Annotated in this window: 55 protein-coding genes and 1 pseudogene (2 of these 56 only partly in view); 32 read left to right on the top strand and 24 right to left on the bottom strand. The window is 69.2% G+C overall.

Annotated features, from left to right (window positions below; genetic code table 11):
- The 4 genes from VJT49_RS09050 to VJT49_RS09035 all read left to right on the top strand — a co-directional run.
- Positions 1-56 carry the final stretch of a GAF and ANTAR domain-containing protein gene (locus VJT49_RS09050; protein ID WP_324164272.1) on the top strand. The gene continues 715 nt to the left of window position 1, outside the view, so 56 of the gene's 771 nt are visible here — the last part of the coding sequence; its start codon lies off the left edge, out of view; its stop codon occupies positions 54-56.
- A gap of 124 nt (positions 57-180) precedes the next feature.
- Positions 181-2949, top strand: a complete 2769-nt coding sequence (locus tag VJT49_RS09045) for a sensor domain-containing protein (RefSeq protein WP_324164271.1) — start codon at positions 181-183, stop codon at positions 2947-2949.
- A gap of 201 nt (positions 2950-3150) precedes the next feature.
- Positions 3151-4299, top strand: a complete 1149-nt coding sequence (locus tag VJT49_RS09040; RefSeq protein ID WP_324164270.1) for a PilT/PilU family type 4a pilus ATPase — start codon at positions 3151-3153, stop codon at positions 4297-4299.
- Positions 4300-4414: 115 nt separating this feature from the next.
- Complete coding sequence (locus VJT49_RS09035) at positions 4415-4717, top strand: hypothetical protein (protein ID WP_324164269.1); 303 nt, start codon at positions 4415-4417, stop codon at positions 4715-4717.
- A gap of 15 nt (positions 4718-4732) precedes the next feature.
- On the opposite strand, the gene VJT49_RS09030 is transcribed toward VJT49_RS09035, so the two are convergent.
- The gene (locus VJT49_RS09030; protein WP_324164268.1) at positions 4733-6544 is read right to left on the bottom strand and encodes a sensor histidine kinase; all 1812 of its coding nucleotides are present in this window, start codon (positions 6542-6544) and stop codon (positions 4733-4735) included.
- Positions 6545-6801: 257 nt separating this feature from the next.
- A complete protein-coding gene (locus VJT49_RS09025; protein WP_324164267.1) occupies positions 6802-8391 on the bottom strand; it encodes an amidohydrolase in 1590 nt (529 codons plus the stop codon).
- Between the two features lie 346 nt (positions 8392-8737).
- Here VJT49_RS09025 and VJT49_RS09020 point away from each other — a divergent pair, with 346 nt between their 5' ends.
- Genes VJT49_RS09020 through VJT49_RS09005 form a run of 4 tightly spaced genes read left to right on the top strand, consistent with a single transcriptional unit; the run spans position 8738 to position 11997 of the window.
- Positions 8738-9463, top strand: coding sequence for an enoyl-CoA hydratase/isomerase family protein (locus VJT49_RS09020; RefSeq protein WP_324164266.1), 726 nt, complete (start codon positions 8738-8740; stop codon positions 9461-9463).
- On the top strand, positions 9460-10986 hold the full coding sequence (locus tag VJT49_RS09015) for an AMP-binding protein (protein WP_324164265.1): 1527 nt from the start codon (positions 9460-9462) through the stop codon (positions 10984-10986). The genes VJT49_RS09020 and VJT49_RS09015 overlap by 4 nt, the downstream gene beginning before the upstream one ends.
- Entirely contained in the window at positions 10977-11612 is a 636-nt protein-coding gene (locus tag VJT49_RS09010; RefSeq protein WP_324164264.1) for a TetR/AcrR family transcriptional regulator, read from the top strand. Before VJT49_RS09015 ends, VJT49_RS09010 begins: the two co-directional genes overlap by 10 nt.
- 58 nt (positions 11613-11670) lie before the next feature.
- Positions 11671-11997 (top strand): hypothetical protein, encoded by a 327-nt coding sequence (locus VJT49_RS09005; RefSeq protein ID WP_324164263.1) that lies wholly within the window; start codon positions 11671-11673, stop codon positions 11995-11997.
- Between the two features lie 125 nt (positions 11998-12122).
- On the opposite strand, the gene VJT49_RS09000 is transcribed toward VJT49_RS09005, so the two are convergent.
- A complete protein-coding gene (locus VJT49_RS09000; protein ID WP_324164262.1) occupies positions 12123-13295 on the bottom strand; it encodes an acyl-CoA dehydrogenase family protein in 1173 nt (390 codons plus the stop codon).
- 275 nt (positions 13296-13570) lie between these two features.
- Between VJT49_RS09000 and VJT49_RS08995 the strand changes: the two genes are divergently transcribed.
- Positions 13571-14263 carry a 4'-phosphopantetheinyl transferase family protein gene (locus VJT49_RS08995; RefSeq protein ID WP_324164261.1) on the top strand — a complete coding sequence of 231 codons (693 nt, stop codon included), beginning with the start codon at positions 13571-13573 and terminating at the stop codon, positions 14261-14263.
- Positions 14264-14277: 14 nt separating this feature from the next.
- Here VJT49_RS08995 and VJT49_RS08990 read toward each other — a convergent pair whose 3' ends face one another.
- Together VJT49_RS08990 and mihF are read right to left on the bottom strand one after the other, a co-directional pair.
- Entirely contained in the window at positions 14278-15393 is a 1116-nt protein-coding gene (locus VJT49_RS08990; RefSeq protein WP_324164260.1) for an isochorismate synthase, read from the bottom strand.
- A gap of 113 nt (positions 15394-15506) precedes the next feature.
- The gene (gene mihF / locus VJT49_RS08985) at positions 15507-15818 is read right to left on the bottom strand and encodes an integration host factor, actinobacterial type (protein WP_324164259.1); all 312 of its coding nucleotides are present in this window, start codon (positions 15816-15818) and stop codon (positions 15507-15509) included.
- Between the two features lie 264 nt (positions 15819-16082).
- On the opposite strand from mihF, the gene VJT49_RS08980 reads away from it, so the two are divergent.
- From VJT49_RS08980 to VJT49_RS08945, 8 genes and pseudogenes are all read left to right on the top strand, one after another.
- Positions 16083-17711, top strand: a complete 1629-nt coding sequence (locus VJT49_RS08980) for a long-chain fatty acid--CoA ligase (protein ID WP_324164258.1) — start codon at positions 16083-16085, stop codon at positions 17709-17711.
- Between the two features lie 91 nt (positions 17712-17802).
- Positions 17803-19509 (top strand): TIGR03767 family metallophosphoesterase, encoded by a 1707-nt coding sequence (locus VJT49_RS08975; protein WP_324164257.1) that lies wholly within the window; start codon positions 17803-17805, stop codon positions 19507-19509.
- A 50-nt stretch (positions 19510-19559) separates the two neighbouring features.
- Positions 19560-20753: a C39 family peptidase gene (locus VJT49_RS08970; RefSeq protein ID WP_324164256.1), complete on the top strand. Its 1194-nt coding sequence runs from the start codon at positions 19560-19562 to the stop codon at positions 20751-20753.
- Between the two features lie 133 nt (positions 20754-20886).
- Positions 20887-21987, top strand: coding sequence for an S-(hydroxymethyl)mycothiol dehydrogenase (locus VJT49_RS08965; RefSeq protein WP_324164255.1), 1101 nt, complete (start codon positions 20887-20889; stop codon positions 21985-21987).
- 163 nt (positions 21988-22150) lie between these two features.
- Entirely contained in the window at positions 22151-22849 is a 699-nt protein-coding gene (locus tag VJT49_RS08960; protein ID WP_324164254.1) for a TetR/AcrR family transcriptional regulator, read from the top strand.
- Positions 22850-22918: 69 nt separating this feature from the next.
- Positions 22919-23188 carry a helix-turn-helix transcriptional regulator gene (locus VJT49_RS08955; protein WP_324164253.1) on the top strand — a complete coding sequence of 90 codons (270 nt, stop codon included), beginning with the start codon at positions 22919-22921 and terminating at the stop codon, positions 23186-23188.
- A 504-nt stretch (positions 23189-23692) separates the two neighbouring features.
- A pseudogene (locus VJT49_RS08950) lies at positions 23693-24379 on the top strand (ABC transporter ATP-binding protein); the annotation flags it as partial.
- A 35-nt stretch (positions 24380-24414) separates the two neighbouring features.
- The gene (locus tag VJT49_RS08945) at positions 24415-25608 is read left to right on the top strand and encodes an ABC transporter permease (protein WP_414635879.1); all 1194 of its coding nucleotides are present in this window, start codon (positions 24415-24417) and stop codon (positions 25606-25608) included.
- Between the two features lie 34 nt (positions 25609-25642).
- On the opposite strand, the gene VJT49_RS08940 is transcribed toward VJT49_RS08945, so the two are convergent.
- From VJT49_RS08940 to VJT49_RS08930, 3 genes are all read right to left on the bottom strand, one after another.
- Positions 25643-26950 (bottom strand): citrate synthase, encoded by a 1308-nt coding sequence (locus VJT49_RS08940; RefSeq protein WP_324164252.1) that lies wholly within the window; start codon positions 26948-26950, stop codon positions 25643-25645.
- Between the two features lie 198 nt (positions 26951-27148).
- A complete protein-coding gene (locus VJT49_RS08935; protein WP_324164251.1) occupies positions 27149-28069 on the bottom strand; it encodes a carbohydrate kinase in 921 nt (306 codons plus the stop codon).
- Positions 28070-28079: 10 nt separating this feature from the next.
- Positions 28080-28724, bottom strand: a complete 645-nt coding sequence (locus tag VJT49_RS08930) for a TetR/AcrR family transcriptional regulator (protein ID WP_324164250.1) — start codon at positions 28722-28724, stop codon at positions 28080-28082.
- A gap of 74 nt (positions 28725-28798) precedes the next feature.
- Between VJT49_RS08930 and VJT49_RS08925 the strand changes: the two genes are divergently transcribed.
- Positions 28799-29944 (top strand): acyl-CoA dehydrogenase family protein, encoded by a 1146-nt coding sequence (locus VJT49_RS08925; protein ID WP_324164249.1) that lies wholly within the window; start codon positions 28799-28801, stop codon positions 29942-29944.
- Here VJT49_RS08925 and VJT49_RS08920 read toward each other — a convergent pair.
- The 3 genes from VJT49_RS08920 to VJT49_RS08910 form a co-directional block, all read right to left on the bottom strand.
- On the bottom strand, positions 29932-31143 hold the full coding sequence (locus tag VJT49_RS08920; protein ID WP_324164248.1) for an amidohydrolase: 1212 nt from the start codon (positions 31141-31143) through the stop codon (positions 29932-29934). The two genes, VJT49_RS08925 and VJT49_RS08920, sit on opposite strands and share 13 nt — an antisense overlap.
- 390 nt (positions 31144-31533) lie before the next feature.
- The gene (locus tag VJT49_RS08915) at positions 31534-32442 is read right to left on the bottom strand and encodes an aldose 1-epimerase family protein (protein WP_324164247.1); all 909 of its coding nucleotides are present in this window, start codon (positions 32440-32442) and stop codon (positions 31534-31536) included.
- A 120-nt stretch (positions 32443-32562) separates the two neighbouring features.
- The gene (locus VJT49_RS08910; RefSeq protein WP_324164246.1) at positions 32563-34128 is read right to left on the bottom strand and encodes a S53 family peptidase; all 1566 of its coding nucleotides are present in this window, start codon (positions 34126-34128) and stop codon (positions 32563-32565) included.
- An 89-nt stretch (positions 34129-34217) separates the two neighbouring features.
- On the opposite strand from VJT49_RS08910, the gene VJT49_RS08905 reads away from it, so the two are divergent.
- The gene (locus VJT49_RS08905; RefSeq protein ID WP_324164245.1) at positions 34218-34781 is read left to right on the top strand and encodes a TetR/AcrR family transcriptional regulator; all 564 of its coding nucleotides are present in this window, start codon (positions 34218-34220) and stop codon (positions 34779-34781) included.
- Positions 34778-35587 (top strand): MBL fold metallo-hydrolase, encoded by an 810-nt coding sequence (locus VJT49_RS08900; protein WP_324164244.1) that lies wholly within the window; start codon positions 34778-34780, stop codon positions 35585-35587. The genes VJT49_RS08905 and VJT49_RS08900 overlap by 4 nt, the downstream gene beginning before the upstream one ends.
- Here the strand turns inward: VJT49_RS08900 and VJT49_RS08895 are convergent.
- Genes VJT49_RS08895 through VJT49_RS08845 form a run of 11 tightly spaced genes read right to left on the bottom strand, consistent with a single transcriptional unit; the run spans position 35536 to position 43156 of the window.
- Entirely contained in the window at positions 35536-35994 is a 459-nt protein-coding gene (locus tag VJT49_RS08895; RefSeq protein WP_324164243.1) for a hypothetical protein, read from the bottom strand. The genes VJT49_RS08900 and VJT49_RS08895 overlap by 52 nt on opposite strands.
- On the bottom strand, positions 35991-36272 hold the full coding sequence (locus tag VJT49_RS08890) for a hypothetical protein (RefSeq protein ID WP_324164242.1): 282 nt from the start codon (positions 36270-36272) through the stop codon (positions 35991-35993). Before VJT49_RS08890 ends, VJT49_RS08895 begins: the two co-directional genes overlap by 4 nt.
- 8 nt (positions 36273-36280) lie before the next feature.
- Positions 36281-36490, bottom strand: a complete 210-nt coding sequence (locus VJT49_RS08885) for a hypothetical protein (RefSeq protein WP_324164241.1) — start codon at positions 36488-36490, stop codon at positions 36281-36283.
- 47 nt (positions 36491-36537) lie between these two features.
- Positions 36538-37803, bottom strand: coding sequence for an MFS transporter (locus VJT49_RS08880; protein WP_324164240.1), 1266 nt, complete (start codon positions 37801-37803; stop codon positions 36538-36540).
- A 49-nt stretch (positions 37804-37852) separates the two neighbouring features.
- Positions 37853-38524, bottom strand: a complete 672-nt coding sequence (gene pdxH / locus VJT49_RS08875; protein ID WP_324164239.1) for a pyridoxamine 5'-phosphate oxidase — start codon at positions 38522-38524, stop codon at positions 37853-37855.
- A gap of 42 nt (positions 38525-38566) precedes the next feature.
- Positions 38567-39376, bottom strand: coding sequence for an urease accessory protein UreD (locus VJT49_RS08870; RefSeq protein ID WP_324164238.1), 810 nt, complete (start codon positions 39374-39376; stop codon positions 38567-38569).
- Positions 39373-40065 carry an urease accessory protein UreG gene (gene ureG / locus VJT49_RS08865; protein ID WP_324164237.1) on the bottom strand — a complete coding sequence of 231 codons (693 nt, stop codon included), beginning with the start codon at positions 40063-40065 and terminating at the stop codon, positions 39373-39375. The genes VJT49_RS08870 and ureG overlap by 4 nt, the downstream gene beginning before the upstream one ends.
- Complete coding sequence (locus tag VJT49_RS08860) at positions 40055-40741, bottom strand: urease accessory protein UreF (RefSeq protein WP_324164235.1); 687 nt, start codon at positions 40739-40741, stop codon at positions 40055-40057. The genes ureG and VJT49_RS08860 overlap by 11 nt, the downstream gene beginning before the upstream one ends.
- Complete coding sequence (locus VJT49_RS08855; protein WP_324164234.1) at positions 40741-42450, bottom strand: urease subunit alpha; 1710 nt, start codon at positions 42448-42450, stop codon at positions 40741-40743. Before VJT49_RS08855 ends, VJT49_RS08860 begins: the two co-directional genes overlap by 1 nt.
- Positions 42450-42794 (bottom strand): urease subunit beta, encoded by a 345-nt coding sequence (locus VJT49_RS08850; RefSeq protein ID WP_324164233.1) that lies wholly within the window; start codon positions 42792-42794, stop codon positions 42450-42452. Before VJT49_RS08850 ends, VJT49_RS08855 begins: the two co-directional genes overlap by 1 nt.
- A 59-nt stretch (positions 42795-42853) precedes the next feature.
- Positions 42854-43156, bottom strand: coding sequence for an urease subunit gamma (locus VJT49_RS08845; RefSeq protein WP_324164287.1), 303 nt, complete (start codon positions 43154-43156; stop codon positions 42854-42856).
- 243 nt (positions 43157-43399) lie between these two features.
- Here VJT49_RS08845 and VJT49_RS08840 point away from each other — a divergent pair, with 243 nt between their 5' ends.
- The 9 genes from VJT49_RS08840 (at position 43400) to VJT49_RS08800 (ending at position 52181) form a co-directional block, all read left to right on the top strand.
- On the top strand, positions 43400-44551 hold the full coding sequence (locus VJT49_RS08840; protein ID WP_324164232.1) for a citrate synthase 2: 1152 nt from the start codon (positions 43400-43402) through the stop codon (positions 44549-44551).
- Between the two features lie 131 nt (positions 44552-44682).
- Entirely contained in the window at positions 44683-45522 is an 840-nt protein-coding gene (locus tag VJT49_RS08835) for an ABC transporter ATP-binding protein (RefSeq protein ID WP_324164231.1), read from the top strand.
- A complete protein-coding gene (locus tag VJT49_RS08830; RefSeq protein WP_324164230.1) occupies positions 45519-46328 on the top strand; it encodes an ABC transporter permease in 810 nt (269 codons plus the stop codon). Before VJT49_RS08835 ends, VJT49_RS08830 begins: the two co-directional genes overlap by 4 nt.
- Complete coding sequence (locus VJT49_RS08825) at positions 46310-47479, top strand: sensor histidine kinase (RefSeq protein WP_324164229.1); 1170 nt, start codon at positions 46310-46312, stop codon at positions 47477-47479. Before VJT49_RS08830 ends, VJT49_RS08825 begins: the two co-directional genes overlap by 19 nt.
- On the top strand, positions 47476-48093 hold the full coding sequence (locus VJT49_RS08820; RefSeq protein WP_324164227.1) for a response regulator transcription factor: 618 nt from the start codon (positions 47476-47478) through the stop codon (positions 48091-48093). Before VJT49_RS08825 ends, VJT49_RS08820 begins: the two co-directional genes overlap by 4 nt.
- Before the next feature lie 44 nt (positions 48094-48137).
- Entirely contained in the window at positions 48138-49481 is a 1344-nt protein-coding gene (locus tag VJT49_RS08815; protein WP_324164226.1) for a serine hydrolase domain-containing protein, read from the top strand.
- A 52-nt stretch (positions 49482-49533) separates the two neighbouring features.
- A complete protein-coding gene (gene serC / locus VJT49_RS08810; protein ID WP_324164225.1) occupies positions 49534-50655 on the top strand; it encodes a phosphoserine transaminase in 1122 nt (373 codons plus the stop codon).
- A 157-nt stretch (positions 50656-50812) separates the two neighbouring features.
- On the top strand, positions 50813-51628 hold the full coding sequence (gene sepH / locus VJT49_RS08805) for a septation protein SepH (RefSeq protein WP_324164224.1): 816 nt from the start codon (positions 50813-50815) through the stop codon (positions 51626-51628).
- 193 nt (positions 51629-51821) lie between these two features.
- Positions 51822-52181 carry an MmcQ/YjbR family DNA-binding protein gene (locus VJT49_RS08800; RefSeq protein WP_324164223.1) on the top strand — a complete coding sequence of 120 codons (360 nt, stop codon included), beginning with the start codon at positions 51822-51824 and terminating at the stop codon, positions 52179-52181.
- A 119-nt stretch (positions 52182-52300) separates the two neighbouring features.
- Here VJT49_RS08800 and VJT49_RS08795 read toward each other — a convergent pair whose 3' ends face one another.
- Positions 52301-52921 carry a DUF2537 domain-containing protein gene (locus tag VJT49_RS08795; protein WP_324164222.1) on the bottom strand — a complete coding sequence of 207 codons (621 nt, stop codon included), beginning with the start codon at positions 52919-52921 and terminating at the stop codon, positions 52301-52303.
- 128 nt (positions 52922-53049) lie between these two features.
- Positions 53050-53841, bottom strand: coding sequence for an RNA methyltransferase (locus VJT49_RS08790; protein ID WP_324164221.1), 792 nt, complete (start codon positions 53839-53841; stop codon positions 53050-53052).
- Between the two features lie 186 nt (positions 53842-54027).
- Here VJT49_RS08790 and VJT49_RS08785 point away from each other — a divergent pair, with 186 nt between their 5' ends.
- From VJT49_RS08785 to VJT49_RS35135, 3 genes are all read left to right on the top strand, one after another.
- A complete protein-coding gene (locus VJT49_RS08785) occupies positions 54028-55524 on the top strand; it encodes a glutamate--cysteine ligase (protein WP_324164220.1) in 1497 nt (498 codons plus the stop codon).
- 129 nt (positions 55525-55653) lie between these two features.
- Positions 55654-56274, top strand: a complete 621-nt coding sequence (locus VJT49_RS08780; protein WP_324164219.1) for a superoxide dismutase — start codon at positions 55654-55656, stop codon at positions 56272-56274.
- A 248-nt stretch (positions 56275-56522) separates the two neighbouring features.
- Positions 56523-57025 carry the 5' portion of a hypothetical protein gene (locus VJT49_RS35135; RefSeq protein ID WP_414635878.1) on the top strand. Its footprint extends 484 nt past the window's final position, so only the first 503 of its 987 coding nucleotides appear in the window; its start codon is at positions 56523-56525; its stop codon lies off the right edge, out of view.

Below are 57025 nucleotides of genomic sequence, written 5' to 3'. Positions count from 1 at the left end.
TGATCCAGACCTCGGCGGAGAAGCCGCGGACCTGCCTGTCCGGTTGGCTGAGCTGACCGTACGGGCGACCTGCGCCAGCGCGGGTGGGCCGGCTGGTCGAGCAGGTTGGCTCGCGGGCGGAGGGCGCGGCCACGGCGCCTTCCGCCCGCGAGCAGGCTGGGGCGGGCGATCGGAGGTGTCATGAGTCCCCGGACCCAGGACATGGGCAGGCTCGCGATCGGCACGGCACTGGACCCGGCGTTCATCATCGATCTCACCCTGGCCGCCGACGCCAGCCTGGCCTGGCGCCTCGACTTCACCACCGGCTCGCTGTTCTGGAACCCGGGGATGGACGAGCTGCTGGGCGTGTCCGGTACGCGTGACGGCGAGCTCGGCGCGCGGTTGCGCGAGGCGGTCGGCCCGATGATCCCCGCCGCGCGGTCCGCCACGCCGGGCCAGGACTTCGAACTCGAACAACAACTCCCGGACGCCTCCGGCTTCCCGCGCTGGCTCCGCTTCCGCGCGCGCACCTACGACACCGGCACATCGACGGGTCTGTTCGGGATCGCCAGTGACGTGACGGAGCAGCGGGAGGCCAGGCAGGCGCTGGCCGACATCGCCGACCGCTACCGGCTGCTGGTCGATCTCACGCCCGAAGCGATCGCGGTGCACCAGCAAGGGCACGTCGTTTACGTCAATCCCGCGTTCCTGCGGTTCTTCGGCGCGACCTCGCATTCCGAGGTGCTGGGCCGCGCGATCACCGATTTCGTCCACCCGGATTCGATTCCCGCCATGTGGCAGCGGATCAAGGCGCTGACCACTCCGGGGGCCACCTCGGAACCGACGGAGGTGGAACTGCTGCGCTTCGACGGCAGCCGGCTCGCGATCGAATCGGTTTCGGTGCGCACGACCTGGGAGGGTGAGCCCGCCTTCCAGGTGATCATGCGGGACGTCACCGCGCAGAAGGCCGCCGAGGCCGCGCTCCGGTACCAGGCCGCGCTGGTCTCGCACGTGAGCGACGCGATCATCGCCACCGACGCGGAGTCCGTGGTGACCAGTTGGAACCCGGCCGCCGAGACCATCTACGGGCACCCCGCCGCATCGGCCATCGGGCGTCTGGTTCCCGAGTTGCTCGGCTCCCCGCTGACCATCGAAGACGTCGTGCGGACCGGCGGCGTGCTGCGGTCGATGCACCGGCGGTCCGACGGTTCTTCGCTGGCCGTCCGGGTCTCCGCCGCGCCGATGGACGGCGGGTACGTGCTGGTGTGCGCCGACGAAACCCCGCAGCGTCGTGCCGAGCGACGTTTCGCCACCGTCGTCGCCTCTCTCGAAGAAGGGGTGATCGTGATGACGCCGGAAGGCGCCATCGAATCGGCCAACCCCGCCGCGTTGCGCATCCTCGGCACGAAGATCAGCGACCTCACCGGAGTGCCGGCCCGCCCGCCGCTACTGGCCCTGTTCGACGAGGACGGACGACGGATCCCCCGCTCGGAATACCCGATGACCACGACGAGGATGACCGGGATTCCGCAGAACGGCCGCCTGCTGTGCATCAGGAGAGTCGACGGCACCGACGCGTGGGTTTCCCTGAGCTGCCGGCCGTTGAACGCGGACTCGGCCCCGCCGCATTCGGTGGTCGCGTCCTTTTCCGACACCACGGAACGGCGGCGGACCGCCGAGCGCCTCCACTACGACGCGACGCACGACGTGCTCACCGGGCTGGCGAACCGGGCGATGGTGGTGCACCGGCTCACCGACACGCTCGGCAGGCCGCACCGCGCCGAGACGATCGTGGTGCTGTTCATCGACCTGGACAAGTTCAAGGTGATCAACGACTCGCTCGGTCACGCGACGGGCGACGAGGTGCTGCGGGTGGTCGGCTGCCGGCTGCGGCAGAGCGTGCGCGGAGCCGACCTGGTCGGGCGGCTGGGTGGTGACGAATTCGTCGTGCTCGGCTTCGGTATCAACGATCCCGCGGACGCCAGGGCGCTGGCGATGCACCTGCGGTCCACGCTCGTCGACCCGATCAGAGTGGACAACCGCGAACTCCACATCGACGCCAGCATCGGCATCGTGCTGGCGGGCCCGGACGACTCGCGCTCCGCCGACGATCTCATCCGCGACGCCGATGTCGCGATGTACGAGGCGAAGACGAACGGCCGTGGCCGCAACGAGTTCTTCGACGTGGCGTTGCGGGAACGCATGCAGCGCCGCCTCCGGCTGGAGCAGGATTTGCGCGACGCCGTGCGCCTCAACGAACTCGTCGTCGCCTACCAGCAGGTGGTCGCGTTGCCGTCCGCCAAAGTGGTGGGCGTGGAGGCCCTGCTGCGGTGGCACCAGCCGCATCTCGGGGTCGTTTCGCCGGTCGAATTCATCCCGCTCGCCGAGGAAAGCGACCTGATCAGCGCGATCGGCATCCAGACCCTGCGCGCCACCACCCACGAAATGGCTCGGCAGCGCCAGTTGCACGGATTCGACCTGCACGTGGCGGTGAACCTTTCCGCCCGGCAGCTCGACAATCCGGATCTGCTGTTCACCGTGCAGCACGCGTTGCACACCGCGAACCTGCCCGCGGAGGCGCTGTGCCTGGAGATCACGGAAAGCGCGCTGATGCGCGACCCGTTGCTGGCGGCGAAGAAACTGGACTCGTTGCGCAGCCTCGGGGTACGGATCGCCATCGACGACTTCGGCACCGGATACGCTTCCCTGTCCCAGTTGCTCCGGCTGCCCGTGGACATCCTCAAGATCGACCAGTCCTTCGTCGCCGACCTCGGCGAATCGTCCGACGCGGCGGGCATCGTCAACGGCATCGTGGCGATGGCCCACGCGGTCGGCCTCACCGTGATCGCGGAAGGCGTCGAAACCGCCCAGCAGCTCGAAATCCTCTGCGATCTCGGGTGCGACCAGGCCCAGGGACACTACTTCGGCAGGCCCGGCACCCCCGACGACATCTTTTCGTCACAGCGCTGATATGCCCGGCACTCGAACACTGCCACTTTCGGGTGTTTCCCCGCCACCGCGGCGAACTCACATTGCGTGGAGTCGCCGATGCGGTGGACAGTAAAAGAGCGCAAGGTCGCGCCTGCCGTCTCTCTCCCCCGTCCCGAGTCCCCGGACGTGGTCTTCCCCGATTTCGACCGGTAATGGGAAATCCACCCATCGGAGGTTGTCGTGCACGGTCCCCCCATCGGCAGCAGAATCGATTCGTTACTGGAAGCGCTCTGGCGGGCCAACGGCACCGAGCTGCTGCTCACCGCGGGCATGCCACCCCAGATCCGGGTGGGCGGCGACCTGCAACCGATTCCCGGACAGGGACCGCTCACCGCCACGGCCACCGACGCCGTGCTCGCCGAGGTGCTGCTCCCCGAACAGGCCGACGTCTGGAAGACGGCCCACGAATACGATTTCACCTTCGGCTGGCGCAGCACGGCCAGGGTCCGGGGCAACGCCTTCAGCCAGCGCGGCACCACCGCGCTGAACCTGCGGATCATCCCCCGCACCGTGCCGACCCTGGCGGAACTGGGCCTGCCACCGGCGATGACCGAATTCGCGCGGCGCCGGGAGGGCCTGGTCCTGGTCACCGGACCCACCGGGGCGGGAAAGTCGGCCACGCTGGCCGCGATGATCAACCAGATCAACATCAACCGCGCCTGCCACATCATCACCATCGAGGACCCGATCGAGTACATGCACGAGCACAAGCGCTCCGCGGTCAACCAGCGCGAGATCGCCTCGGACACCGCGTCGTTTTCGGCCGGGCTGCGGTCCGCGCTGCGCGAGGGTCCGGACGTGCTGCTCATCGGCGAACTGCGCGACCTGGAGTCGATCCGCATCGCGCTCAACATGGCCGAGACCACCGGCACGCTGGTCTTCGCCACGCTCCCGGCGCACAACACGGTCGAGTCGCTGACGCGGGTCGTCGACGTCTTCCCGGCCGAACAGCGGTCGCAGATCCGCGTGCAGCTTTCGGCCGCGCTCGCCGGAGTCCTCTGCCAGCAGCTGGTGCCGCGCGTCGGCGGCGGCCTGGTCGCCGCCTACGAGGTCCTCGTCGCCAACGCGAAGATCCGGAACCTGATCAGGGACGGCGACACGGACCGGCTTCGCGACCGCGTGGTGTCCGGCGGGACCGAAGGCATGATGACCTTCGAGATGTCACTGTCCGAACTGGTCCGCGGCGGCGAGGTGACCTACGAGACCGCGTTGGCGCGCAGCCTGCATCCGAAGGACATCGAAGCCAGCCCAACCGTACCGGCACAGTATCCCGAGGAGCGGCCGCGAGCGCATTCGCGGAACAACAAGAAAAAGCTGTTCACCCGATAGGTTCGCCTTCCGGGAAGACGCCCGCGCGGCCGGTTGACAAGCACCAACCACCGTAGGACGCTCGCCGTGCCCTTTTTCGGGGTCTCTTTGCGATAACGCGGTGGAAGGAAGTCCTGTGTTCAGCGATCGCGCGCCTACGGCCACCATCGACAGCTCAGTCCCGCTGGACGAGCTCCAGTCCGTGCTGCGGCTGCTGGCCACCACTTCCAGCGCCAGACAGGTCAAAGCCGGACTCACCGTGGTCATCGAGACGCTGGACGCGCAGTCCTTTTTGGTCACCACACCGTTCGAGGACACCTTCGGCTGGCTGACCCTGAAACTGCGAACCCTGCGCACCGCCGTCGAGGAACGGGCGGACCACGGCGTGCTACGTCAGGTCAACGCGCTGGCCGCCCGCCTCGCCGACGCCCTCGAGTAGGTCTTCGTTCGCCGGTCACCTCGTCACCGGCAGCTCGATCCGTACGGTCGTGCCCGCGCCGGGCACGCTGTCGACGCGCAGGTCGCCGCCGTGCAGTTCGACCACCGCGCGGGAAACGGCCAGGCCGAGCCCGCCACCCGAGATCCCGGCGCGCGGCACCCCGGCCGGGAGTGGCCGGACGTCACGGCGGGTCGCTCGCCGCAGTTCGGCCGATGGCGTCCCGATGCCCGGATCGGTGATCTCGATGATCCACACGCCTTCGCTGAACTCGGCGGTGACGCGGACCAGGTCACCCGCGTCACCGAATTTCAGCGCGTTGCCCAGCGCGTTGCCCAGGACCTGGCGCAGCAGCTCGGTATCGCCGCGCAACGGTGGCCCGGTACGCGTGTCGCACACGATCTCCACGCGGCGCGAATCGGCTTCGAGCCCACGCTCGGCGAGGGCGGCATGGACCAGTTCGGGCACGTCGACCTCGTCGGACTTCAGCGGTAGCTGCCGGTTTTCGAGCCGGTTGAGCAGCAACAGGTTGTCCACCAGCCGCAGCAGCCGCTCGGCGTTGCCGGTGATGACGTCCAGCGCCGACCGCTGGGTGTCGTTGAGCTGACCCAGACGCACGTCGGCGAGCAACTGCCCGAAGCCCAGCAGCGCGGTGAGCGAGGTCCGGAGCTCGTGCGAAACCGTCGTCAGCAGATCGTTTTGCCTGCCCGCCGTTCCGGCCGGGTGCACGGTGAACAGCCAAACCGTACCGAGCTCGGTCGCGCCGTCGGAAAGCGGGCGAAACCCGAGTTCCAGCGTCCGCCCGTCGGCCAGGTCAAGCCGCTCGGTGGAGGGTTGCCTCCGGGACGCGAGGTCGGTCAGGCGATGGTGGACCGCGTCCGGGGCGCGGCACTGGGCGGCGACCGCCCGTAGCGCGACCTCACGGTCGGCCGGGGTGCCGAACTCCCGGCCGAACGCCCCGTTGGCCAGAACCAGCTCGCCCCGCTCGTCGGTGACCATCGCCGCGCCTTCGAGCCCCGTGATCACCTCGCGAAGCCGCGCGCGCCCGGAGTACTGGCGGGTGACATCGATGCCGTAGGCCACCACCGACCGCAGGCCCGGCACGCCGGTCAGATCGACGAACACCGTTTCCAGCACAACGGTGTCGTCGGCCGCCGTCCGCACCCGTAGCTCCACAGTGGACTGTTTACGCAGACCGGTACGGGTCAGCGCGTAGGCGCGCAGCGCGGCGGGCCGGTCACGGGGATCGACGATCGACAGCGGCGCCAGCCCGAGTTTGGGTGGATAGCCGAGCACCGGCGTCACCGCCTCGGACAGCACCGCGGCACCGTTCTCGCCGAGCCGCAGGATGACCAGCCTCGTGTTGCGGAGCAGTTGCGTGATGGCGCTGTCGGCGGGAAGCTCCGGGCCGGCCGGCCCGATCGCCGCCGTGATCACCGCGAGCGCGGACTCCAGGCGTCGCCGGTGCTCTTCGCCCTGCCATTCCCGGTCTCCCGACTCGGCGAGTTCCACGACGAGTTCGCCGGGCAACGCGGCCCGGCGCTCACCCCGCCGCCGTTGGCCCTCTCGGCGCTCCTCCTGACGCTGGATCGGGATGGCCACCTGCGCCCGGCCGCGCCGGTCCCCGACCCGCCGGTCCGCGACCCGCCGGTCGGCCACCTCAACGGAGCGCACACCCAGCGTCGCGCCGAGCAGGTTGGTGAACGCCTCGGCGGATGCCGGCTCGGGATCCTGCGACCCGAGCAGTTCGGCGGCCTTGACCACCAGTTCGGCCACCTGTGCGGCCGGGGTGTCCTGGCCCGCGGTGCTGGCTTCCGGTTGGCCGGTCAATTTCGTTTCCCCGCTCTGCTCGACAACGCTGCTCGACAACGGCGCCCCGGCTGCCTCCACGGTACGGTCGAAAATCCCTTCCGCACCCGCCGTTCACCCACGACAGGCGACCGCCACTACCTCACCCAGGTGACCCGCGAGTCCCCCTACCCCGACACCCGAGTCCGGCTTACCCGACACGCGAGTCCGGCTTACCCGACACGCGAGTCCAGCCCACACGACACGCGAGTCCGGCTTACCCGATACGCGAGTCCGGCTTACGAAGCCTGGTAGACCAACTCTCCGCCGATCGCCGTCGCCAGCACCCGCGCCTCATCCAAAGTGGACTCAGTGGTCGGATCCGCCGACAGCACGGCGAAGTCGGCGAGCTTGCCGACCTCCAGGGTGCCGAGGTCGTGCTCACGGAAGGTCGCGTAGGCCGAGCCCAGCGTGTACGCGTGAAGGGCTTGCGCGGGCGAAAGACGCTCGGCAGGACCCAGCAGGTGACCACCCGACGTGCGGCGACGGACCATGTCGGCGAGCCCGAGCAGCGGAGCTCCGCTGACCACCGGGCGGTCCGAACTGCCGGGCAGTACACATCCGGCGTCCAAAAAGGACTTTAGTCGGTAGCACCAGTCCTCCCGCGACGGTCCCAACGCGGCCCGCATGCCGTCACCGATCTCGCTGATGAACCGTCCCTGCGGCACCGGAACGAGGCCCAGGGCGGCGATCCGGGCGAGCCCGGCGGGCGGCAGAACGGCGCAGTGTTCGATACGGTGACGGTGATCGGCTCGGGGATGAGCCTTCAGCGCCGCCTCGTAGGCGTCCAGGACCGTCGAAATCGCCCGGTCGCCGATGGCGTGCGTGGCGATCTGCCAGCCTGCCGCGTGCGCGCGGAGAACCGTCTCCGCCAACTCCTCCTCGGGCAACTGGAAGTAGCCGCGATTGCCCGTCTCACCGGTGAAATCCTTGTGCATCGCGGCCGTGCGCCCGATCAGGGAGCCGTCCGCGAACAGCTTCATCGGTCCGATCCGGAGCCACTCGTCACCGAGTCCGGTGCGCAGGCCGAGATCGAGGCCGAAACCCGAGCCGTCGGGGAGGTCGTGCAGGACGGCGGAGGAGACCATCAACGTGGTGCGCACGCGCAGCACGCCGGAGTCCCGGGCACGCTGGTAAGCCGCGACCTCGACCGGCGTCCGGCCGATCAGCCCGCCGCCGATTCCGGCCTCCTGCACGCTGGTGATGCCCTCGGACAGGTAAACCTCGCTTGCCCGGTCGATCGCCCGGACGACGGTGTCCACCGGCGTCGGGTAGATCAGCGGGCGCAGCAGCAGCTGGGCCTGCTCGCGCAGGAGCCCCGTCGGCGAGCCGTCGGCGTCGAGCACGACGTCACCGCCCACGGGCACGTTCGCCAGATCCAACTGGTCGAGCAGGGTCGAACTGACCACGCACATGTGGCCCGAGGTGTGCTTGAGCTGGACCAGCCGTCCCGGGGCGGCCCGGTCCAGTCCGTGCCGGGTGGGATGGCCGCCGACCAGCCGGTTCTGGTCGTAGCCGCTCCCCACGATCCAGCCGCCCTCGGGCACCTCGGCCGCGCGTTCGGCGATCGCCGCGTACACCTCGTCGACGTGCTTGCACTCGCCCAGCGCCACCTCGTCGAGGCCCCTGCCGAACCAGACCATGTGGTTGTGCGCGTCGTGGAATCCAGGCACCACGACGGACCCGCCGAGGTCGACCCGCCGGCGAGCGGAAAGCGCCTCGGCGTCCTCTCCCAGGGCGACGACCCGGCCATGCAGCATCGCGACCGCCGAGGTCCACGACTGCCCACTCAACACCCGCGCGTTCTCGAAGACGGCATCAACACGCACAAAGCAGACACTAGCCGGGTATTCCGCACCTGAGCTGCTGACCTGCGGTGATACCCAGGAGATCATCTTGGTGCAGCCCGCTGAACAGCCGAAACGTGTCCATGTGGCGAGAACGGGACCAGCGAAGCGGGCCTCCGTCAACGTGGACCGCCCGACGCGAAAGCCGGACTCACTCGACGCGGGAGCCCGACTCACCCGACACGAAAGCCCGACTCGCCCGTCCCGAAAGCCGGACTCGCCCGACACGAAAGCCGGACTCGCGGGTCGCGAAAGGCCGACTCGCCTGGCGGGAGAGGTGGACTCGCGGGCTATCGATCGATCGATTGGGTCGGATAGGCTGGTCAGCATGGGTTCGGTGGAAGTGGCATGGGAAGGCGGGGTGGCCAGGGTCTGGCTGAACCGGCCCGAGCGGCTGAACGCGGTCGCGCCGGTGCTGGTCGAGGACCTGCTGGCGGCACTCGACCACGTGGCGGGTTCCGGCGCGGGCTCGGTCGTGCTGGCCGGGCGGGGCCGCGCGTTCTGCGCCGGTCATGACCTCAAGGAGCCGACGCCGCCGGGTGACTCGCGGGCGAGGCTGGACCGGCTGCAGGAAGTGACGCGCCGCCTGCGTGCTCTGCCGCAACCCGTCGTCGCCGCGGTGCACGGCTACGCGATCGGCGCGGGTGCCGAATTCGCCATCGGCTGCGACCTGGTGCTGGCCGCCGAGGACGCCGTGTTCGCCTTTCCCGAAGCGGGGCTCGGGCTCAGCGTGACCGGCGGCGCGTCACGGCTGCTACCGCTCCTGGTCGGCCCGCTGAAGGCCAAGGAGTTGCTGCTGCTCGGCGAGCGGGTGGACGCGGCGACGGCCGAGCGCCTCGGCCTGGTCAACGCGGTCGTGCCGGACCTGGAGGAGGCCGCGATGACCTGGGCCAGGAAGCTCGCCGGCCAGCCCGGCGCCACACTCGCCAAGCGCGCGCTCGACGCGTCGATCGAGTTGGAGGCCGCGCTGGAACTCGAAGTCAGCCACGCCTTGATCACCGAGCACTCCCCGGAGGTCGCCGAGTCCGCCCAGGCATTCCGGAACCGCGGATGACCAGGCTCGAGGAGGTTGACGACCTGGTGACCCTGGTCCGGCGCGCCGCCGAACTGTGGCCGGACGCCGACGCCTGGATCTTCGACGAGACGGGCACGCGCTTCACCTTCACCGACATCGACCGGCAGAGCACCCGCCTGGCCGCCGCGCTGGCCGGACTCGGGCTCGAGCGGGGCGAGGCGGTCGCGGTGATGCTGCGCAACCAGCCGGAGTTCCCGTTGCTCTGGCTCGCGCTGGCGAAACTGGGCGCGGTGCTGGTGCCGGTGAACGTCAACTACCGCGAACTGGATGGCGCCCACGTGCTGCGTCACTCCGGCGCACGGTTCGCCGTGGCCGCGCGGGAGTTCGTCGATCTGCTGACCCGGATCGCGCCCGGCACGAAGCTGGAGCGTGTCCTCACCGCTGACGAACTTCACGCGCACGCCGGGAAGCCGGCCGAAACGAGGGTCTTCGGCGAGCAGCCGGTCAACATCCAGTACACCTCGGGCACGACGGGGGTCCCGAAGGGTTGCGTCCTCCCGCACCGCTATTGGTTGACCCTGGCCCGCGGCCTGGTGACGGACTTCCCGGCGATTTCCGCGGACGACACCATCCTGACCGCCCAGCCGTTCCACTACATCGATCCACAATGGAATGTCGTACTGGGACTCTCCTCCGGCGCCACGCTGGTCGTCCTCGACCGGTTCCACCCCTCGACGTTCTGGGCGAAGATCCGCGAACACCGGGTCACCTGGTTCTACTGCCTGGGCCTGATGCCCACGTTGTTACTGCGCCAGCCGGAATCCCCGCGGGATCGCGAACATCACGTGCGCGCGATCAGCGCTTCGGCCATCCCGCGAGACCTCCATGCGGAACTGGAAAAGCGCTGGGGCGTGCCATGGTTCGAGGCGTTCGGCATGACCGAGACCGGTGGCGATCTTAGAGTGTCCGAAATGGACCATGACGAGCTGGTCGGGACGGGCTGCGTCGGCACGCCGACCCGCGACCGGGAAGCGATGATCGTCGACGAGTCGGGGCAGCCGGTGCCACGGGGTGAGACCGGCGAACTCGTACTGCGCGGGATCGGCATGATGCACGGCTACCACGACGATCCCGAAGCCACCGCTCGAATCTTCTCCAACGGCTGGTTCCACACCGGCGACCTGGCCACGATGGACGTACGCGGCCGCGTCTTCTACATCGGGCGCACGAAGGACATGATCCGCCGCAGTGGCGAGAACATCTCGGCGGACGAAGTCGAACGGGCGCTGCTCCTGCATCCCGCCGTCCGGCTGGCGGCGGTCGTGGCGGAGCCGGACGAGTTGCGGGGCGAGGAGGTCAAGGCGTTCGTCGTGCTGGACGCCGAAACCGGCCCGGACGAGCTCGCCGAGTTCTGCGCCACCAAACTCGCCTACTTCAAGGTGCCGAGGTACTGGACGATCGCGGATTCCCTGCCGCTGACGCCGTCGGAACGGGTCGCCAAGGGCGAACTGCGGAAGTCCGGCCTGCCCAGCTATGACCGGGTGCGCGGGACGTGGCGCTGACCACCGAGCAACGGATACGGCGGGCCGCGATCAAACTGTTCGCGGACAAGGGCTTTCACGGGACCGGGATCCGGGATCTGGCGCAGGCGGCCAAGATCTCGTCGGCGAGCCTCTACCACTACATGGGTACCAAGGAGGATCTCCTCGCCGACGTCATGCGCGAGTGCTTGGCGCGGCTGTTGCGCGCGGCCCGCGGCCTCACCGGCGAAGACCCTCGAGACCGGCTGGCCGGACTGGTCGCGCTCCATGTGCTCACCCATGCCACCCAGCCGGCGGAAACCCGGGTGGTGGACCACGAGGTGCACGTGCTCTCGCCTACGGTGAGGCGTCGGATCGTTTCACTGCGCGACGAATACGAGCTGCTGTGGACCGAAACGATCTCCGACGGCATCCGCGCCGGAGTCTTTCAGGATGCGGAACCGGTGGTCACCAGGCTGGCGCTACTCGACATGTGCAACGGCGTGACGAGGTGGTACTCGCCGCGCGGTCCGCTGTCGCTGGAGCAACTGGCCACGCACTACGCCCGGTTGGCACTACGTATGCTCGGCGGTCCGGAAAACGATTTCTCTTTTCCTGTCCAGCGGGCCAGGGAAGTGGTATCGACGGTGTGGAAGAGGACGCTCTAGCTGGGGATTCGCCGTGTGTCCCTTGCGCCGGACCGCGCAATTGAGGGACCCTCGGAGGGTGACTGAGCAAACGATCCATCTGGAACTGGACGACTCGGGTCTCGCACCGGAGTTGCCGGTGCCGACAAACCCTCGGGACGGTGTACAGGACGTTCCCTACCGCCCGGTGGAATTCCGCGACGACGATCTCGCCGCCGCGTTGGAGCGCTGTGCGACCTGGCTTCGCTCGGCACAGGAATGGCTCGGCGAGCCACTGGACGTGCTCGCCATTCACCTCGACTACGACGACCGTGAGGGCGCCCCCTACTACGACCTGAAACTCCTCTGCAACGAGGAGGACCTGGCCGGGGCCCCACTGGCCCTCCGCGCGCGTTCTCAAAGCTGACGCGCGGAATCAGCGGAAATACTCGAGAAAGTAAGTGACGACCAGGCGGGGTGGCCGGCGCGAAACGCCATGGCCACCGCGCTCCGGCCGTCCGCTGTGTCTTCCCGGGGTGCCCCAAACCTTCTTCAGCCCAGCGCGCCGGTGACCTTCGCGTGACCCTTGAGCAGGTTCCGGGCGATGGTGCGCCGCTGGATCTCGTCGGTGCCCTCGTAAATGCGCAGCAGGCGCAGTTCGCGGTACCAGCGCTCGATCGGCAGTTCCCGGGTGTAACCCATGCCGCCGTGGATCTGGAGCACCCGGTCGACGATCTCGTTCGCCTTCTGCCCGCCGTAGAGCTTCGCAATGGACTGCGCGTGCCGGGAGTCCATACCCGAGTCCACCTGCCAGGCCGCGTGCAGCACGAGCCAGCGCAGCGCCTCGAGTTCGACCCCCGAGTCGGCGATCATCCACTGGATCGCCTGGCGGGAGGCGATCGGCGCGCCGAAGGTCTCCCGCGTGTTGGCGTGCTCGATCGCCATCGAGATCAGCCGCTCGCACGAGCCGATCGCGCGCGCGGGCAGCAGGTACCGGCCACGCCCGATCCACTGCATGGCGAGGGCGAAACCCCCGCCCAACTCGCCGAGGATCTGCGTCTCGGGCACCCGCACGTCCTGGAAGACCAGTGACGCGGGACCCCATTGGCCCATGGTGTCGATGTACTCGGACTTCCAGCCCATGTCGCGGTCGACCAGGAAACAGCTCACCCCACCGTTGGCGCCCTTCCCGGGATCGGTCACCGCGAAGACCATCACGAAGTCGGCCTCGTTGCCGCCGGTGATGAAGGTCTTCTCCCCGTTGATGATCCAGTCGGAGCCGTCCTTGCGGGCCGAGGTGCGGATGGCCTTGGCGTCCGATCCCGCGCCCGGCTCGGTGATGGCGAAGCACGACCTGCGCTCGCCGGCGATGGTCGGCAACAGGTAACACTGTTTCTGCTCTTCGTTGGCGTAGAAGAGAATGTTGTCCACGGCACCGCCGAACCGGAACGGCACGAAGGTCTTGCCCAGCTCGGCTTCCAGCAGCGCGGTCATCACCGCGGACAAACCCATGCCACCGTATTCCTCCGGCGTCTGCACGCCCCAGAACCCGGATTCCTTCGCCTTGAGCTGCAGTTCCCTGAGCTCGTCCCCGGTCAGGCCCGCGGCGCCGCGGCGCTCGCGCCGGAGCACCTCCGGTTCGAGGGGCACAAGCTCACGCTCAACGAAGGTGCGCACCCAGTCACGTACTTCACGCTCTTCGGTGTTCAGGCTGAAGTCGACCATGAAACCTCCCAGGAGCCGCCGCGGACTAAGCGCTCGCTTAGTCCACGCTACCGACTCCTTGAAAATTACACAAGCACATCAGTGAACCCCTCGGCACGACAGCAACTCGGCCGACCGCGGCTTCGGGCGATTCAGCTCCTCCCCGCGCCTTCGAAATCCCCCTCGTCGAGTAACAGGGATTCCGTGGGACGGCGCGGGATCGGTAACTGCCTCGTCGCAGCCCAGTTCGGCTCACTTACGCGGATTTCCCCGTGCGGTCGAGGTAGGTTGGAACGGTGATCGAATGCGGAGTTTGGTGGGCCGTCCCGCTGACGGCGGAACCGCGGTACCTGGAACTGCTGGACTCCCTCGAGCAGGGCCGGTACCAGGCCTACCGCCAGGAGATCGACCGCCGCCGGTTCCTGACCGGGCGGGTGCTGGCGAAGACCGTCGTCGGGGAACTGCTCGGCCGCGCACCGGAATCCGTGACGTTCGACGCGACCTGCGACGACTGCGGTAAGCCGCACGGCAGGCCCCGGATCGACGGGGTCACGTTCTCGATCTCCCACTCCGGCCAGCGGATCGGCCTCGCCGTCACCAGCGAAGCCCCGGTCGGCCTGGACGTGGAAACGGCCGACCGCAAGGCGGCCGACTCGCTGATCTCCTACGCCCTCAACGAAACCGAGCAGCAGGACCTGGCCGGCCTCGGCGCGGAGGAACGCGTGCGGGCGTTCTTCCGGTACTGGACCCGCAAGGAGGCGCTGATGAAGGCGACCGGGCGGGGGCTGAAGATCCCGTTGCAGAGCATCACGCTGTCCGGGCCGGGAGAACCCGCCCGGCTCGTCGCCTCCGCGGACAGTTCGCTCGCTCCCGAAACGACCCAACTCGCCGACCTCGAACCCGGCGACGGCTACCGCGCCGCCGTCGCGATCCTCGCCGCCGACGAAATCAAGGTGACCGAGCGTCGCTGGGAACCGTCGAGAGAGTGAGGCCCGCCCTCGCCCTAGAGTTCCAGGCCCATCGCGCGCAGGAGGGTCTGGAACTTCGCGGAGGTCTCGTCGAGCTCGGCCTTCGGGTCGGACGCCGGGACGATCCCCCCGCCCGCGTACAGCCGCAGCGACCGCTGCCCCGCCTCCGCGCACCGGATCGATACGGCCCACTCGCCGTCGCCGCGGGCGTCCATCCACCCGACCGTGCCCGCGTAGTAGCCGCGGTCGAACGGCTCCAGCTCGGCGACCAGCCGACGGGCCTCTTCCGTCGGCGAGCCGCAGATCGCCGGGGTGGGATGCAGGGCGGCGGCGAGCCGCAACGCGGTGACGTCACGGTCGATCAGGTCGCCGCTGACGACCGTGCCGAGGTGCCACATGGTGGGCGTGGAGACCAGCGAAGGTGAGCGGGGCACGTCGAGACGGCGGCAGAACGGGCGCAGTGTCTCCACGATGGCCTCGGTCAACACAGCGTGCTCGACATGGTCCTTGCGAGACGACGCGAGGCTCTCGGCGTTCTCGCGGTCGGTGACCGGATCGCCCGAGCGGGGCGCGGACCCGGCGTGCGGATGGGACACCACCCGCGTGCCGGTTCGGGAGAGCAGCAGCTCGGGGCTGGCACCGGTGAGGGTCCGGCCGTTCGGCAGCCCGGCGGCGAAGATGTACCCGCCGGCGCCGTCGCTGATCAGGTTGTGCAGCACGGCCTGCGGCGAAACGTCGGAGTCGAAGTCGAGGTCCAGCGCCCTGGCGAGGACGACCTTGCGCATCCCGCGCTCGCCCAGCGCCTTGACCGCCCGGGCGACGGCCTCGACGTGCCGAACCGGTTCGGGTACGGCACGCACTTCGGCAGGTGGGGCGATGGTCTTCCGCGACCCGACGCGCACAGGACCGCTGATCCGCGACGTCTCCGGCAGGACAACGTGTCCCGGCACGCTGTGCGTTTCGAACGGGAGCACGCCGACCGCGAGCCCTCGCGGGTCCTCGGCCAGCGCGGCCGCGACCGCTTCGCTCAGCGTGACAGCGTCGGTGCCGGTGAAGGTGTGACGGGAGCCGGAGCCGACGATCGTGTGCCGCTGGGTGGTGAAGAAGAAGTCACCGGGGACGTATCGCGCGAGCAGCTCACCGGCATCCATGAGGCCATTCTGCCCCCGGCGGCATTGCCGGGGCCGGTCGTGAGTGGAAAGTGTTGCCTGTGCAACACTTTCCACTCAGAGGCCTTTGACCAGGGAAAACACGGGTATCGAACCTACTTGAGAGCGTCGATGAGGGCTTCGCGCTGCCGCTCGCCGAGTCCTGCGGCACGCCGGTCCGGGTCGATGCCGGTCTGCTCGAGCAGGGCCGCGACCTTGACCGCGCCGAGGCCCGGGACGGCCTTCAGCAACTGGGTGACCTTCGTCTTGCCGATGGTCTTGTCTTCCTTGGCCTTGGCGAGCACCTTGTCGATGCTCTGCTGGCCGGACTTGATCGACGCGAGTAGCTCGGATCGAGCCTTGCGCGCCTCGGCCGCCTTGGCCAGTGCTTCCGCACGCTGCTCCGGGGTCAACGTAGGCAGAGCCAACGTACTTGTCCTTCCTGTGTCGGATATCCGCCTTCGCGGCGACGGCCGGGCACCCAGCTGATGCTTGCACGAGCAAGCGCTGGCCAGGCCGTCTGGTCCACGGCCCCAGTAAACGCCACCTGGGCCGATGCCGCGAAACCGACACGCAGGCTCTCGCCCGGTCGAGGGGTCGTGAGCCCGGTCAGGAACCCTCTTATTTCCTGAACCGTTCGGCTCTACAGTTTCCGCAACTGTGCGTTCACCGTCGAACCCTGGGAGTCCACCATGTTGAGCACGATGCAAGACGGTCAGCTCTCCCTCGCCAATCTGCTCCGCCATGGCAGCAGGGTCCATGCGGCTGCCGAAGTGGTCACCTGGACCGGCTCGGGGAGCCGCCGGGAAACGTACGGTGAGCTGGGGCGGCACGCGGCCAGGCTGGCCAACGCGCTGCGTGGCCTGGGCATCACGGGTGACCAGCGAGTGGGCACGTTCATGTGGAACAACGCCGAACATCTCGCCGCGTACCTCGCGGTCCCGGCGATGGGCGCGGTGCTGCACACGCTCAACATCCGGCTGTTCCCCGAGCAGCTGGTCTACGTGGCCAACCACGCCGAGGACCAGGTCGTGCTGGTCGACGGCACCTTGGTGCCGCTGCTGGCCAAGCAGTTGCCGGCGATGAAAACGGTGAGGCACGTCGTCGTGGCCAACGGTGACGCGGCCGCGCTGGAGGCGCCCGGTGGTGTCGAGGTGCACTCCTACGACGAACTGCTCGCCGCGCAGCCGGACACCTTCGACTGGCCCGCGGTGGACGAGCGCTCGGCGGCCGCGATGTGCTATACGTCCGGGACCACCGGCGACCCCAAGGGCGTGGCGTACTCGCACCGGTCGATCTGGCTGCACTCGATGCAGGTGTGCATGACCGACAGCATGCGGCTGGCCCAGTCCGACCGGGCGCTGGCGATCGTGCCGATGTTCCACGCGATGGCCTGGGGCCTGCCGTATGCGGCGATGATGGTCGGCGCGTCGCTGGTGCTGCCCGACCGGTTCCTGCAGCCCGCTCCGATCGCGCAGCTGCTGGCCGAGGAGAAGCCGACGTTCGCCGGCGCGGTGCCGACCATCTGGCAGGGCCTGCTGCAGCATCTGGAGGCGAACCCGCAGGACATCTCACACCTGCGCGAGGTCGTCGTGGGCGGCTCGGCCTGCCCGCCGTCGCTGATGCACACCTTCGAAGACCGCTACGGGGTGCCGATCCTGCACGCCTGGGGCATGACCGAGACCTCCCCACTGGGCAGCGTGGCCCACCCGCCCGCCGAGGCCGCCGGCGAGCAGGCCTGGGCGTACCGGTACACGCAGGGCCGGTTCCCCGCCTCGGTGCGCGCCCGCCTGATCGGCGACTCCGGCGAGGAACTGCCGTGGGACAACGAGGCGGTCGGCGAGCTGGAGGTGCAGGGGCCGTGGGTCGCGGCGTCGTACTACGGCGGCGCCGAGGTCGATCCGGAGAAGTTCCACGACGGCTGGTTGCGCACCGGGGACGTGGGCAACATCAGCCCGGACGGCTTCCTCACCCTGACCGACCGCGCCAAGGACGTGATCAAGTCCGGCGGCGAATGGATTTCCTCGGTGGAGCTGGAGAACCTGGTGATGAGCCATCCCTCGGTGGCCGAGGCGGCGGTGATCGGGGTGCCCGACGAGAAGTGGGACGAACGCCCGCTCGTCGCGGTCGTGCCACGCGAGGGCAAGCAGGTCAGTGCCGGGGAGCTGCGCGAGTTCCTGACCGGCAAGGTCGCCAGGTGGCAGCTGCCGGAACACTGGACGTTCATCGACGAGGTGCCCAAGACCAGCGTCGGCAAGTTCGACAAGAAGCGCCTGCGCGCGTGGAACATCGAGGGCAAACTCGACGTGACTCATTTCTGATGGACAACGGCCGTCCGCGTTCTTGAACAAAAACTGACAAATTCTCCAACCAAACCGACAATCCTTCACTGTCCCGCTACCCTCGGGCGGCATGAGCGAGCTGTCGAGACGTGGGTTCGTGGTGGCCGTCGGGGTGACCGGGCTGGGGTTCGTGGTGGGCGCGCCGCGCGCGAACGCGTCCGCGCGAGCCGTCAACCCGGCGGGGACGACGCTGGACACGGTCGCCACCCCGGTGACCACGGGAACCGGGTACACCCGGCTGACGAAAGGGCCGGGTTGGCCACTGGTGGTCCGCGAGGAACTGGTCGCCGGGCGCACCGGTCGTGACGACCGGCGCACCGCGCTCACCTCGTTCGTCCAGTTCACCGACCTGCACGTGACGGACGCCGAAAGCCCGGCCCGGTTCGAGTACCTGCATCCGTTGGTCAGCCCCGCCCATCGTCCACAAGAGACACTCGGCCCGGTGGCGACCGCCGCGCTGGTCAGGCGGGTGAACAGCCTGCGGGAAGGGCCGTTCACCGGCCGCGCGTTCGACTTCGTCATGACCACCGGCGACAACACCGACAACCACGAACACATCGAACTCGACTGGTTCCTCGGCATCCTCAACGGCGGCACGATCACGCCCAGTTCGGGCGACCCGCGCCGCTACGAAGGCGTGCAGTCCTCCGGCTCACCGGTGTTCTGGAACCCGGACAAACCACTGCCCGGTGACGACTACACCGCCAAGGGCTTCCCGGAGATCCCCGGCCTGCTCACCGCGGCCGGCGCCACTTTCGTCTCGCCGGGCCTGGACATTCCCTGGTACTGCACGTTCGGCAACCATGACGACAGCGTCTCCGGATCGCTGCCGGAAGGTATTCCGGGCATCGAAAACCTCTACACCGGCCGTTACAAGATCATCGGCAAGGACGAGAGCAGCCAACGGAAGCTGGCCGCGACGATCAACACCCCGGGCGCGAACATCCCCGTCGAGGAACTGTTCAGCGGCGGGGTGGTCCGCGAGGTCACGCCGGACGAGCGCCGGAAACCGTTCACCACGGCGGAATTCGTTCGGGCACACCTCGCGGCGGCCAACACCGGCCCCGGACCGGTGGGCCACGGCTTCACCGAGGCCAACGCCGACGGCACCGACGTCCACTACACCTTCCGCATCGCGCCCGGAATCACCGGGATCAGCCTCGACACCACCACGCTGGCCGGTTTCGCGGACGGCTCGATCGGGCTCGGCCAGTACCTGTGGGTCGAGCGGACCCTGCGGCGCGCCAGCTCCACCTACTACGACGGGTGGGGGAACAAGGTGCGCCAGCAGGTCGGCGACGAGCTGTTCATCCTGTTCAGCCACCACACGTCGGGCACGATGGGCAACGTCCTCCCGGACTACCGGCACCCGCTGGAACCGCGGCTGACCGGCGACGCGTTCGTGGCACTGCTCAACCGCTTCCCGAACGTGCTGGCCTGGGTGAACGGGCACACCCACCGCAACAAGATCACGCCGCACCCCGGCAAGACCCCGGCACAGGGCTTCTGGGAGATCAACACCGCTTCGCATGTCGACTTCCCGCAGCACGCCAGGATCATCGAGGTCGCCGACAACGCCGACGGCACCTTGTCGCTGTTCACGACCCTCATCGAGGCCGAAGCGCCCTACGCCGCCGACTACGGGGACGCCTCATCCACCGCGCTCGCCTCGCTGTATCGGGAGCTGTCGTACAACGACATCCACGTCAACCTCGGCCGGGTCGGCGAGGCCGTTGACCACAACACGGAGCTGTTGATCGTCAACCCCCTGAGCTGAGCGGTGCGCCAGAGGTTTACACCAATCGCTTTTTGCGTGAAAATTCCTCGATGACTCGCCGCTTGCTCACCCTGCTCGCCGTCGCGATGATGGCGACGGTGACCGCTCCACCCGCCGAGGCGCGCACCGGGCACCCCCAGGACGCGCCCGTCGACTACCACGAATTCGCCACGCCGGGCGGGCTGCGGATCGGCAGGCCCGCCGGCAGCGTCTCCTACGAAGGCAGGACCTACGAGTACGCGCAGTGGACGTCACCGGTGTGGCGGCCGGGGTTCGACGCGACCCAGCTGATCGCGTCCTGGAACGCGCGCACCCCGGCGAAGACCTGGCTCCAGGTTGAGGCGCAGGGCCGGACCGGCACCGGCGAGCGGACGGCGTGGTACGTGATGGGCCGGTGGGCCAGCGGCGACACGGACATCCAGCGCACCAGCGTCAATGGGCAGGACGACACGAACGCCATGGTGGATGTGGACACGCTGGTCACGAAGCCCGGCGTCACGCTGCGCTCCTACCGGCTGCGGGTCAGCCTCTACCGCGAGGCGGGCAGCTTCGTCACCCCGGTCGTCACCCAGATCGGCGCGATGACCTCCAACATCCCAGACCGCTTCGAGGTGCCGGCGTCCGGGCCGGGCCGGGCATCCGGCATCGAACTGCCGGTCCCGGCGTACGCGCAGAACATCCACAAAGGACACTTCCCGGAGTACGGCGGTGGCGGCGAGAACTGGTGCAGCCCGACCTCGACCGAAATGGTGGTCGAGTACTGGGGCCGCCGCCCGCGCGAGGCGGATCTGTCGTGGATTCCGGCCGACTACCCGGACCGCACGGTGGACTACGCGGCCCGTTACACCTATGACTACGCCTACGAAGGCACCGGCAACTGGCCCTTCAACACCGCCTATGCGGCGGAGTTCGGGTTGCGCGGCCACATCACGCGGCTGCACTCGCTCAACGACATCGAGGACTACATCGCCCGGGGCATCCCGGTGATCACTTCGCAGTCGTTCCTGGCCGACGAGCTGGACGGGGCGGGATACGGCACCGCCGGCCACATCATGGTGGTCATCGGGTTCACCAAGAACGGGGACGTGATCGTCAACGACCCGGCGTCCAACAGCGACGCCAGCGTACGCACCGTCTACAAGCGCGCGCAGTTCGAAAAGATTTGGCTGCGCACGAAGCGTTACACCGCGTCCGGCTCGGTGGCGGGTGGCCCCGGCGGAATCGTCTACCTCATCACCCCCTGAGGGGGAGCGGCTTTCACTCAATGAAAGCCGACTTGAGAGGCCCGGTAGCGCGGCTGAGACTTAGGCCACTATCGCGATTTTCGTGTTTCGTGGCAAGCTGCTCTGGGTCTTGACACGAGGAAGGTGGGTACAGATGCCGCACGAAGTGCAGGGGGTCGTTTCCCGGGCCAAGGGCGAACCGGTCTCGCTGGAAACGGTGATCGTGCCCGATCCTGGCCCGGGCGAAGCGGTGGTGTCGGTGAAGGCCTGCGGGGTCTGCCACACCGACATGCACTACCGCGACGGCGGCATCAACGACGAGTACCCGTTCCTGCTGGGGCATGAGGCCGCCGGTTACGTGGAGCAGGTGGGCGAGGGCGTCACCCACGTGGCACCCGGTGACTTCGTCATCCTCAACTGGCGCGCGGTGTGCGGCACCTGCCGGGCCTGCGAGCGCGGCCGCCCGTGGTACTGCTTCTCGACCTTCAACGCGTCCCAGCCGATGACCCTGGCGGACGGCACCGCGCTCAGCCCGGCGCTGGGCATCGGGGCGTTCCTGGACAAGACGCTCGTGCACGCCGGACAGTGCACGAAGGTCGACCCCGAGGCCGAACCCGCGGTCGCCGGACTGCTCGGCTGCGGCGTGATGGCCGGGATCGGCGCGGCGATCAACACCGGCGCCGTGACGCGCGGCGACACGGTCGCGGTCATCGGCTGCGGCGGGGTCGGTGACGCGGCCATCGCGGGGGCGTACCTGGCCGGCGCACGCACGATCATCGCGATCGACACCGACGACCGGAAGCTCGAGTGGGCCAAGGACTTCGGCGCCACCCACACGTTCAACTCGCGCGGCCGCGGTCAGGACGAGGTGGTGGAGGCCATCCAGGACCTCACCGGCTCCTTCGGCGCGGACGTGGTGATCGACGCGGTCGGCCGGCCGGAAACCTGGAAGCAGGCGTTCTACGGTCGCGACCTGGCGGGCACCGTGGTGCTGGTCGGCGTGCCGACGCCGGACATGCGCCTGGACGACATGCCGCTCGTCGACTTCTTCTCGCGCGGCGGCTCACTGAAGTCCTCCTGGTACGGCGACTGCCTGCCCTCGCGTGACTTTCCCATGCTGGTCGACCTGTACCTGCAGGGCAGGCTGCCGCTGGACAAGTTCGTCACCGAGCGGATCGCCGTCGACGGCGTCGAGCACGCCTTCGAGCGGATGCACAAGGGCGAGGTTCTCCGCAGCGTCGTCGAATTCGGCTGATCGGACTCCAGCCGCCTCCGGCCGATCCCGTGGTAGGGGTCGGCCGGATCTTTCCGCGCCCTCACAACGGCCTCGGGATCATGATCGTCTAATATCTCGCGCCTGAAAGAACAGAAAAGGGCACGGTGGTCGGCAATGCCGGTAAACGGCTACAGTGTGACAAATGGCTGATGACAGTCACACCGCTTTCCAGCGATACGACTCCTCATCATCCGGCTCTCCTTCGCCGAGTGCACGCGAATCCGCACGCGCATCCAGCGCGCTGGCGAGCGCCCGGGCGCGGCAGACGGCCACCCGCGTCTCCAACGAGGTTCTGCTCGATGCCGCGCGGGAATGCGTGCTCGCGGTAGGCCTGCGCCGCACCACCCTCGCCGAGATCGCACGGACCGCCAAGGTCAGCCGCATGACCCTGTACCGCCGGTTCCCGGACGTGCGGAGCGTTCTCGCCGCCCTGACGACCCGGGAGTTCGGCGCGGTGCTGCGCCAGGCGGACACCGAGGGCGCCACCGCGCCGACCGCGCGCGAACGGCTGACCCGCAGTGCCGTGGCCGCCGTGCGGTTGCTCAACGCCGATCCGCTGATGCGCACCGTGCTCGACAAGGACTCCGGCGTCCTGCTCCCACACGTGGTGGCACGGCTCGGCCGCACGCAACGGTTCGGCGAGCAGGTGATCTCCGCGCTGCTGGAAACCGGCCGGAAGGACGGCTCCATCCGTGCCGGCCACCCACGCGCCCAGGCCCGCGCGATCCTGCTGATGGTGCAGTCCTTCGTGCTTTCGCTGCGCGCGGCCACCGCCGACGTCGACGCCGGGGCTCTCCTCGCCGAGTTCGCCCACCAACTGGACGCCGCTCTCCGCCCCTGACCCCCAGGTTTTCCATGCGATCGTTGTACGATCTTGCCACATCGTTGTGTTTTTGCAAGGATCTGTTGTGTGAGTCCGGTGAGACGCGGTGAGGAGCTACCGATCCACAACCGCCTCGCCGTGCTGCGGGCCGAACGAGGGATGAGCCGCGCGGCGCTGGCCGAGGCGGTCGAGGTCAACCCGCAGACCATCGGCGCGCTCGAGCGAGGCGACCACTACCCCAGCCTCGACCTGGCGTTCCGCATCTGCGAGGTGTTCGGCCTGCCGGTCGAGGCCGTGTTCAACCGCAAGCCGTTCGCACCACTTTCCACGCAGGTCTACGGCGAGGGGACCCGATGAACCTGACTTCGGTATGGGAACGCTGCCAAGCCAGGCTCGGAACGCGAACACAGGCGAGCGCGGCAGTTGCCCGGCTTGCGCACGCGGCGGCGTCGCCGCGCGCTCACCGGCGTCCTCGTCATCGCCAACCTGGCCATGATCGCCGGCGCGGCGACACTGAGGCCCGGCCATCTGACGTGGTTCTTCGCGCTGTGGTGCGGCGGCTGGGTGCTCTGGATGATTCTCTTCGCACCGCTGCGCGTGCTTACCGGAAGAATGAGCGGTTCGTTCTCCATTATGCTCGACGAGCGCGAACGCGAATGGCGCCACCGGGTGAGTTACCTCGGCTATCCGAGCCTCATCCCGTCGATGACGATCGCCATCTTCCACTTGATCGCGATCGGCCGGCAGCCCGACAGGCGTTCCGCGGCGCGGCGATGGTCTCCGCACTGTACATGGTCGGCAGCTCGGTCCCCGCGATCATTCTCGGCCGGACCTTGCCCGACGACGATCCGGAGGATTCCGTTGTCTGATAATACTCTGACCATCGATCGAGTGTCCAAACGCTACGGTGACAAGGTCGCCATCGACGAGGTCTCGTTCGAGGTCGGCGCCGGCGAGCTGTTCGGTTTCGTCGGCGGCAACGGCGCGGGCAAGACCACGACCATGCGCATCGTGCTCGGCGTGGTGGCGCCCGATTCCGGTGCGGTCCGGGTCGGAACCGAACCCGTAACCCACGAAACGCGCACGCGAATCGGTTACCTGCCGGAGGAACGCGGGCTCTATCCGAAAATGAAGGTGCTCGACCAGTTGGTGTACCTCGCGGAACTGCACGGCCTGCACCCGAACGCGGCGCACAAGAACGCGGAGAACCTGATCAGCCGGTTGGAGCTGAGCCGGCACCGCACCGACGAGGTGGCCAAGCTCAGCCTCGGCAACCGGCAACGCGTCCAGCTCGCGGCCGCGCTGGTGCACGAGCCGACGGTGCTCGTGCTCGACGAGCCGTTCTCCGGGCTCGATCCGCTCGGCGTCGACCTGATGGGCGAGGTACTGCGGGAGCAGGCGGCCACCGGTGTGCCCGTGCTGTTCTCCAGCCATCAGCTCGACCTCGTCGAACGGCTCTGCGACCGGGTCGGAATTATCCAAAATGGACGGATGATCGCCTGCGGCACGATCTCCGGACTGACCGCCGGTTCCGGAAGGCCGCTTGTCGACGTGTTTCGCGGCTACGTGACGGGGGACGGACAGTGACCGTGAGAATCGCGGCACCGCGGGCGGTCCGCCTGATCGCCAGACGCGAAGTGAACGCCCGGCTCCGCACGCGGGGCTTCGTCGTGGGTACGGTCGTGATCCTGGTCGTGCTGGCCGGTTACCTGCTGCTCCAGACCACCCTGACCGCCCAGCGGGACAAGGTGAAGATCGGCCTGACCGGCCAGGCCATCGGCGTCGCCGCGGAACTCGAAGCCGACGGCGCGCAGATCGGCAAACACGTCGAGACCATCATGGTGGCCGGCCCCGAACAGGGCCGCCAACAAATCGGTTCGGGTGACCTGGACGCGCTGCTGTCCGGTAGCGCGGCCGATCTGCACGTGCTGGTCAAGTCCGAACTGGGCCAGGAACTGCGCGCGATGCTCAACGGGATCTCGGGGCAACAGGTGCTCAACGCCAAGCTCGTCGAGGCCGACCTGGATCCGGCGCAGGTGATGCGCGAGGTGTCGGCCGCGACCGTCTCGGTCAGCACCCTGGAGCCCCCGGACCCCGGCCGGGGCCAGCGGATGGCCATCGGGATGGTCATGGTGTTCCTGCTGTACTTCGGCATCCAGACCTACGGGGCGTCCGTCGCGCAGGGCGTGGTCGAGGAGAAGGCCAGCCGGGTGGTGGAGATCCTGCTGGCCACGGTGCGGCCGTGGCAGTTGATGCTGGGCAAGATACTCGGGCTCGGCCTGGTCGGGCTGACGCAGCTGGCGATCCTGGCCGGCGCCGGGCTGGCGATGGCGACGGCGACCGGGGTGCTGACCCTGACCGGTGTCGCGGCGAGCACCATCGGCTGGGGAATCCTGTGGTACCTGCTCGGATTCTTCCTTTATGCCACGGTTTACGCGGCCGCCGGTTCACTGGTGTCCCGGCAGGAGGACTCGGCTTCGGTGCTCACCCCGGTCACGATGGTGTTGATGGTCGGATTCCTGGCGGGCTTCAACTTCCTGCTCCAGAATCCGGAGGGCGGCACCGCGAAAGCGCTTTCCCTCATCCCGTTGTACTCGCCGATCCTGATGCCGGGCAGGATGGCGGCAGGTGCGGCGGCCGGCTGGGAGGTGGCGCTGTCGCTGGTGCTGACCCTTGCCACGGGAGCACTGCTGACCGCCGTCGCGGGCCGCGTCTACCGCAACGGCGTCCTGCACACCGGCACCCGCCTCAACCTGAGCACCGCGCTGCGCGGGTAGGCCACCAAGGAAGGTGACCTACCCGCGGCCCGGCTCAGCGCTCGGAGAGGGACAGGTAGTCGCGTTCCTTTTCGCCGGTGTAGATCTGCCGCGGGCGGCCGATCTTGGTGGCCGGGTCCTGGATCATCTCGCGCCAGTGCGCGATCCAGCCGGGCAGCCTGCCGAGCGCGAACAGCACGGTGAAGAACTTCGTCGGGAAACCGAGTGCGCGGTAGATCAGGCCCGTGTAGAAGTCCACATTGGGGTAAAGCTTGCGCTCGACGAAGTAGTCGTCGGAAAGCGCGGTCTCCTCGAGCTCCTTCGCGATGTCGAGCAACTGGTCGCTCACTCCGAGCTTGCCGAGGATCCGGTCGGCCGTGTGCTTGATGATCTTGGCGCGCGGGTCGTAGTTCTTGTAGACCCGGTGCCCGAAGCCCATCAGCCGGACGCCCTTTTCCTTGTTCTTCACGCGGTTGACGAACTGGTTCACATCGCCACCGTCGGCCTTGATGCCTTCGAGCATTTCCAGCACCGCGCTGTTCGCCCCGCCGTGCAACGGACCGAACAGGGCCATGATGCCCGCGGCAATGCTGGCGAACAGGTTCGCCTCCGACGAGCCGACCAGCCGCACCGTCGAGGTCGAGCAGTTCTGCTCGTGGTCGGCGTGCAGGATGAACAGCAGGTCGAGCGCCTTGGCCACGTCCGGGTCCACCTCGTAGGGCTCGGCGGGCAGGCCGAAGGTCATCCGCAGGAAGTTCTCGACCAGGCCGAGCGAGTTGTCCGGGTACAAAAACGGCTGGCCGATCGACTTCTTGTACGCGTAGGCGGCCAGCGTCGGCACCTTGGCCAGCAGGCGGATGGTCGACAGTTCCACGTTCGGCTCGTCGAACGGGTTGAGCGTGTCCTGGTAGAAGGTCGACAGCGCGGACACGGCGCTGGAAAGCACCGGCATCGGGTGCGCGTCGCGGGGGAAGCCGTCGAAGAAGCGCTTCAGGTCCTCGTGCAGCAGCGTGTGCCTGCTGATCTTCTGGGTGAAGTCGTCCAGCTGTGCCCTGGTCGGCAGCTCGCCGTAGATGAGCAGGTAGGAGACCTCGATGAAGGTGGAGCGCTCGGCCAACTGCTCGATGGGGTAGCCCCGGTAGCGCAGGACGCCCGCGTCACCGTCGATGTAGGTGATGGCCGACGACGTGGACCCGGTGTTGACGAACCCGGGGTCGTAGGTGATGTGCCCGGTGGACGCCAGCAGCTTCCCCAGTTCGATGCCGGGAGCGCCCTCGACGGCGTTGACCACCTTCAGCTCGTGTTCGCCGGTCGGCAGGCGGAGCGTTACCGTGCCACCGGACGCCGCAGTCGCGTCGGACATTCCAGTCCCTCTCACGGGTCACACGGGCCGGCGGCGCCTGCAGGTCGCACAGGCAGCCTCTTCGTTCGCTCGTGACCATGAATTGGGCCTGGAGCGCACACCGCCCCGCTGGGGTATGAATGCAGTTCTCACGCTAGTCGAAACACGGGCCTTCGCGCAGCCACTGTGTTACGTAGCGCAAAGCGCTAGAGATCAGGTTCACATCAGTTCCGCCGCCGTGGGCGGCTCCGCCCCGCTCCGGGACACCGTGATCGCCGCCGCCCGGACCGCGAAGGTGAGCGCCTCCCGCCAGCCGTCCAGGTCGATTTCGGTGAGTTGCCGCACATTTCGCTGGTGCAGCCAGGCCAGCAGGGCACCCTGCACGGTGTCGCCGGCGCCGATGGTGTCGGCCACCCTGGCCGGTGCCGCGGGCACCCCGAGCTCGGCCGATCCGGTGTGGACAGTGACGCCCTCGGCACCGCGCGTCAGCACCACCGCGTCCACGCCCGCGTCGAGCCAGCCCTTGACCGCGGTGACCGGATCGGCACCCCCGGACAGCCACGCGGCGTCGTCGTCGGACAGTTTCAGCAGCCGGACATCGCTCAGCCAGGAGGCGAACCGCGCACGGTAGGCGGCGGGGTCGGCGATCAGATCGGCCCGGATGTTCGGATCGAGCGCGGTCAGCACGCCACGGGCGGCCTCCCGCCGCAACACCGCCTCGTACGCGCTCGCGCCGGGCTCCAGGACCATGCCGAGGGTGCCCAGCGACAGCACGGACACCTCTTCGGGCAGCGGGCCGGGGTCGGCGAAAAGCCGGTCGGCCGTACCGGCGGTGTAGAAGGTGTAGCTCGCGGTGCCCCGCCCGTCTAGCAAGACCACGGCCAGCGTGGTGGGCTCGTCCCCGGGCTGCACCAGCGAGAGGTCGACTCCCGAAGCCGCGAGCCGCTCGCGCAGCGCCTGGCCGAACCGGTCACGGGAAATCCGCGACAGGAACGCCGCCGGCACGCCGAGCCTGCCCGCCGCCAGCGCCACGTTGTACGGTCCGCCGCCGAGCCGGGGCACCAGGCCGGTCAGGCCGGTGTCCATTATGGATTCGCCGGGCACCAGGTCGACCAGTGCCTCACCACCCACCACGATCACGTCCGAGATGCTATCCCGCTCGCCCGTCCCCCACCGTCCGCTCAACCGAGCCGCTCCTCGAAGCCAGTCCACCCAAGAGCAGCTCCGAGAGCGCCGTGAAGGCTTCGGCGTCGGAGACCCCGGCCCGCGCTCCCACCACCCCGGCCTGGATGCCCTCCACGAGCAATCCCGCCATCTCGGCGATCAGCGTGGCGTGCACCTCCCGGAACACCCCGTCCTCGACACCCTGCTTGATGAACGACCGGATGCGCGCGGCCGCCGCGCGGCTGTTGAGCTCGTAGGCCGCCCGCGCCGGGGCGAAGTCGTTGATGTCGCGCATGAAACCGGCCGAGGCGCGGTTCAGGTACGCCGAGATCCCGGCCAGGTACTCGCCGATGATCTCGCGCGCGTCGGTGAGCCCGGCGATCCGCTGCTCCAGCAGCTCGGCGGCGCCCTTGAAGAACCGCGCCACCACACGGACGGCGAGCTGTTCCTTACTCGGCGCGAGCGCGTAGAGCGTGGACTTCGAGCAGCGCATCTTCGCCGCCAGGTCGTCCAGCGTGAAGGAGACGAAGCCCTCGGCGAGGAACAACTCCTCCAACTCGGCGAGCAGCACGCGCTGCCGGTCGGTGAGCTGCCTGTCTCGGGGAGCTCGCAGGGGAACGCGTTGGGCCATCGGGACACCGTAAGTGCTGTACTGCATTCAGACCTACAGTACTATTAGCAGTACACTCAGCTGGGGAGGTTGCCATGGCGGTCGAACGGTTGCTGCCGGATGTCCAGTCGCGCGATCTGCTCGCGCTGGCCGCCGAACTGGCCCGCGAAGAGCTCGCCCCGCTCGCGGCCGGATACGAGGAAGCCGGGCGGTTTCCCCGGGAACAGTTCCGGGTGCTGGGCAAGGCGGGCCTGCTCGGGCTGCCGTACCTGGAGCGCTGGGGCGGCGGCGACCTGTCCTACGAGGTGTACCTGCAGGTCCTGGAGGAGATCGCGGCCGGGTGGATGTCGGTCGGGGTCGGGCTTTCGGTACACACCATGTCGTGCTTCGCCCTGGCCCGCCACGGCACGGACGAGCAGCGCGACCGCTGGCTGCCGGCGATGCTGGAGGGCGAACTGCTCGGCGCGTACGCGCTGTCCGAGCCGCACGCAGGTTCCGACGCGGCCTCGCTGTCCACGCGCGCCCGGCGTGAGGGCGACGAGTACGTGGTCAACGGGACGAAGGCGTGGATCACCCACGCCGGCGCGGCCGACTTCTACACGACCATGGTCCGCACGAGCGACGAGGACATCTCGTGCCTGTTGATCGACGGTGCCACGCCGGGCCTTTCCGCCGGGCGGCCGGAGCGGAAGATGGGGCTGACCGGGTCCACCACGGCCCAGTTGCTGTTCGCCGACGCCCGCGTGCACGCGGACCGGCGGATCGGCCCGGAGGGCGCCGGGCTCCGCATCGCGCTGTCCTCTTTGGACTCCGGACGGCTCGGGATCGCCGCCTGCGCGGTCGGTCTGGCACAGGCCGCGCTCGACGAAGCGGTCGTGTACGCCAGGGGACGGACCCAGTTCGGCAGGCCCATCATCGAGTTCCAGGGCCTGGAGTTCCTCCTCGCCGACATGGCCGCCGCGGTGGAGTCCGCCCGCGCCACCTACCTCGACGCCGCCCGCAGGCGGGACCGCGGCATGTCGTTCCGGCGGCAGGCGTCGATCGCGAAGCTCGTCGCGACCGACGCCGCCATGAAGGTCACCACGGACGCGGTCCAGGTCCTCGGCGGCGCGGGATACACCCGCGACTTCCCGGTCGAACGCTACATGCGTGAGGCCAAGGTTTCCCAGATCTTCGAGGGCACCAACCAGATCCAGCGCCTGGTCATCGCCCGAGAGCTGAAGGGCTGCTACTCGCGATAGCGGCGGTCGGCGACCACGCCCTCGCCGCGGGACTCGTCGAAGCGGTAGACCTCACGACCGCGGACGAACACCCGGAGCGCCCGGTTCATCACGTCCAACGGGTCACCGGACCAGATGACGATGTCGGCGTCCAGCCCCTCCTTCAACGCGCCGACCCGGTCGCCCAGGCCCAGCATGCGCGCCGGGTTGACGGTAAGGGCACGGAGCGCGGCGTCCGGCTCCAAGCCTTCCTTGACCGCCAAGGCCGCCTGGTACACGAGGAAGTTGATCGGCACCACCGGGTGGTCGGTGGTGATCGCGACCCGCACGCCCGCGCGGTGGAGGATGCCGGCCGAACGGAGCGTGCGGTGCCGCAACTCGACCTTCGCCCGGGTGGTGAACAGCGGGCCGAGGATGACCGGGATGCCGTGCTCGGCCAGCACGTCGGCGATCAGATGCCCCTCGGTGCCGTGGTTGACCACCAGCTTGTAGCCGAACTCCTCGGCGAGCCGGATCGAGGTCACGATGTCGTCGGCCCGGTGCGTGTGCTGGTCCCAGTACAGGTCGCCGTCGAGCACCTTGGCCAGGGTCTCGAGGGTGAGGTCGACGTCGAACGGTTTGCCTTCGGACCGCGCGTGGTCGCGCTGCGCCACGTAGTTCCGGGCCCTGGTGAACGCCTCGCGGATGACCGCGGCCACGCCGAGGCGGGTCGACGGGGTCTGGTTCTTGTCGCCGTAGATCCGCTTCGGGTTCTCGCCCAGCGCGCTCTTGACGCTGACCTGCTCGGCGAACACGGCGTCGAGCGCGGTGCGGCCCCAGGTCTTCACCGCGACCGTCTGCCCGCCGATCGGATTGGCCGAGCCCGGTTTGATCACCACGCTGGTGACCCCGCCGGAGAGTGCGTCGTCGAAGCCGACGTCGAAGGGGTCGATACCGTCGATCGCGCGGAACCGGGCGCCGTTCGGATCGGTCTTTTCGTTCGTGTCGTTGCCGGCCCAGCCTTCGCCCTCTTCGTGCACGCCGAGATGCGTGTGCGCGTCCACGAAACCAGGCAGGACCCAGGCGCCCGCCGCGTCGATCAGCTCCGCGTCCTCGGGGATGTCCACGCCGGCGTCCGTGCCGACCGCGATGATCCTGCCGTCCTCGATGAGCACCGTTCCGCCGTCGATCGGGTCCCCATCGACCGGCACCACATAACCACCGACAATCGCGCTCGCCATGACCCGACACGCTAACGGATCGCGGCCTCCCCAGGCGCCCCGCCCGCAACATGCCGGCAACTTGCCGCCCCCATTCGCGAGTCGGGCTTTCACGACAGGCGAGTCGGGCTTCCGCAACACGCGAGTCCAACTTCCGCAACACGCGAGTCCAACTTCCGCAACACGCGAGTCCAGCTTCCGCAACACGCGAGTCCAGCTTCCGCAACACGCGAGTCCAACTTCCGCAACGCGCGAGTCCGGCCTTACGATCACCCGTCGGCGAACCCGCGAGCCGCGAACGCCGAACTCGTGCGCGCCGAAGGTGGAACTCGCACGCCGCGAACGGGCGACTCGCGCGCCGCGAACGGGGGACTCGCGAACGGCGGCACGCAAGTTGGCGCCGACTCGCGGTCAGGGGGTCACGTGGACGCCCCAGCTTCCGGCCCACGAGGTGCCGGGCGCCAGGTTGATCAGGTCGGTGCGGGAGTTCAGCGCGTCGGCGGGACAGGTCATCGGCTCGATCGCGATCGCGCGGCCCCGGCCGACCAGCTCCCCGGGGGTGAACACCTGAACCCACCGGAAGTCCGGGCCGGTCCACACATCCACGCGCTTCTCGCCGTGGGAGAGCACGTGGTGGTGACGCCCGTCCTCGGAAGCGACCAGACCGCCGAACGCCGTGTCGAGGTCGACCCCGGCGAGCAGGCGACCGGCACGAAAGTCGTACTCGGTGCCGTCGACGTCCTGCTCGTCGGCGTAGGGCAACTGCGCCTCGGCCAGGTAGGGACGGACGCGGGTCGCCGACAGCGTCAACGTCAGCTCGTCGGCCGGCAGGTCACCGATGCGGAAGTAGGGGTGGGTCCCCACGCCGACGCCGATCTCGGACTCGCCCTCGTTACGGATCTCGTGCGTCACGGTCAGCTCGCGCGGGGCCAGGTCGTAGGTGATGCGGGCGTGCAGCGGGACCGGCCAGCCCGGCTGCGCCTCGACCTCGATCTCGAAGGTGATCGCCGACTCGGCGTGCTCGACCAGCGTCCACTCCCTGTGCCGCGTCAGGCCGTGGATGGCGTTGCCCCGCGAAGGCTCGGTGACCTCGAGTTCCTGCTTCTCTCCCTGGTACGTCCACTGTGCGGCCTTCGTGCGGTTCGGCCACGGCAGCAGCACCTGCCCGGCTCCCTTCGGGGGCTCGGCATCGGCGTCGAAGGTTTCGAGATAGGGCACACCGCCGATCTCGAAGGCCCGCAGGCCCGCGCCGATCTCGGTGACCACGGCCCGGGCGCCGCCGCGGGTGATCTCGAACTGCTCTCCGGTGGGATTCGCCATACCAGCAATGTATCCGCGACGCGAAGCACCTCCGTTGAGGGTGGTGGCAGGAGACGGGCGGGACTATCCGCGACGCAAAGCACCCCCATCAAGGGTCGTGGCAGGAGACAGGCGGCGTCGTCAGGCCGAGTTCTCGCTCGCGGGCTTGAGCACCGCCAGCAGGTCCTCGCCGTCCGGGACGCCGAGTCCCGTGCACGCGTCCCAGCCGGGGCCCGCCGCGTAACCGCCGTTGTGACCGCTCGTGACGTCCAAGAATCCGGGCTGCTCCTGGCCCGGTCGCACACCGGAGTAGAGCCGGGCGTGCAGGGGACCGAGCGGCCCGCCCAGCGCCTGGGTCAGCCGGGCCACCAGCGCGGCCCACAGCGGCGCGACCGCGCTCGTCCCGCCGAGCACGACCTGCTGCCCGTCCACCAGGATCTGGTACCCGGTGGCGGGATCGGCATCGGCCGCGACGTCGGGCACGCCGCGCCCGGTGGTACCGTCCGCCCGCGCCGGCACGCCGGCATCCCGCTGGTAGTCCGGCAGGGCGAAGTGCGCGCTGACCCCGCCGCCGGTCGCGCCCCCGCTGGTTCCGTTGTTCCACACGGTTTCCGACGTCACCTCGCCGGCCCCGTCGGTCTTCAGGGTCGTGCCCCCGCAGGCGAGGGCGTGCGGGCTGCTGGCCGGGAAGTCCGCGTGCGGTTTGCCGTCGTTCTGCGCGTCACCACTGCCGTTGTCACCGGCCGCCACGGTGACCGTGATGCCGAGAGCCACGGCGTCCGCCAGTGCGGCGTCGAAAGCGGCCCGCGCCTGCTCCGTCCACTGGTCCTCGGACTGCCCCCAGCTGATGCTCACCGCGACCGGGGTCGGGGTGGCATGCACGGCGGTACTGAGCGCGTCCACGAAACCCTGGTCGGTGTTCGGCGCGAAATAGACCACCTGGCGAGCCTTGGGCGCGAGGGCGCCCGCCACCTCGATATCGAGCAGCACCTCGCCGTCGGCCGAATTCGGATCTCCGGTGGGCGAATTGCTTCCGTCGTCGACCCCGACCGAGGTGACCGAAGGGCTCTCGATGCCCATGTCCCGGAAATAAGTGTCCAGTTCGGACTGCCGGAAACCGCCGCCCAGTTCCAGGACCGCGATGGTCTGCCCCTCCCCGTCCGTTTCGGGCGGGAAGCGGTAGACGTTGGCCAGCTTGTCCGGCCGGTACGACGTCCCGCGGGCGGCGCTGTCGTGCCGTTTGAAATACGCGCGGGCCTGGGGCCGGTTGTCCAGGCCGAGCACGGCCAGCACGACACCCTCGAGCGCGGCCGGGATGCGCAACTCACCGGACCGCGCCCGATGCACGATCGAACGGCCAGTCACCGGATCCTTGCCCCGCACCATGCTCAACTCGGTGCCGAACAGGCCGGTCATCTCCGGCACCGGACCGCGCACCATGATCCGGCGAGACGCGGGGTGTACCTCGGTGATCTCGAGGTCCCCCAGCACGTCCTTCACCCTGGCGATGTCGGCCGGATGTGCGCCGTGGCGTTCGGCGAGTTCCCCGGGCGTCAGCGTACCGGGCACGGGAACAAGCGCCGCGCGCCGCCGGAGGATCAGCGTCGCCGACACGAGCTCGTCGGCGCAGAGTTCCCCCACGAACTCCGCCCCCGCCACTTCCGCCCGATGGCTGCCGGATAGCGCTACGAATTCAAGATCGGACATGGGCACATACTGGCCGATGGGGTGTGCCGAAGCCATAAAACGAGACTAACTAGACCAGTCGTCATAGTTTCGCTACAGTAGTGCTTTCCATGGCTCGCCGAACCGACACCCGCCAGCGCATGCTGGACTCCGCTGCGGACCTCTTCCACACCCAGGGCTACCACGCCACCGGCCTGAACCAACTGGTCACGGCCGGCGGCGCGCCGAAGGGCTCGCTGTATTTCCACTTCCCCGGCGGAAAGGAGCAGTTGGCGGCCGAAGCGCTCGAGGTTTCGGGCGCGCGGCTCGGTGAGCTGTTGCGGCAACTCCTCCACGCGGCCCCGGATCCCTCGGCGGCGATCGAATCCGTGATCAGCGCACTTGCCCGGAACCTCATTGAATCGGACTTCCGGCGCGGCTGCCCGATCGCGGGTGTCGCGATGGACGCCACGGGCAGCGAGCCGATCCGCCAGTCCTGCGCCGAAAGCTACTCGTCGTGGCAACGGATCATCGCCGAATACCTGGTGACACAAGGAATCGACGGCGAACGGGCCGGCGCGTTGAGCGTGGTCGCCCTCAGCGCCATCGAAGGCGCCCTGCTGCTGGCGAAGGTCAACCGCGACCTCGCTCCGCTTCAGGCGGTCACCCAACACCTGCGGAAGGAATTCTCGTGAAGGTGCACCACCTCAATTGCGGCACCATGCGTCCGTTCGGCGGGCGGCTGGTCGGCGGGCACGGCTCTCCCCTGCGCCGGGCGGAGTTGATCTGTCACTGCCTGCTCGTGGAAACCGGCTCGGAACTCGTGCTCATCGAGACGGGCATGGGCTCACCCAGCGTCGATCGCCCCGAGGAATGGTTGGGCAAACGGTTCGTCCGGCTGGTGGGCGTGCGCACCAGCCTCGAGGAAACCGCCGTGCAGCAGGTGAAACGGCTCGGGTACGCGCCCGAGGACGTGCGCCATATCGTGCTCACCCACCTCGACCTCGACCACGCGGGTGGGCTTGTCGACTTCCCGCACGCGGCCGTGCACGTGTACGCCGAGGAACTACACGCGCTGCAGTCACCGCCCACTCCCGGGAAGCGCTTCCGGTACCGCCCCGTGCAGTTCGCGCACGGTCCACAATGGAAGTCCTATGCGGATTCCGGCGAACCCTGGTTCGGTTTCGAGGCGGTCCGCGAACTGGACGGGCTGCCGCCCGAGATCCTGCTGGTCCCCCTGGCCGGACACACCCCGGGACACGCGGGAATCGCGATCGAGTCACCCGATGGCCGGCTACTACACGCCGGCGACGCCTATTTCTTCCACGGGGAAATGCACCCGCATCGCCCCTACTGCCCGCCAGGGCTGAAGTTCTTCGAATCCCGGGTACAAACCGTCAAGAAACCGCGCGTGGAAAACCAGCAACGGCTACGGGAACTGATCCGCCGTCACGACGTCACGGTGTTTTCCGCACACGACCCGCACGAACTCAACCGATGACACGCCACCGGTGCGCGTTTGGGGTCGACCCCGGGCGGGTAAGGGACGACCTCGGCGTCGGGGTCGATCCGGTCCGCGAGCCCCGCGGAGCGGAGCATGTCGAGCGCGGCCGCGTCCCCCAGCACGTCGCCCAGCACGTTGACGCCTTCCGCCAGGGCCGTCTGCTGAGCCTGATGGGCCAGTTCGACGATCTGCCTGCCGAGCCCTTCCGGACCGAGCGCCAGCGCCGACTCCGCCAGCCGAAGGTCCCGCAACGCGCCGTGCACATCCACGGTCACCGCGACGTTGTCGTCGCCGTCGTGCGCCCAGCCCTGAATTCCCGCCAGGCGCTGGGGAAGCCGCTCGGTCAACCGAAGCCGCTCGTCGACATCGGCGACCAGCCGGTCGGTGGTTCGCCGCTGGTTCACCCTCGGGTCCAGTCCTGGTCGAAATCGTCCTCGATCAGGGCGGGGTCGTAGGTCAGCCCGAGCCCGTCGATGACCCGGTCACCGTAGAGCTGGTGGGCGCGGTGGTTCGCCTTCGCCGTGGCATGTGCGGCGACGGCGACCACCATCCTCGCCAGTTGCGCGGCCCCGTACCGCATGGCCCGCGGGCTCACCTCGACCGACCGCGGCCGCCCGCCGACCCCGACCTCGACGGTGACGCCGTCCACGCTGGCCTTCCCGACGATCGTGCCGAACTCCATGGCCCTCCCTATGCCGACGGCCGGAAGACGCCGAGCAACGGCTCGGCCTTGGCGGTGTGCACCGCGTGGCCGAGGTCGCCGAACAGGTCGCCGGGCAGCGAAAGGTTCCCGGCCAGGTGGTTCTTGGCGGCGCCCACGATCTCGTCCGAGAGCGCGCCCGCGCGCTCCCGGTAGCGCGCCAGGTCCGCCGTGTCGACGGAGATACCGTTGTCGACCATGCGGGACATGGTGCCGCATCCGGCATCCGCTCGTAGCCGAATCGACGTTATTTGACCGCCGCGGCGCGATACCGCCAGAATGCCGGCAGCAGCGCGACGGCGACCATGATCAGCACGATCGTCAGCAACCCACCACCGGTGGCCGCCGCGGTCGTGCCCACCGCCGCCGCGGTCCAGCCGTGCGTGACGTCGGCGATCCGCGGGCCTCCCGCCACGACCACCGTGAAGGCGCCCTGCATCCGGCCGCGCATCTCGTCGGTCGCGGCCGCCTGCAGGATCGACTGGCGGTAGATCGCGCTGACCATGTCCGCCGCGCCACCCAGCACGAGGAACACCACGGCCAGCCAGAGCGATCCGGCCAGCCCGAACCCGACGACCGCCAGGCCCCAGACACAGATCGCCACGACCACGGCCGCGCCCTGCCGCCGGATTCGCCCCAGCCAGCCGGAGAACAGGCCGATCAGCACCGAGCCGATCGGGATCGCGGCGAACAACCAGCCCAGCGCGAGGCCGCCACCGTGCGGGTCGCCGAAGGTTCGTTCGGCCATCTCGGGGAACAGCGCCCGCGGCATGCCGGCGACCATCGCGATGATGTCGACGACGAACGACGCGAGCAGCACCTTCTGGGTGGCCATGTACCGGAACCCGTCCAGCACGTCGCGAAGCCCGGCGGCGCGGACCTGGCCGGACAGCGGGGGCATGGCGGGCAGGCGCCACACCGTGTACAGCGCGAGCAGCAACGCGATGGTGTCGACCAGGTAAAGGGCCGGCAGGCCGAGCACCGGGAGCAGCGCACCGGCGGCCATCGGCCCGAACACCGTGCCGAACATGCTCATCGTGCCGCTCAGCGCGGTGGCCGCGGGGAGCAGTTCGGGCGCGACGAGGCGGGCTACGATCGCGCTGCGAGTGGGCATGTTGATCGCGAAGAACGCCTGGTTGAAGGCGAGCAGCGCGAGCACGAGCCAGACCGAGCCGACGTCGAGCCAGGCTTGCAGCCACAGCAGTGCCGACACCGTGGCGATCCCGGCGTTGCCGAAGAGAAGCAGCTTCCGCCGGTCCACGGTGTCGGCGATGGCACCGCCCCACAGTCCGAAGATCAGCAGCGGGACGAGCGCGACGGCGCCCGAGAGTCCCACGTAGCCGGACGACCCGGTGAGGTCGAAGACCTGCTTGGGAACCGCGACGGTGGTGAGCTGGCTACCGATCCCGGTGACCGCGGTGCCCACCCACAGGCGCCGGAAGGCGGGCACCCGCAACGGTTCTCTGTCGATGACGACGGATCTTCTACGCCGGGTCCCCGCCTCAACACTCACAGCCCGCCAGTTTAGCCGCGCTAACTAACCTTCCGCGCGTGATTTACGTCTACGGCGCCACGCGCTCGATGCGCCAGCCGTCGTGGGTCCGCACGTAGCGAAGACGGTCGTGCAGGCGGTTCTGCTGTCCCTGCCAGAACTCGACCACATCGGGCCGGATGCGCCAGCCGCCCCAGTGCGGTGGGAACGGCACCTGCTCGACGCCGGCGAACCGGCGTTCGATCGAGGCGAGCGCGTTGTCGAGGTCCCGGCGGCTCTCCACCACCTGCGACTGCGGCGAAGCCCACGCCCCCAGTTGCGAGCCACGTGGCCGGGAGGCCCAGTATTCGGCCGTCTCCTTCACGTTGACCTTCTCCACCTCACCGCGCACGTTGACCTGCCGGTGCAGCGGGTACCAGGGAAAGGTCACCGAGGCGTACCGGGTGACGGTCAGGTCGTGGCTCTTCGCCGACGTGTAGTTGGTGTACAGGACCACGCCCCGGTCGTCGAGGCCCTTGCACAGCACCGTCCGCGACGACGGCCGGCCCTCGGGGTCGGCGGTGGCCAGCACCATCGCGTTCGGCTCGGCGACCCCCGCGGCGATGGCCTCGTTCAGCCATTTCTGCAGCTGCTCGGTCCAGGTCGCGGCGAGGTCGGCTTCGTCGAGGGAGTCTCCCTCGTAGGCCACCCGCATGCCCGGCAGGCGTACCGTTACGTCGTCGATGTTGCCGACTTCCGTCATGTCCCCTGACCTCCGCGGATGATTGGTGGGTAACTGCCGACGTTAGGGCCTATCATCCGGTGGCGAAACCCGCCGAACGGTGAGACACGACACGCCCGTCGCGCGAGGGTCGCGTTCGCCGCGTGCGAGCAAGGACCAGCCGGGGTGCAGGTCACGGGCGTGGTCGAGATCCCGCTCGGCGACGATCGCGTCGGTCGCCAGCGACGTGATCAGGGAGCCCCCGGCGGCCAACGGGGTCAACGACCACCAGTCACCGGAAACCGGTTCCTTGCCGTCGTCGCCCCAGACCAGCAACTCGGTGGCCAGGACGCGGCGGCCCGCGAGGTGCGCGAGACTGCGGTCCACCGCGGGATCTCCGATCGACAACGTCTGGTGCAGCAGCGGCACGCCGGCCCGGACGATCCGTTGCGTGGTCCGCAGCCGCCCCGGACTTTCGCCCGAACGACCCAGCACGAGCACTTCGCGGGCGCGCAGCCGCGCGTCCGGGGCCAGCGACGCGACCAGCTCGGCGGTGTGCCGCGCACGCGCGGTGATCACGGTCGGCTCCGGCAGGTACTCCAGCGCACCCCCGGACCCGACCTCGATGTCCACAGTAGACACGCTGCCACCCGCGCGGGGACCCGGCAGCGCGAGGGTCGCCGCCACCCCGGCCAGCCGCAGCCGGGCGCCGGCGCCGACCCGGACGCTGAGCGTCAGCTCGTCCCCGCCCAGCGGCGCCGAGGCCGAGTTGACCAGGTGCACCGTGTTCGAACCACGTTTGGGGACAAGCGTGAGCGGCGACATCGAACGGAGCTCCCGCAGCACCGTCCGCCCGTCCCGGCACTCGGCGACGACAAGGGCCCGCGCCCTCACGGACAGAGCTGCTTCCGTACCCAGGCGGCGACCCCGGGCGCGTCCGGAGTGTCCACAAGGGACTGGGCGATGACCGGGAGGTCGCCGCGCATCCGGTGCGCGTCCGAGGTCATCACGCCGAGATCCGCGCCGACGAGGTGCGCGATGTCGACCTTGTTGATCACCAGCAGATCGGCGGTGGTGACGCCGGGACCACCTTTGCGCGGCACCTTGTCCCCGCCCGCCACGTCCACGACGAAGATCTGGCTGTCCGCGAGTCCCCGGCTGAACACCGCGGTGAGGTTGTCCCCGCCACTTTCGATGATCACCAGTTCCAGCCCGGGGAACCGCTCCTCCAGCCGCTCCACGGCGTCGAGGTTCGCGGTGATGTCGTCCCGGATCGCGGTGTGCGGGCACGCACCCGTCTGCACCGCCTCGATCCGGTCGACGTCCAGCACTCCCGCCCTGCGCAGGAAGTCGGCGTCCTCCGTGGTGTAGATGTCGTTGGTGACCACCGCGAGGTTCAGTTCACTGCCCAGCGCCCGGCACAGCGCGGCGACGAGCGCGGTCTTCCCGCTGCCGACGGGACCGCCGATGCCGATCCGGTACGCGCGGCCCTCGGCGGCCGAAGGCTGGTAACGATCCGGCTCGGACACGGTCGGGTCGAAGTTGACCGGGTGCACGTGACCGTGCCCGTGGTTAGCTGGCAAAGAGACGCACCTCTTCCTTGTGCTGGCGCAGATGCGCTTCGGCGAGCAGGTCCAGTGCGGGTGCTCCGGTGCCGGGCAGTTCCGCCGGATCCACGCCCGCGACCGCGGCCGCCGCGTCGGCGACCGCTTCGAGTTCCGGACCCAGTGCCGCCACCATCCCGTTCACCGTGAGCGGGTCGAAGCCGAGCAACCGCACGGCCGCGCTCGCCGGTCCGCTGATCGCCAGGTAGGCCACGGCCAGCGCGGCGTCGCGCGGCGTCCCCCCGGCCACCCCGGCGAGCGCGCCGGTGATCACGGGGTGGTGGGGTCGTGCCGTCACGGCGAGCAGGTCGGCGATCACCGGCGAACGCCACGCGACCCTGCCCGCCCGGGCGGTACCCCGACCCTGCGCGCGTGAGGCTTCCCGCTGCGCGAACGACGGCGTGCGCGCGTCCAGTTCGGCGTCGAGCCGTGACCAATATCCTTTGTGGACAGAGCGAGCCGCGGCGTGCGCGGACGCGGCGGCGAAGCAGGCAGCCGGCGACCCGGCCGTCCACAGGCGCCCGTGCAGGAACCCGGGAAGGTCCCGCTCCGCCGTGACGAGCTTGCGGGCGACGGCCTCCTCCAACCCGCCGGAATGGATGTGGGCACCGCCGGGGAAGCGGGAGTCGGCCAGCAGCAGCGAAACCACGTGCATCAGAACAGGAAGTACCGTTGCGCCATGGGCAGCTCACGCACCGGCTGTGGCTCGATCAGTTCCCCGTCCACGTGCACGGCAAAGCTGTCCGGATCCACCTGGACGTCGGGCAGCGCGTCGTTGAGCACCATGTCGGTCTTCGTGACCGACCGCGTGTCGGCGACCGCCGCCAGTTCCCGGCCCACCTTGAGCTTGTCCGCCAGGCCCGCCCTGATGGCGGCCTCCGTCACGAAGTGCAGGCTGGACGCCACGGCCACCGACGGCTGGGCGCCGAACATCGGCCGGGCCAGCACCGGCTGCGGGGTCGGGATCGAGGCGTTCGCGTCGCCCATCGCCGCCCACACGGGGAACCCGCCCTTCAGCACGACATGCGGCTTGACCCCGAAGAACTTCGGCTCCCACAACACCAGGTCGGCGAGCTTGCCGACCTCGACCGAGCCGATCTCGTCCGCCATGCCGTGCGAGATCGCCGGGTTGATGGTGTATTTGGCGACATAACGCCGTGCCCGCAGGTTGTCCGCCGGGCCGTCACCGGGCAGCGCCCCACGGCGGCGCTTCATCACGTGCGCGGTCTGCCAGGTCCGGATGATCACCTCGCCGATGCGGCCCATCGCCTGCGAATCCGAACTGATCATGGAAATCGCGCCGAGGTCGTGCAGCACGTCCTCGGCGGCGATCGTGGTCGGCCGGATCCGGCTTTCGGCGAACGCCAGGTCCTCCGGCACCGACGGATTGAGATGGTGACAGACGATGAGCATGTCGAGGTGCTCGTCGAGGGTGTTCGCGGTGTGCGGGCGGGTCGGGTTGGTGGACGAGGGCAGCACGTTGGGCAGCCCGACCACCTTGATGATGTCCGGCGCGTGCCCGCCACCGGCGCCCTCGGTGTGGTAGGCGTTGATCGACCGGCCGCCGATCGCATCCACTGTGGACTCGACGAAGCCGGCCTCGTTGAGGGTGTCGGTGTGGATGGCGACCTGTCCGCCGTACTCGCCGGCCACGGTCAGCGCCGCGTCGATGGCCGCGGGGGTCGAGCCCCAGTCCTCGTGCAGCTTCAGACCACCCGCGCCGGCCTCGAACTGCTCCCGCAACGCCTCGTGCCGGACCGTGTTTCCCTTGCCCAGCAACAGGACGTTGACCGGCATCGCGTCCATCGCGCGCAGCATGCGACCCAGGTTCCACGCGCCCGGCGTGACCGTGGTGGCCTTACTCCCCTCGGCCGGCCCGGTGCCCCCGCCGACCAGCGTGGTCAGTCCGGAGGCCAGCGCGGTATCCACAAGCTGTGGACAGATGAAGTGGACGTGGCAGTCGATGCCGCCCGCGGTGAGGATCTTCCCGTTGCCGGACAGCACCTCGGTGGCGGGACCGATCACCAGCGCGGGATCCACCCCGTCCATGGTGTCCGGGTTGCCGGCCTTGCCGATGCCGACGATCCGGCCCTCCCGGACGCCGACGTCGGCCTTGACCACCCCCCAGTGGTCCAGGACGACGGCCCCGGTGAGCACCAGATCCGGCGCGCCTTCGGCACGGGTGGCCATGCCCTGGCCCATCGACTCACGGATCACCTTGCCGCCGCCGAAGATCACCTCGTCGCCGGCGCCCACGCCCATGCTGCGGTCCTCGGTGACCTCGATGAGCAGGTCGGTGTCGGCGAGCCGGATCCGGTCGCCGACCGTCGGCCCGAAAAGCTCGACATAACGCTCACGGTCCACTAGGACTCCGTTCCTGCCCGGGGCCCCGAGACCCCCGCTGGGGGCATGCCTCCAGGCCCCCTTCGCAGACCTGGGACGGCCCGACGACCGGCCAGCGGTACCAGTTCGACCTCCCGTTCGACCCCTGGCTCGAAGCGCACCGACGTCCCCGCGGGGATGTCCAGCCGGTGCCCGCGGGCCGCTTCCCGGTCGAACTCGAGCGCCGGGTTGGCCTGCGGAAAGTGATAGTGCGAGCCGACCTGCACCGGCCGGTCACCGGTGTTGACCACGCGCAGCCGCACCCGTGGCCTGCCGGGGTTCAACTCGACGGGCTCGTCGGCGGGGATGATCTCTCCAGGACGCATGCATGCCTCCTACCTGTCGGCGACCTTGCGCTCGAACACGACCTTGCGGTGCCCCAGCCTCACACGATCGGGTCGTGCACCGTGACGAGCTTCGTGCCGTCCGGGAAGGTGGCCTCGACCTGCACCGAGTCGACCATCTCCGGCACCCCGTCGAGCACCTGCTCGCGCGAGAGCACGCCGCGCCCGCCGGCCACCAGGTCCGAAACGGACTTCCCGTCCCGGGCGCCCTCCAGCACGTGGTCGGTGACGAGTGCCACGGCCTCCGGATAGTTGAGCCGCACCCCGCGCTCCAGCCGCCGCCGGGCAACGTCGGCGGCGACGTGAATGAGCAGCTTGTCGACTTCCTGGGGGCTCAGGTGCATGCCGTAGGTCATATCACCACGCGTGCCCATCCACGCGACGGCGCAACACAGGATTTACACGTTTGGGCCGCTCCACGACTGGATCGTTCTCGTAATCGTGACCGAAACCACCGCATCTTTCGCTTGTTGCCCGCCCGTAAGAGGGGCACTCTTTGGGCTATCAGTGCGACGGTGCGCGTCCCGCGTGTCACTCGCACGTAACACGGGCAAATACCGGGGAACGCGCATCGAAAGGTCTCCAAAGTGACTACCTCAGCGCCTGTTGCGAACACCCAACCGACCACGCAGGACGACGGTTTCCGGCCGGGTCTGGAGGGTGTGGTCGCGTTCCGTACCGAAATCGCCGAGCCGGACCGGGCCGGGGGCGCCCTGCGTTACCGGGGCGTCGACATCGAGGACCTGGCGGGGAAGGTCAGCTTCGGCGACGTATGGGGCCTGCTCGTGGACGGCCGGTTCGGCCACGGCCTGCCGCCCGCCGAGCCGTTCCCGCTGCCGGTGCACACCGGTGACGTCCGGGTGGACGTCCAGGCGGCGCTGGCCATGCTCGCGCCGATCTGGGGCTACCGGCCGGTCCTGGACATCACCGACGCCGAAGCACGCGAGCAGCTCGCCCGCGCGTCCGTGATGGCACTGTCCTACGTGGCCCAGTCCGCCCGCGGCATCGGCATCCCGGCGGTGCCGCAGGCCCGCATCGACGAGGCGACCACGATCACCGAGCGCTTCATGGTCCGCTGGCGCGGCGAGCCGGACCCGGCGCACGTCAAGGCCGTGGACGCGTACTGGGTCTCGGCCGCTGAACACGGCCTCAACGCCTCCACCTTCACCGCCCGTGTCATCGCCTCGACCGGCGCCGACGTGGCCGCCGCGCTCTCCGGCGCGATCGGCGCGATGTCCGGTCCGCTGCACGGCGGCGCCCCGGCCCGCGTGCTCCCGATGATCGAGGAGGTCGAGCGCACCGGTGACGCGGCGAAGCTGGTCAAGGGCATCCTCGACCGTAAGGAACGCCTGATGGGCTTCGGGCACCGGGTGTACCGGGCCGAAGACCCGCGCGCCCGCGTGCTTCGCCGCACCTGCAAGGAACTCGGCGCGGAACGCTACGAGGTCGCCGCGGCGCTGGAGCAGGCCGCGCTGAACGAGCTGCGGGAACGCCGTCCGGACCACCCGATCGAAACCAACGTGGAGTTCTGGGCCGCGGTGATCCTGGACTTCGCGCAGGTTCCGCCGCACATGATGCCGGCGATGTTCAGCTCGGCCCGTACCGCCGGCTGGGCCGCGCACATCCTCGAGCAGAAGCGGACCGGCCGGCTGGTGCGGCCGTCGGCGAAGTACGTCGGACCGGGCCCGCGCAAGCCCGAAGAGGTCGAGGGCTGGGACGAGGTCCGCCCTGGCTTCTAGTGTCCACCGTTCGACGGACACGACGATTCAGTGCAGTGGACGTCCCCGATGACGGGGCGTCCACTGCACTATTTCGGCATGAAACCCCTTGCGTCGAGTCGCGGTGATCAAGGCGACCACAAGGAGCAGGCGTGAAAACCCCGGCGGTCAGAGTTCGCGGCCTGCGCAAGGAATATCCCGGCCAGGTCGCGGTCCACGAGGTGGATCTCGAAATCCAGTCCGGTGAGGTGTTCGCCCTGCTCGGCCCGAACGGCGCGGGCAAGACGACCACGGTGGAAATCCTGGAGGGCCAGCGGAAGCGGACGGCGGGCCACGCCGAGGTGCTCGGCGAGGACCCGGGCACGGCGGGACGCGCCTGGCGCGCCCGGATCGGCGTCGTGCTGCAGACCGTCAATGACGCGGCCCAGTTGACCGTCGCGGAAAGCGTGCGGCATTTCGCCCGCGCCTACCCGAACCCGCGCGACCCGGACGAAGTCGTCGAGCAGGTTGGGCTCGCCGAGAAGGCCGGTGCCCGCATCCGGTCACTGTCCGGCGGTCAGCGCAGGCGGCTCGACGTCGCGCTCGGCATCATCGGCCGGCCTGAGCTGCTGTTCCTCGACGAGCCGACCACCGGTTTCGACCCCGAGGCCCGCCGCCAGTTCTGGCAGCTGGTCTCCGGTCTCGCCCGCGAGGGCACCACGATCCTGCTCACCACGCACTACCTCGACGAGGCCGAGGCGCTCGCCGACCGGGTCGCGGTGCTCGCGCGGGGCCGGATCGTCGCCGAAGGCACCCCGGCCGACCTCGGTGACCGCACCCGCGGGGAGGCGATGGTCCGCTGGCGCGACGATGACGGCCTGCACGAGGAACGCACACAGTTCCCCACGAAATTCATCACGCAACTGGCCGAGGGTCGAGAACTCGCCGAGCTGACCGTGACCCGCCCGAGCCTCGAAGACGTCTACCTGAGCCTGATCGGAGGGCAGGAATGACCGCCGCCGCCCTGCCCGGCACGCTCACCCTCGGCCTGGCTCAGGGCGGGGTGGAGCTCCGGAAGTTCTTCCGGCAACGGGAGGCCGTCGCCTTCACCTTCGCCCTGCCCGCCCTCCTGCTGGCGTTGCTCGGCTCGATCTTCGGTCACAGCTTCGCCGACACCGGCGTGACCGCGGCCCAGGTGTTCGCCGCGAGCATGGTCGGGTCGGGCATCGTGTCCACGTCGTTCGTCAGCATGGGCACGGCGATCGTGTTCGACCGTGAGGACGGCACGCTGAAACGGCTGCGCGGCACGCCGATCCCGGCCGGTGCCTACTTCCTCGGCAAGATCGTCCTGGTCGTGGTCTCCAGCCTGGCGGAGGTGGCGCTGCTGCTGGTCGTCGGCACCCTGCTGCTCGGTCTGCACCTGCCCACGTCGCCGGAGAAGTGGCTGACCTTCGCCTGGGTGTTCGTGCTGGCGACCACCAGTTGCGCGCTGCTCGGCATCGCGGCCAGCTCGGCGGCGCGCTCGCCGAACGGCGCCACAGCCGTCATGAACCTGCTCTACGTGGGTTTCCAGTTCATCTCGGGCGTGTTCGTCACCCCCATCACGGCACTACCCGCCACTATGGTCTACGTGGCGTCCTTCTTCCCGCTCAAGTGGATCTGCCAGGGCTTCCGCTCGGTGTTCCTGCCGGATTCGATGGCGGCATACGAGATGGCGGGCACATGGGAACTGGGGAAGGTCTCGCTCGTGCTGGGCGCGTGGGTCGTGGCGGGACTCGTGTTGTCCCGGTCGACGTTCCGGTGGACGGACAACCGGTAGCCGAACCGGACGCGTGGCAGCACTGGTTCTGGCTCTGGCACCTGTTCTTCGCCCTCGACTACGCCTTCACCGTCTGGCTGATCCTGACCAGGGACGAGGGGCTGCCGGCCGAGCGGCTGGTCAGTGTGGGGACGCTGACCGCCATCGCCGTCATCTACGCCTTCTTCATGCGCGCGGCGTTGGAAGGCCGTCATGAGGTGGCCTTCTCGGTGGCGGTGCTGGTGCTGCTGGGGGTGGCGATCCTGGCCGACTCCGTGGCGGGGTTCGCGCTGTTCGCCGGATGCCCCATCCTGTCCATGGCCGCTCCGACGTCGGTGCGCCGGCTCCTGGCGGCGCTGGCGGTCCTGCTGCCGCCGGTGGCAGTGCTTCTGCGATCCGGCATCGGCGACCCGTCCTTGCGCATCCTGCTGCCGATGACCGCGATCCTGGTCCTGTTCAGTATCTGCGTCGGCACCTGGTTCGGGCGCGTGCTGCGGCAGAGCCAGGAACGCGCCGAGTTGATCGGACAGCTGGAGGCCAGCCGGGCGCAGGTCGCCAAGCTCTCGCGCGAGGCGGGCATCTCCGCCGAACGCGAGCGGCTGGCCCGCGAGATCCACGACACCCTGGCCCAGGGCTTCACCAGCATCGTCGCCCTGCTGCAGGCTGTCGAGTCCGAATTGGACAGTGATCCGGCCGCCGCGCGCAGGCACTTCGATCTGGCCGCCCGCACGGCCAGGGAGAACCTGGCGGAGGCGAGGGCGATGGTCGCCACGCTCACGCCGTCCGCGCTGGCCACCGGAACCCTGGAGGAAGCGGTGCGCAGGCAGGCCGCACAACTGTCCGAGGAAACCGGGATAACGGTCACCTGCCGGATTCCCGAACCCCTGCCCGCCCTGCCGACCGTGACCGAGGTGGTCCTGCTCCGCGCGACCCAGGAAGCGCTGTCCAACATCCGCAAGCACGCGAAGGCCGGGCACGTTTCGCTGGACCTGTCCGCCCGGAATTCGTCGGTGCGCCTGGTGATCGCCGACGACGGTGGCGGGTTCGACCCGGCCCGCCCGGCACCGGGCTTCGGCCTTGATGGCATGCGGAAGCGGGCAAGGCAGGTGGGCGGCGCGATGAGTGTCCGAACCGGACCAGGGACGACGGTGACCGTTCAGGTGCCGGTGTGATCGCCGTGCTGCTGGTGGACGACCATCCGGTGGTCCGCGAGGGACTGCGCGGGATGCTCGAAACCGAGCCGGATTTGACCGTCGTCGGCGAGGCGTCCTCCGGCGACGAGGCGGTCGCGCAGAACCGGGCCAAGCGGCCGGACGTGATCCTGATGGACCTGAGGATGCCTGGGCTGGACGGAGTCGGGGCGACGCGGAAGATCCTCGCCGAGACGCCGGAGCGCCGGGTGGTCGTGCTGACCACATACGAAACCGACGCCGACATCCTGCGCGCGGTGGAGGCGGGCGCGGCCGGTTATCTCCTCAAGGACGCCACGCGCGCCGAACTGTCCGGTGCGATCAGGGCGGCCGCGCGGGGCGAGACCGTGCTGGCGCCGTCGGTGGCGGGCAAGCTGGTCCGGCGGGTGCGCAACCCCGCTCCCCAGGCCCTGTCGGCGCGGGAGACCGAGGTGCTCCGGCTGGTCGCACAGGGGCACACGAACGCCGACATCGGCCGCGCCCTGCACATCAGCGAAGCGACCGTGAAGACCCACCTGCTGCGGATGTTCGCCAAGCTCGACGTGTCCGACCGCACGGCCGCGGTGACCACCGCCATGTCCCTCGGGTTGCTCTGACCATCGGACGCGCGTGTCTCCCTGACCACTGACAAGATGTCCGCATGTTGGCAAGCACCGACACCTCCTTGCTCAGCCGGCTCGCCACGGAACAGTCGGCCAAACGCGTGCCTTCACTCGTCGCCGCCGTGGTACGGGACGGCGAGCTGGCCTGGTCGGGCGCGCGGGGCCGAATCGACGGTGAACTCCCGGACAACGACACCCAGTACCGCCTCGGCTCGATCACCAAGTCGCTGGTCGCCACGCTCGTCATGCGGCTGCGAGACGAGGGCAGGCTCGACCTCAACGAGCCGCTCGACAAGCACCTGCCCGGCACCGCCTTCGGCTCGTCGACCATCGCGCAACTGCTCTCGCACACCGGTGGCCTGACCGCCGAGTCGCCCGGATCCTGGTGGGAACGCAGCCCCGGCGGCGACTGGCCCGCATTCGAGGCGAGCCTCACCCCGGAAACGATCAAAAACCGGCCCGGCAGCCGGTTCCACTACTCGAATGTCGGTTACGGCGTACTCGGCGAACTGGTCGCCCGCCAGCGCGGCATGCGCTGGCTCGACGCGCTGCGCGAGGAAATCCTCACCCCGCTGGGGATGACCCGGACCACCCCACACCCCGAAGGACGGCACGCACTCGGCTGGGCGGTCCACCCCTTCGCCGACGTGCTGCTTCCCGAACCCACCCCGGACGCCGGCGCGATGGCGCCCGCCGGGCAGCTGTGGTCCACCGTCAACGACCTCGCCCGCTGGACCGCCTTCGTCGGCGGCGACACCCGTGAGGTCCTGCACCCCGACACGGTCGCGGAGATGCGCGCGGTCGCGACGGTCGACGACGCCGACGCGTGGACCGCCGGCTACGGCCTCGGCTTCCAACTCCTCCGGCACAACGGCAAACGGCTCGCCGGGCACAGCGGGTCGATGCCGGGCTTCCTGGCCTGCACACTGGTCGACGAGAACACCGGCACCGGCGCGCTCGCGCTGGCCAACACCACGTCCGGGCCCGCGATCATGGCGCTGACCGTCGACCTGATCTCGATCGCCGACGAGCGAGAGCCGAGGCTGCCTGCCGAATGGCAGCCCGGTGAGGTGGACCTGGGCCTGCTGGAGCTGACCGGCCTGTGGCACTGGGGACCGACGCCCTATCACCTGCGCCTGATTCCCGGAGGCATGCTCGACCTGTCCCCGGTCGACAACGGCCGCGCCTCCCGGTTCCGCTCGCTCGGCAAGGACAAATGGCTCGGCCTCGACGGCTACTACGCGGGCGAGACCCTGCGGGTCGGGCGCACCGCCGACGGCACCCCGCACTACCTGGACCTGGCGACGTTCATCTTCACCCGCACCCCCTACGACCCGTCCGCCCCGATCCCCGGTGGAGTCGACGACACGGGCTGGCGGTGAAATCGCACAACCGGGGTGCGGAGGGGAAAACGAGCCTGCGACACTTGGGGCCATGACCGAGCTGACGATCCCCGCTGAACTCAAGCCATCGGACGGCCGCTTCGGCTGCGGACCCTCCAAGGTCCGGGCGCGGCAGCTCGCCAACCTGGCCTCCGAGGGAGCCGCCTACCTGGGCACCTCCCACCGGCAGAAGCCGGTGAAGTCCCTGGTCGGGCGGGTGCGCGCGGGACTGACCGAGCTGTTCGGGCTGCCCGAGGGCTACGAGGTCGTGCTCGGCAACGGCGGCACCACCGCGTTCTGGGACGCCGCCGCCTTCGGTCTGGTGCGCGAGCGCGCCCAGCACTTCACCTACGGCGAGTTCTCCTCGAAGTTCGCCACGGTCACCAAGGGCGCGCCGTTCCTGGCCGACCCGGTCGTCGTCAAGGCCGAGCCGGGCAGCGCCCCGGAAATCGCCTACGAGCCCGGTGCGGACCTCGTCGGCTGGGCACACAACGAGACTTCCACCGGTGTCGCGGTGCCGGTCCGGCGGCCGGTGGGCAGCGAAGGCGCGCTGGTCGCGATCGACGCGACGTCGGGTGCCGGTGGGCTGCCGGTCAAGGCCGAGGACTTCGACGTCTACTACTTCGCGCCGCAGAAAAGCTTCGCCTCCGACGGTGGGCTGTGGCTGGCGCTGATGTCCCCCGCGGCCATCGAGCGGATCGGCGAGATCGGCGCGAGCGACCGCTGGGTCCCGGAGTTCCTGTCGCTGACCACGGCGCTCGACAACTCGCGCAAGGACCAGACGTACAACACCCCCGCCGTCGCCACGCTGTTCCTGCTGGTCGACCAGATCGAGTGGATGCTGGGCAACGGCGGCCTCGACTGGACGGTCGCGCGCACGAAGGACTCCTCCGACCGGCTCTACGAATGGGCCGAGGAGACCAGCTACACGGTGCCGTTCGTGAAGGATCCGGCGCTGCGCTCGCAGGTCGTCGGCACCATCGACTTCGTCGACGAGGTGGACGCTTCCGCGGTGGCGAAGATCTTGCGCGCCAACGGAATCGTCGACGTGGAGCCGTACCGGAAGCTCGGCCGCAACCAGTTGCGGGTCGGCATGTTCCCGGCCATCGAGCCGGGTGACGTGACGGCGCTGATCAGCTGCGTCGAATGGGTCGTGGAGCGGCTGGCCGGCTAGCGCCGCACCTGACGTCGCGGGCGGTGGTGGAGAGGGGCCGGCCTGAATGACCGCATCCGGCAATTTCTCGCACTTGGTATCGGCGCGCCTCCCACGTCAAGCCGACGCGCCGTTCTACCGTTGAGCATCCATACGGTGATGTCAGGAGGCGGCGAAAATGCGAGCGCTGAGGGTTGTCGGGCTGCACGAGGACGGTAAGTCCATCGTGTGCGAAGACCCGGCGCGCGGCGAACGTTTTCTGCTGCCTGCGGACGAAAGACTGCGGGCGGCCGCGAGGGGGGACGTAGCCCGGCTCGGTCAGATCGAAATCGAGACGGAGAGCCAGATGCGACCACGCGAGATTCAGGCCCGCATCCGCGCGGGGGAGTCGGTCGAGCAGGTGGCCGCGGCCGCCGGGATTCCCGCGCAGCGCGTCGAGCGGTTCGCCTACCCGGTGCTGCTCGAACGCTCCCGGACCGCGGACCTGGCGCAGCACGCGCACCCGGTGCGGGAGGACGGCCCGGACGTGCGGACGCTGAGCGAGGTGGTCGCGTATGCCTTCGGCGTGCGCGGCCAGGACTACACCCAGGCGGAATGGGACTCCTGGAAGGGCGAGGACGGCAAGTGGGTCGTCGTGCTGCGCTGGCGCACGGGCCGGTCCGACAACAGCGCGCACTGGTCGTTCTCGCCGGGCGCGCACGGTGGCACGGTCGCCACCCTCGACGAGCACGCCGAAGACCTGCTCGACCCGAACCGCGTCCCGCGGACCCTCCGCGCGGTCGAACCCGAGACGGTCGAGCAGCCCGCGCCACCGGCCGCGCCCGAACCGCCCCCGGCCGAGGAACCCGCCGCCGCGGCCACGCCGGCACCCGAGGAGCCCCCGGCCCCCGCTCCCAAGCCCGCCCCGAAACCGAAGCCGAAGGCCAAGAAGGCCCACCCGGCGGTCCCCGCCTGGGAAGACGTCCTCCTCGGCGTCCGCTCCCAACGCGGCTGACCCGCGAGTCCCACCCTCGCCACGCTCGAGTCCGGCTTTCGTGACACGCGAGTCCGGCTTTCGTGGCACGCGAGTCCAGGTTTGGTGATGGGCGAGTCCAGGTTTCGTGGCACGCGAGTCCAGGTTTCGGCGCGCAAGTCCCACATTGTCGCGTGCGAGTTCTGCATCCGCGGCCTACGCGCGATAATGCGTCATGGCCGACGAACCGCTCGAGTCACTGCGCCGGCTCTGCCTCGCGTTGCCGGAGGTGACCGAGCGACTCAGCCACGGCGAGCCCACCTGGCTCGTGCGGGGCAAGAAGACGTTCGTGATGTATGCCGATCACCATCACGACGACCGGCTGGCCTTCTGGTGTGCGGCACCGCCGGGCGCGCAGGAGGCGATGGTGGAAGAGGAGCCGGACCGCTTCTTTCGGCCGCCCTATGTCGGGCACCGCGGCTGGCTCGGTGTGCGGCTGGACGTCCCGACCGACTGGGCCGAGATCGGCGAGATCGTGACCGAGGCGTACCGGGTGGTGGCGCCAAAGACGCTGACCGCCCGGTTGCCGCGCTGACATCCGCGAGCGTGGAACTCGCCCAGCAGAAACGGGCAACTCACGCGACACGAAAGCCCAACTCGCACGTCACCAAGGCCCGACTCGCCCGGCGCGAAAGCCCGACTCGCGGGCGCGGGTCAGAAGGCGACGGCGAGGACGCCGAACCAGGAGAGGGCGATGCCGGCGGTCGCGCCGAGCGCGATCCAGCGGACGATCGGCAGCCGCCGGGCCAGCCACAGCGAGGGCGCCATGCCCCCGGTGACCACGAGGGCGGCCACCACCACCAGCCAGCCGCTGACCTCCGCGGCCAGCGCGACGGTGAGCGCGAGCATCGCGGTGATCACGACCGCCGCGACGAATCCGGCGACGACCAGGCCGGTGCCCCAGGGGGTCGGCTCGTCCCCAAACTCGGCGGTGCCGAACAGGCGGCGAGCCAGCGTGGGCTCCGGCTCCTGTCTTGGCGGCGGCGAAACCACGAGCGTCTCGTCGGTGACCGGGTCGACGTAGTACACCAGCGTGCCCATCGCGTCCGCCACCTGCACCGCGAGCTGCTGCCCCCGCCGCGACACGACCGCGGCGGCCTGCCCGGGCTCGCCGTTGTCCTGGGCGCGCCGCACCGCCGCCGCGACCCTGGCCCACTCGTGCAGCGCGTCGGACAGTTCCACGCCGATCGCCAGGCTGTGCGGATCGATCTCGCGCGCGTGCGCGGTACCGCGTCCCTTGAGCACGGCGCGCTCCCCGCGGACCCGCAACTCCACGCATGCCTCCCCGACAGTCGTCCGGAACACGGGTGCCGCCCCGGACCCATGGCTACGCCGGGCGCCCCCGCCTCACAGCTGTGTGAAACGTCACGTTTGAAACTCGCCCCGACGAGATCGTTGCCAATTTACCGCCCCGCGAGTTCGTAGAACGTGATGGCGGCCGCCGTGGCGATGTTGAGCGAATCGACCCCCGCCGACATCGGGATCCGCACGGCCAGATCCGCGGCGGCCAGTGCGGCGGGCGTCAGGCCGGGCCCTTCCGAGCCCAGGAGCACCGCCACCTTGCCTGGTCCGACCGAACGCAGCGGCGCCGCGCCCGCGCGCGGGGTCAGCGCCGCGATCCGGAAACCGTGTTCCCGCAGCAGATCGAGGCCGTCCGGCCACGGCTGGAGTAACGTGAACGGCACCCGCAGCACGTTGCCCATCGAAACGCGAACACTGCGCCGGTACAACGGATCGGCGCAGCCCGCCCCGAGCAGAACGCCGCCGACCCCGAGTGCCGCCGCGTTGCGGAACAGGGCACCCAGATTCTCGTGGTCTCCCACACCTTCCAGCACCGCCACCACCCGCGAGCGCGCCAGGATCTCCTCGGCGGAGGGCTGCGGCGCCCGGTCGGCAACCGCAAGCACACCGCGGTTCAGGTGAAATCCGACCACTTCGGCCATTACCTCCGCCGAGGTGACATAGGCGGGCACCGCGGGCAGATCGGGCGCCAGCTCCTGGATCCGGCGCTCCACTCCGAGCACCGCGCGCACCGGATACGCCGATTCCACGAGCCGCCGTACCACCACCGTGCCCTCCGCGATCACGAGGCCGCGACCACCGGGACGGTCGGGCCTACGGTCCGCAGTGGACAGATCACGGAAGTCGTCGAGGCGAGTGTCGCCGGGGCCATCCGGGTAGATCAGACGCACCATGAAAGGGAGTGTGGACTCGAGGTCTTCCGGCCGTTCGTCCTGGGTACCCCTAAGACGAAAGGAGCATCGATCACAGTAAGTCAGCCCAACGTAGCGGACAGCACCAGTTTGGCCGATGTAGGCGGCAGGTCCGTTGTGCGAATGTTTGTCGGCCGGGCCACACCGGATAAACAGACGGGGATATAAATGGGTAAGGACCTTTCGGCGGACAGTTTCGACCACCGGGACCGCGCGAGATATCGCCGGAAGGTACAACGCTGCCTGGACACCCTGGGTCGAATGCTGTCCGACGGCGGCTTTTCCTTTCCGGGCCGGCACGTGGGGCTCGAGGTGGAGCTGAATCTCGTCGACGCGAAGATGCGACCGGCCATGTCGAACGCGATGGTGCTCCAGGCACTGGACAGCCCGTCGTTCACCACCGAACTGTCCCAGCACAACCTGGAACTCAACGTCCCGCCGCGACCGCTGGCCGGCACCTGCCTGGTGGAGTTGGAGCGCGACGTGTGCCGATACCTGTCCCACGCCCAGGAAACGGCACTCGACTGCGACGTCCGGCTGGCGATGATCGGCATCCTGCCGACGCTGGCGCTGGACGACTTCGACCAGAAGTGGATCACGCACAGCACCCGCTACACCTTGCTCAACGACCAGATCCTGGCCGCGCGCGGCGAGCACACGATCCTCTCCCTCGACGGTGCCGGACTGGCGGAGCGCGGGCCGGAACGGCTGCGTGCCCAGACCGAATCGATCCTGCCCGAAGCCGCGTGCACCTCACTCCAACTGCACCTGCAGGTGACGCCGGAGGAGTTCGCGGCGCACTGGAACGCCGCGCAGTGCCTGGCCGGGGTGCAGGTGGCGCTCGCCGCGAACTCACCGTTCCTGCTGGGCAGGGCGCTTTGGCACGAGACCAGGATCCCGCTGTTCCTGCAGGCCACCGACACCCGGCCGGAGGAACTGAAGAACCAGGGCGTTCGCCCGCGGGTCTGGTTCGGCGAACGCTGGATCACCTCGATCTTCGACCTGTTCGAGGAGAACGTCCGGTACTTCCCCGGCCTGCTTCCGGAGACCGACGCCGAGGACCCGGTGGAGGCACTGGAGTCCGGCCAGGCGCCGAAGCTGACCGAGTTGCGCCTGCACAACAGCACGGTGTGGCGCTGGAACCGGCCGGTCTACGACGTGGTGGACGGGGTGCCGCACCTGCGCGTGGAGAACAGGGTGCTGCCCGCCGGGCCGACGGTGGTGGACATGCTGGCCAACGCCGCGTTCTTCTACGGTGCACAGCGGGCACTGGCCGAAACAGAACGTCCAATTTGGACACAAATGTCCTTCCATGCCGCGGAGGAGAACCTGTACGCGGGCGCACGTAACGGCTTCGACGCGCAGCTCTACTGGCCACAGATCGGCTGGACGTCGCCGGACGAACTGGTGTTGCGTGTGCTGCTGCCGCTCGCCCGTGAGGGCCTGCGCGACTCGCAGGTCGCCGAGGAGGCCATCGACCGGTATCTGGGCTTGATCGAGCAGCGCTGCCTGACCAGACGTAACGGCTCACGCTGGCAGCGGGAGGCGGTGGCGTGCGCCGAGCGCCGAGGCGCCGACCGCGAGTCCGCGCTGGCCAGGATGCTTGCCCGCTACCTCGAACTCGCCCGCGGCGAACAGCCCGTGCACACCTGGCCGAGCGAGTGAGTAAGCTCACCTTACTTGACCTCTATCAATGTCGAGCTTACATGCTGAGACGGCGGCTCCCCGGTTAGCAGACCGGTCAACTTGCCACTAGTTTGGAACCGCACAGACGTCGAAAAGAAGGAGACCTTGATGGCTCGCTACGAGCTCCCCGATCTCGACTACGACTACGGCGCACTCGCCCCCCACATCTCCGGTCAGATCAACGAGCTGCACCACACCAAGCACCACGCGACCTATGTCAAGGGCGCCAACGACACCCTGGACAAACTCGCCGAGGCGCGGGACAAGGGCGACTTCGGTTCGATCGTCGGCCTGGAGACCACGCTGGCCTTCAACCTGGCCGGGCACGCCAACCACATCGTCTGGTGGAAGATCCTGTCCCCCGAGGGCGGCGACAAGCCCACCGGCGAGCTGGGCTCGGCGATCGACGACGCGTTCGGCTCCTGGGACAAGTTCCAGGCCCAGTTCACCGCGGTCGCCACCACCATCCAGGGCAACGGCTGGGCCGCGCTGTCCTGGGACCCGGTCGGCAAGACGCTGATCACCCAGCAGCTGCGCGACCACCACAACAACCTCATCCTGCCGACGGTGCCGATCCTGCTCGTCGACGTCTGGGAGCACGCGTTCTACCTGGACTACAAGAACGTCAAGGCGGACTACGTCAAGGCTCTCTGGAACGTCTACAACTGGGCCGAGGTCAGCAAGCGCTTCGACAACGCGGTTGCCGGGGGCAACGGCCTGCTGCTCTGAGCGGCCGCACGGCAAGGGGTCCTTCCACCGTGGAAGGGCCCCTTTTTTCAGCGGGATCCCGGCGCTCTCGGCACCGGGATCCCGCCAGTTCCCGAACTGACTGCCGCTCCCACCACGAAGCGACGACATGAGGTTAGCCTAACCTAAGCAATCCGGCAAGCCAATCTTCGGCGACCGGGATTTCCGCACCGGACCGCTTCCACCACCGCCCTCAACGGAAGCGCTTGGCACCGCTGTAGCCTCCCCGGGTGAAGACGTCGACAGTGGTCGCCATCCTCATCGCGGTGCTGCTGTTCTTCGCCTCCGTCGCGGCTGCCACGGGTTATCTGTGGACACGCCACGAGCAGGGCGGGCAGGCGAGCACCGCCGGGCTGCTGCCCACCACCTGGCCGACCGGGGAAGGCCGCGCCCTGCGTCCCGTGCCGATCCCCGCGGGTGAGCTGGTCTCTGCGTTACCACCGGATTCCGTTCCACAGGTGCTGTGCCAGGCGCTGAGCCAGGAACGCTGGAACCACCTCCTCGGCGGGACCACTCTGCGCGAGGTCAGGGGCAAGTCCTGCCATCTCGTCACCGAGACGCTGGACGTCAGCCTGGATCTCGACGGGACGCCCGCGGCCGTGCGGGAAGCCCGCCAGGTGGACATCGCCGGGCACCCGGGCGAGGTCGAGTTCCCCGAGCCGAAGGTGAACGCGCGGCTGAACGTGCGCCTGGTCGCCGCGGCACCGACCGACCAGATCCGGCCCTACCTCCG

The organism is Amycolatopsis sp., from assembly GCF_035276945.1.
GTDB lineage: Bacteria > Actinomycetota > Actinomycetes > Mycobacteriales > Pseudonocardiaceae > Amycolatopsis_E.
The sequence above is the reverse complement of the archived record's forward strand: the minus strand, read 5'-3'. Positions and strand labels throughout refer to the sequence as shown.

Excerpts from the sequence above, each read along its gene's own strand:
- VJT49_RS09045 (WP_324164271.1), top strand. The coding sequence starts at position 181 with ATGAGTCCCCGGACCCAGGACATGGGCAGGCTCGCGATCGGCACGGCA.
- VJT49_RS09020 (WP_324164266.1), top strand. The coding sequence starts at position 8,738 with ATGGGTTCGGTGGAAGTGGCATGGGAAGGCGGGGTGGCCAGGGTCTGG.
- VJT49_RS09015 (WP_324164265.1), top strand. The coding sequence starts at position 9,460 with ATGACCAGGCTCGAGGAGGTTGACGACCTGGTGACCCTGGTCCGGCGC.
- VJT49_RS09000 (WP_324164262.1), bottom strand. The coding sequence starts at position 13,295 with ATGGTCGACTTCAGCCTGAACACCGAAGAGCGTGAAGTACGTGACTGG.
- VJT49_RS08990 (WP_324164260.1), bottom strand. The coding sequence starts at position 15,393 with ATGGATGCCGGTGAGCTGCTCGCGCGATACGTCCCCGGTGACTTCTTC.
- VJT49_RS08980 (WP_324164258.1), top strand. The coding sequence starts at position 16,083 with ATGTTGAGCACGATGCAAGACGGTCAGCTCTCCCTCGCCAATCTGCTC.
- VJT49_RS08975 (WP_324164257.1), top strand. The coding sequence starts at position 17,803 with ATGAGCGAGCTGTCGAGACGTGGGTTCGTGGTGGCCGTCGGGGTGACC.
- VJT49_RS08970 (WP_324164256.1), top strand. The coding sequence starts at position 19,560 with ATGACTCGCCGCTTGCTCACCCTGCTCGCCGTCGCGATGATGGCGACG.
- VJT49_RS08965 (WP_324164255.1), top strand. The coding sequence starts at position 20,887 with ATGCCGCACGAAGTGCAGGGGGTCGTTTCCCGGGCCAAGGGCGAACCG.
- VJT49_RS08960 (WP_324164254.1), top strand. The coding sequence starts at position 22,151 with ATGGCTGATGACAGTCACACCGCTTTCCAGCGATACGACTCCTCATCA.
- VJT49_RS08940 (WP_324164252.1), bottom strand. The coding sequence starts at position 26,950 with ATGTCCGACGCGACTGCGGCGTCCGGTGGCACGGTAACGCTCCGCCTG.
- VJT49_RS08930 (WP_324164250.1), bottom strand. The coding sequence starts at position 28,724 with ATGGCCCAACGCGTTCCCCTGCGAGCTCCCCGAGACAGGCAGCTCACC.
- VJT49_RS08925 (WP_324164249.1), top strand. The coding sequence starts at position 28,799 with ATGGCGGTCGAACGGTTGCTGCCGGATGTCCAGTCGCGCGATCTGCTC.
- VJT49_RS08920 (WP_324164248.1), bottom strand. The coding sequence starts at position 31,143 with ATGGCGAGCGCGATTGTCGGTGGTTATGTGGTGCCGGTCGATGGGGAC.
- VJT49_RS08915 (WP_324164247.1), bottom strand. The coding sequence starts at position 32,442 with ATGGCGAATCCCACCGGAGAGCAGTTCGAGATCACCCGCGGCGGCGCC.
- VJT49_RS08910 (WP_324164246.1), bottom strand. The coding sequence starts at position 34,128 with ATGTCCGATCTTGAATTCGTAGCGCTATCCGGCAGCCATCGGGCGGAA.
- VJT49_RS08905 (WP_324164245.1), top strand. The coding sequence starts at position 34,218 with ATGGCTCGCCGAACCGACACCCGCCAGCGCATGCTGGACTCCGCTGCG.
- VJT49_RS08890 (WP_324164242.1), bottom strand. The coding sequence starts at position 36,272 with ATGGAGTTCGGCACGATCGTCGGGAAGGCCAGCGTGGACGGCGTCACC.
- VJT49_RS08885 (WP_324164241.1), bottom strand. The coding sequence starts at position 36,490 with ATGGTCGACAACGGTATCTCCGTCGACACGGCGGACCTGGCGCGCTAC.
- pdxH (WP_324164239.1), bottom strand. The coding sequence starts at position 38,524 with ATGACGGAAGTCGGCAACATCGACGACGTAACGGTACGCCTGCCGGGC.
- VJT49_RS08860 (WP_324164235.1), bottom strand. The coding sequence starts at position 40,741 with ATGCACGTGGTTTCGCTGCTGCTGGCCGACTCCCGCTTCCCCGGCGGT.
- VJT49_RS08850 (WP_324164233.1), bottom strand. The coding sequence starts at position 42,794 with ATGCGTCCTGGAGAGATCATCCCCGCCGACGAGCCCGTCGAGTTGAAC.
- VJT49_RS08845 (WP_324164287.1), bottom strand. The coding sequence starts at position 43,156 with ATGCACCTGAGCCCCCAGGAAGTCGACAAGCTGCTCATTCACGTCGCC.
- VJT49_RS08830 (WP_324164230.1), top strand. The coding sequence starts at position 45,519 with ATGACCGCCGCCGCCCTGCCCGGCACGCTCACCCTCGGCCTGGCTCAG.
- VJT49_RS08815 (WP_324164226.1), top strand. The coding sequence starts at position 48,138 with ATGTTGGCAAGCACCGACACCTCCTTGCTCAGCCGGCTCGCCACGGAA.
- serC (WP_324164225.1), top strand. The coding sequence starts at position 49,534 with ATGACCGAGCTGACGATCCCCGCTGAACTCAAGCCATCGGACGGCCGC.
- sepH (WP_324164224.1), top strand. The coding sequence starts at position 50,813 with ATGCGAGCGCTGAGGGTTGTCGGGCTGCACGAGGACGGTAAGTCCATC.
- VJT49_RS08800 (WP_324164223.1), top strand. The coding sequence starts at position 51,822 with ATGGCCGACGAACCGCTCGAGTCACTGCGCCGGCTCTGCCTCGCGTTG.
- VJT49_RS08790 (WP_324164221.1), bottom strand. The coding sequence starts at position 53,841 with ATGGTGCGTCTGATCTACCCGGATGGCCCCGGCGACACTCGCCTCGAC.
- VJT49_RS08785 (WP_324164220.1), top strand. The coding sequence starts at position 54,028 with ATGGGTAAGGACCTTTCGGCGGACAGTTTCGACCACCGGGACCGCGCG.
- VJT49_RS08780 (WP_324164219.1), top strand. The coding sequence starts at position 55,654 with ATGGCTCGCTACGAGCTCCCCGATCTCGACTACGACTACGGCGCACTC.